Here is a 57125-nt window from a genome sequence, read left to right on the forward strand (position 1 = left end):
GCACGGCCTTCGTCCAGCAGTTTGCGGAACATTTCAACGCCAGTACAGGTAGACTTCGCAGTCTCTTTGATACCAACGATTTCAACTTCTTCACCCACTTTGATGATACCGCGCTCTACACGACCGGTAACAACGGTACCACGACCAGAGATGGAGAATACGTCTTCGATTGGCAGCAGGAATGGCTTGTCAATCGCACGCTCTGGTTCTGGGATGTAAGAATCCAGGAAGCCAGCCAGTTCGATGATTTTCGCTTCCCACTCTGCGTCGCCTTCCAGCGCTTTCAGCGCGGAACCACGAACGATTGGAGTGTCGTCGCCTGGGAAATCGTACTGAGACAGCAGTTCACGAACTTCCATCTCTACCAGTTCCAGCAGCTCTTCGTCATCAACCATGTCGCATTTGTTCAGGAACACGATGATGTAAGGAACGCCTACCTGACGACCCAGCAGGATGTGCTCACGAGTCTGAGGCATAGGGCCGTCAGTCGCAGCAACAACCAGGATCGCGCCGTCCATCTGCGCAGCACCGGTGATCATGTTTTTAACATAGTCGGCGTGGCCTGGGCAGTCTACGTGTGCGTAGTGGCGAGTCGGGGTGTCATACTCAACGTGAGAGGTGTTGATGGTGATACCACGAGCTTTTTCTTCTGGTGCGTTATCGATCTGGTCGAAAGCACGAGCAGCACCGCCGTAGGTTTTAGCCAGTACGGTAGTGATTGCAGCGGTCAGCGTTGTTTTACCATGGTCAACGTGGCCGATAGTACCGACGTTAACGTGCGGTTTTGTACGTTCAAACTTTTCTTTAGACATCGATTGTCCCTCTAAGACACGGATAAATCGGTGATATCACCACATCAACCAGGCGAAAATGCCTGAACTGTTGAATACATTTACATTGAAACAGAGAGAAAGGGAGGGAGAAGTGAAGTGGTGCTGATACCCAGAGTCGAACTGGGGACCTCACCCTTACCAAGGGTGCGCTCTACCAACTGAGCCATATCAGCACGTATTGGAGCGGGCAGCGGGAATCGAACCCGCATCATCAGCTTGGAAGGCTGAGGTAATAGCCATTATACGATGCCCGCATCCTGAAACTCGGCTACCCAGTTCTTTCTGTAACAAAAAAAGAGATTTCTCTCTTTTCTGTTCGAGCTGGTCAATTTTTCTAACCAGCTCCGGCGGCGTTGACGCTGCCAGAAAGTGGTGGTGGGGGAAGGATTCGAACCTTCGAAGTCTGTGACGGCAGATTTACAGTCTGCTCCCTTTGGCCGCTCGGGAACCCCACCGGACTTGATGGTGCCGACTACCGGAATCGAACTGGTGACCTACTGATTACAAGTCAGTTGCTCTACCTACTGAGCTAAGTCGGCATCAAGTAGCGCGCATTCTATGGAGACCTGCGCAGTCATGCAACTAAAAAATTGCATAAAACGTTCTTTCGCTCACATTTTATTCGAAACCAGGGCTAACCGCTGTAAATTCATCCGCTCACGGTTAAAAATTCAACATGAACGCCTGATTTCGGCACGCTATAGCCCCAGGTGATGCCTGCCCGGTTAAGCATCGCTTTCCCATATTTTTTCTTATTATTCCTCTCATCTGATGTTAACCTCCTGCCCATTGTCCAAAATTAACTATGTGATGAGCCCGCACCCGCCGTTTCGTGATGGTTCACAGAAGCATGCTTATGAGCAAAAAAGAGCAAACGTTAATGACGCCCTATCTTCAGTTTAACCGTAGCCAGTGGGCAGCCCTGCGTGACTCCGTCCCTATGACACTGACGGAAGGTGAAATCGCACGGCTAAAAGGGATAAACGAAGATCTCTCCCTGGAAGAGGTGGCAGAAATCTATCTCCCCCTTTCTCGCTTGCTTAACTTCTATATCAGCTCCAATTTGCGTCGTCAGGCCGTACTGGAACAGTTCCTCGGCACGAACGGTCAACGTATTCCTTATATCATCAGTATTGCGGGCAGCGTGGCAGTGGGTAAAAGTACCACCGCGCGCGTGCTACAGGCGCTGCTGAGCCGCTGGCCGGAACACCGCAGCGTGGAGCTGATCACCACCGACGGCTTCCTGCATCCCAACGAGGTGTTGAAAGAACGCGGCCTGATGAAAAAGAAGGGCTTCCCGCTCTCTTATGATATGCACCGCCTGGTAAAGTTTGTTTCAGATCTAAAATCGGGCGTACCTCACGTTACCGCGCCGGTTTACTCGCATCTGATCTACGACCGCATCCCGGATGGCGACAAAACGGTTGTGCAGCCCGACATCCTGATTCTGGAAGGCTTAAACGTCCTGCAAAGTGGGATGGATTATCCTCACGATCCGCATCATGTGTTTGTCTCTGACTTTGTCGATTTCTCAATTTATGTCGATGCGCCGGAAGATCTGCTGCAACGCTGGTATATCAACCGCTTCCTGAAGTTCCGCGAAGGCGCGTTCACCGACCCGGATTCCTACTTCCACAACTACGCCCAGCTCTCTGAAGAAGAGGCTATCAGCGTGGCGACCGGGCTGTGGAATGAGATCAACTACGTCAACCTCAAAGAGAACATCCTGCCGACGCGCGAACGCGCAAGCCTGATCCTCACCAAGAGTGAGAAACACGCCGTTGACCAGATTCGTTTACGGAAGTAGACCTCAGACGTAAAAAAACCGGCTTATCGCCGGTTTTTTTCTTTATGCCTGCGGCTTTTCGCCGTTTTCATCCTGATCGACCGCGAAGCAGGCCACCAGCTGTCCGCCATAATCCTTCAGTTGTGGCTGCAACTGCGTGCACGGGCCGAAGCGGCGACGGCAGCGGGCGTTGAACGCACATCCCGGCGGCGGGTTAAGCGGGCTTGGCAACTCGCCGGTCAGCTTAATGCGCTCCCGGCGGTCATCCGGGTTCAGTCTCGGCGTTGCAGACAGCAACGCCTGCGTATACGGATGACGCGGGTTAGTAAAGATCTGATCTTTCGTCCCCTTCTCCACGCAGCGTCCCAGATACATCACCATCACCTCATCGGCAATGTGCTCAACCACGGACAGGTCATGGGAGATGAAGACGTACGACAGTCCCAGATCCTGCTGTAAATCCATCATCAGGTTAAGCACCTGCGCGCGAACGGACACGTCAAGCGCTGAGACCGGCTCATCGGCAATCACCACGTCCGGGTCAAGCATCAGCCCACGGGCGATGGCAATACGCTGACGCTGACCGCCAGAGAACATATGCGGGTAGCGATCGTAATGCTCGGTTTTAAGCCCCACCTTCGCCATCATCGCCAGCGCTTTTTCACGACGCTGCTCTTTGCTCAGATTGCTGTTAATCAGCAGCGGCTCTTCCAGAATCTGCCCCACTTTTTTACGCGGGTTTAAAGAACCGTACGGGTTCTGGAACACAATCTGGATTTTCTGGCGACGCAGCTTCTGCGCCTGCGGATCGTGCTTGAGAAGATCCTGGCCCTGATAGTAAAGCTCGCCGCCGGTTGGCGTTTCGATCATCGTCAGCAGACGGCCCAGCGTGGATTTTCCACAGCCCGACTCCCCGACGACCGCCAGCGTTTTACCGCGTTCAAGGCTGAAGGAGACGCCGTCCAGCGCTTTTACCAGGCGCTCAGGGGCAAAAATCCCCTTCTTCACCGGGTAATGTTTTTTCAGGTCGATAGCCTGCAACAGCGGCTGTTGCGTGGTAGCCTCGTGCGTACTCATAGTGTTGGCCTCCCGGCATCATCGAGTGGGTAGTGGCATTTTGACTGCCGACCATCGGCCAGCAGATTCAGCTCTGGCTCCTCGGCGCGACATTTATCTGTCGCATACGGGCAGCGCGGATTCAGCAGGCAGCCCTGCGGACGGTCATATTTACCCGGAACCACACCCGGCAGTGACGCCAGACGCGCTTTGTCCTGGGCAAACTCCGGCAGCGCGCGCAGTAACGCCTGCGTATACGGGTGACGCGGAGCGCGGAAGATATCGTGCGAACTTCCGGTCTCCACCACCTGACCCGCGTACATCACGATGATTTTGTGTGCCGCTTCCGCCACCAGCGCCAGGTCGTGCGTAATCAGCACCAGCGCCATATTCTCTTTCTGCTGCAACTCCAGCAGCAGCTCGATGATTTGCGCCTGGATGGTTACGTCCAGCGCGGTAGTTGGTTCATCCGCAATCAGCAGTTTTGGTCGACAGGCAATCGCCATGGCGATCATCACGCGCTGGCTCATGCCGCCGGAAAGCTGATGCGGGTAAACGTCCAGACGCGATGCCGGGTCAGGTATCCCCACCAGGTTCAGCAGATCGATAGCACGCTGGCGACGGGTTTTCTTGTTGCCGCCCTGATGCACCTTAATGGCTTCCATAATCTGGAAACCGACGGTGTAGCATGGGTTCAGGCTGGTCATGGGGTCCTGGAAGATCATCGCCACTTCCGCGCCCACCAGCTGGCGGCGCTGTTTTTCGGAAATGCGCTTCAGATCCTGACCGTTGAACTCCAGATTTTCCGCCATCACGCGGCCGGGGTAGTCAATCAGCCCCATAATCGCCAGCGAACTCACTGACTTACCGGAGCCCGACTCTCCTACAATCCCGACCACTTCGCCCTGATTAACGCTGTAGCTGATGCGGTCCACGGCGCGAAACGGTGTGCCTTCGTCGCCAAAGTGCACGGATAATTTATCTACATTTAATAACGCCATCTCGTGCCTCTTACTGCTTCAGTTTGGGATCAAGTGCATCACGCAGACCGTCACCCATCAGGTTAAATGCCAGCACCGTCAGCAGAATCGCCAGACCTGGGAAGGTGACGACCCACCAGGCGCTTTGCGCGAACTGCAACACGTCGGAGAGCATGGTGCCCCACTCCGGTGTTGGCGGCTGCGCACCCATGCCAAGGAAGCCAAGAGCGGCCATATCAAGAATGGCGTTAGAGAAACCGAGCGACGCCTGAACAATCAGCGGCGCAAGGCAGTTTGGGAAGATATTGATAAACATCTGACGCATCGCACCGGCACCCGCCACGCGAGAGGCGGTAACGTAGTCGCGGTTCACTTCCACCAGCACCGCCGCACGGGTCAGACGCACGTAATGCGGTAGCGCAACAAACGTCAGCGCAAGCGCGGCGTTACCAATCGACGGACCAAAGATCGCCACCAGCACCAGCGCCAGCAGCAGGCTTGGCAATGCCAGCATAATGTCGACGACGCGCATGATGATGTTATCAACGATGCCGCCGAAATAGCCCGCCACGAGGCCGAGTACGATCCCCATGATCAGCGACAGTACGACAACGAGGCAGCCAACCAGCAGCGACAGGCGTGCGCCGTACATCAGGCGCGACAGCACATCGCGGCCCACATCGTCGGTGCCCAGCAGGTGCGTCAGGCTTCCGCCGTCCTGCCATGCAGGAGGCGCCAGCAGCGCATCGCGGAACTGATCAGCCGGGTTATACGGCGCAAGGACGTTCGCAAACACCGCAATCAGGATCATGATGGAAACATACACCAGCCCGACGACCGCGCCTTTGTTGCGCTTGAAGTAGTGCCAGAACTCCTGCATCGGCGTCATTGGCACCGGTGCGGTGACCACTTTATTTTGAGTAACTTGTGACATGATGGCCCCTTACTTCTTATGACGAATACGCGGGTTCACCACGCCGTACAGCAAATCGACCAGCAGGTTGACGAGGATAATCATCGTCGCGACCAGCAGTACACCGCCCTGCACAACCGGATAGTCACGGCGTTGCAGCGCATCAATCAGCCAGCGTCCAAGACCCGGCCAGGAGAAGATGGTTTCGGTCAGGATCGCCCCCGCCAGCAGCGTACCGACCTGCAAACCGATAACGGTCACCACCGGCAGCATAGCGTTACGCAGGGCATGAATGATGATGACGCGCATACGGGTCAGGCCTTTAGCGCGGGCAGTACGAATATAATCCTCGCCCAGCACTTCCAGCATGGAGGAACGGGTCATACGCACGATCACCGCCAGAGGGATGGTGCCCAGCACCATTGCAGGCAGGATCATGTGCGCAACCGCATCAATGAAGTTGCCCTCTTCGCCCCAGATCGCCGTATCAATCAGCATAAAGCCGGTTAACGGGTTGGTGTCGTCAAGGAAAACCATGTCGCTGACGCGTCCGGAGACCGGCGTCAGGTTCCACTGCACCGAGACCAGCATGATCAGCATCATGCCCCACCAGAAGATAGGCATGGAGTAGCCGGTCAGTGCCAGGCCAACAGCGGTGTGGTCGAAAATAGAGCCACGCTTAACGGCAGCCAGTACGCCAACGGGGATCCCTACCGCGGTCGCGAAGATCATGGCGCAGATACCGAGTTCCAGCGTCGCTTTAAAGCGCGGTACGAACTCGTCCCACACCGGAAGACGGCTTTTCAGTGAAATCCCTAAATCGCCGTGCAACACACCCCAGATATAGTGGAGATACTGCTGCCACATCGGCTTATCAAGGCCGAGTTCAGCCAGCAGTTGCGCATGACGTTCAGGGGAGATACCACGCTCACCTGCCATAATCATTACCGGGTCACCCGGGATCATATGGACGAAGGCAAAAGTGAGAAGGGTGATACCGATAAACGTCGGGATAACCAGTCCCAGACGTCGGAGGATGAACTGCAACATAACCCGGATTCTCTCTGATGACGCACGCCCAGTGGCGTGACGTCTGTATTGCTCACAAATCTTATTCCCTCCCCTTTTAGAGAGGGAATAAAGCACTGCTGCCGGGTGGCGCTACGCTTACCCGGCCTACATACCGTAGGCCAGTGCAAGCGCAGCGCCGCCTGGCGTTGCTTTTAATTATTCAACAGACACGTTTTCGAAGTGGTGTTTGCCCAGTGGATCAACCACGTAGCCCTTCACTTCTTTACGCACTGGCTCGTACACGGTGGAGTGAGCAACAATCAGCGCCGGAGCCTGATCGTGCATGACAACCTGAGCTTGCTTGTACAGTTCGATACGTTTGTTGTGATCGTCGGTCGCACGCGCCGGCTGGATCAGATCTTCAAACGGCTTGTAGCACCAGCGAGAGTAGTTGGAACCGTCTTTCGCTGCCGCACAGCTGAACAGGGTCGCGAAGAAGTTGTCCGGATCCCCGTTGTCGCCGGTCCAGCCCATCATGACCGCCTGGTGTTCGCCCGCTTTAGCGCGCTTCAGGTACTCGCCCCACTCGTAGGTTACAATTTTGGCCTGTACGCCAATCTTCGCCCAGTCAGCCTGAACCATTTCCGCCATACGACGTGCGTTCGGGTTGTAAGGACGCTGTACCGGCATCGCCCACAGCTCGACGGTGAAGCCTTTGTCCTGGCCCGCTTCTTTCAGCAGCGCTTTCGCTTTCTCAGGATCGTAGGTGTAGTCCTTAATGTCGTCGTTATAACCCCACATGGTTGGTGGGATCAGGTTCTTGGCCGCAACGCCCGCGCCCTGGTAAACGGCTTTGATGATCGCTTCTTTGTTCACCGCGTAAGTCAGCGCCTGACGCACTTTCACGTCATCGAACGGTTTCTTCTCGGTGTTGAAGGAGAGATAACCCACGTTCAGGCCCGCCTGCTCCAGCAGGTTGATATTTTTGTCCTGCTTCATGCGCGCGATGTCAGCCGGGTTTGGATACGGCATCACCTGACATTCGTTTTTCTGCAATTTTGCGTAACGCACGGATGCGTCAGGCGTGATGGAGAAGACCAGACGGTCGATCTGCGGCTTGGTGCCCCAGTAGCCCGGGAAGGCTTTATACAGAATACGGGAATCTTTCTGGTACTGAAGCAGCTGGAACGGGCCGGTACCGATTGGGTTCAGGTCCACTTTTTCCGGCGTGCCGGCTTTCAGCATGTTGTCCGCGTACTCTTTAGAGAGAATCGAGGCGAAGTCCATCGCCAGGTCAGCCAGGAATGGCGCTTCCGGACGCGTCAGCACAAATTGAACGGTTTTATCGTCCACTTTTTTCACTTCAGCGATCAGGTCTGGCAGACCCATCCCTTCGAAGTATTCATAGCTGCCGCCAGACACTTTATGGTACGGGTTCTGGGCATTTTTCTGACGGTCGAAGGAGAACACAACGTCGTCGGCGTTAAAGTCGCGCGTAGGTTTAAATTCTTTGCTGTCCTGCCACTTCACGCCCTGGCGCAGGTGGAAGGTATAGGTTTTACCGTCTTCGCTGACATCCCACTTTTCAGCCAGGCCAGGAATTACTTCCGTGGTGCCGGTTTTAAATTCAACCAGACGGTTATAGATCGGTACAGAGCTTGCGTCGTAAGTCGTACCAGAGGTAAAGAGCTGTGGGTTAAAGCCTTCCGGAGAGCCTTCAGAACAGTAAACCAGGGTTTTTGCCTGTACGCTTGCTGCAACGGTCATGGCCACCAGGCTCAGACCAAGCTTCAGCATCCCTGACTTCTTCAAGGAAATACTCATTATTGTGCTCCAATGTGATGTTTTGCTTTGTTGTGTTACGCCGCCTGACCTTTATTTATTTTTTACCCGGTCCGGTCGGTGATGCCCGAAGGCGTTAAAAGGGATAGAGAATCCTTTCAGAAGAGCGTTTGAGTTGCAGCGCAGATCCTCCCTGAAATGCCCCTCGTGCCCTACAATCTGTCAACAGAATGTGAAAACGTCAATACAGGTGGCGGGGATTTACGTGGAGTGTGAGAAACCGCAAACAAAGATTAAAAAAACCCTGACCGTGAGTTTTCAGCAGAGAAATTTATGCTACTCGCCATGATGCAGCACAATTATCTTCATATTTCGCAACACTCAGTGATTAAGTTTTATTCAGAATGGGTGAATTTTCTTACAGAATGGTGATTATCTGAGCACTAAATACCGCGAACGTTAAAACGCACAGCGAAAAATGCTGAGGTTATCCATAAGCAACGCGAAAAAAGATCAAACTATATATAAAAAAATACAATGGATTATGTCACAAAACCGCAAGCAGGCAGGGGGAAGCAGGGCTAAGGGGTATTTTGAGGACTCGTGCGGGGTAACGCGTTAATGCAAAAAGGGCTAACCTTGCGGTTAGCCCTTTTTAGAATGTGGTCGGCGAGAGAGGATTCGAACCTCCGACCCACTGGTCCCAAACCAGTTGCGCTACCAAGCTGCGCTACTCGCCGAATGCGGAGCGCATCTTACTGCTGAGGTGCGCCCCCGTCAATCCCTTATTTTCAAAAAGCCATTCAACTGGCGATATTCTCGCCAGACCAGCTACTGCGCGGCTTTTGTGGTGTTATCAGGGAGTTTACACCAGTTGTTGTTTTCGTTAATCCCACCGTTCGGTGAGGTATAGCCGAGACAACCCATAATGGTGTCGTACAGCTCAACGTGACGGCGCGGTACCTTGATCTCTGCCTGCTGTTTCAGATGGGCAAACATTTTGGCTTTGTCCGGGTTTTCCAGGTACTTATCCGACATCCACATGATCATCGGCACGCGGAACTGCTCAGGCGGGGCCAGCTTACGCGGCGTGCCGTGTAAATGCTCTTTCTCGTTGATGGACTCGCCGTGGTCGGCCGCGTAAATCACAATCGCTTTCTTATCGCGAAGCTGGTCGATCACCCGGCTGAGGAAGGTATCCACATACAGAATCGAGTTATCATAGGCATTGATCAGCTCCTGCTTGCTACAGTTCTTGTTAATGCCGACGCACTCAGGCGTCCATTTGGCGAAATCGCGCGTGTAACGCTGATAGTAGCTGTAGTGTGAACCTTTGGTATGCAGAACAATAAGGTGCTTACCCTGCGGATGGTTTTTCAGCGACTGTTCCATCTCAGAGAGCAGCAGCATATCATCAACGTTCTTTCCGCGGTTACGCGGCTCGGCGCCAATCTGCTCGCGGTAGGCGATGTTATCCGCCATGGTGTTGGTGTAGAACCACATCTCACTTTGCATGGCGAACAGATCGGAGCTAAATCCAAGCTGCTTCAGAACAGCAAACACGTTTTGCTCTTTGAGAGTGCGCTGAGGATTATCACTCGCACCGCCCTCACGAACAAACATACAGCGCAACGAAAGCTTCGTGGCGGTATCGCAGGAGTAGCCGCGGTATGCCACCAGGTTCTTTTCCTGCGCCAGTTTCGGGGTGGTATCGCGGTCATAACCGAGAATACCCATATGATCCCAGCGCGTCGTTTCTCCGATAACGAAGACCACGTAAGTATCATCCAGTCCGTCAGCCGGAGCCTGGTAGGTGAACTTTTTGGTCGGGTTAATCAGCGATTTCACATCGCTGGATTCGTCCGCCTGAGCCCAGGCATAGAGACCTAACGCCGACAGCCAGTTAGACGGCAGATACGAGTTAGCCACCACGCCGCCGTAGCTTGGCATATCTACGCCTGTCGCTTTTTCGATCCGCTTTTGCTGTTTTTCCATCAGGCGAATAGGCGCCCATACCAGCAGACCCGCCAGAAGAACGACGGCGACGTTGCGGATGCGTTGCCCACGGGTACGCAGCTGGCGTAACAGGGTATAGCGACAGGTATTACTCCAGATAAAGAAGAGCGGGATCAGGCAGGTCAAAATCGTCCACATGATGAACCCTTGCCCCACCACCTCTTTCGAGAGGTCGATGTCCGTGGTCATCACCGAGGCCACAATACCGTAGCCAATGACCACATTCATGAATGTCATGTAATAGCTTGCGGCGGCAGAGATAATCACCACCAGCGAGGCCAGAACCTGCCATGTAAGTCTGCCAAAAAGCGAGAGCAGACGTAGCAGGAAGAAGGTTGCCAGAATTGAGCCAAACACTTCAATCGCGGCGAAAATCCCGTTTCTTACGGTGAGGTGTTCAAAATAACCTTCCACTCTTCTGAACAGCACCGCGCCATTCAGAAACAAACCGATATAGACAGCCAGCATCAGACACAATCTTTGCTGGGTAAGAGACCTGATATATTTCATGCAAACAACCCTGGGGGAAGGGGTATAAAGACCCGCCGAATCTCATTGAGAAAGCAGACAGAGTAAGTAGATGCGAGATAAACCGTTATCAGAAACGTCTACAAGCGCGATAAGTAGACCACAGCGAGGAAGAAAAGTGGCAGCAGAGAATGTGAATCGATGAAAATTTTTACAAAATAACAAGTCCGGAAGTGATATTGCGATAAAAAAAGAGGCCCTGCGGCCCCTTTTTATCGAATCATGCATGCGCTTCTTTATAGACCTCGCGCTGCGGCTGACGAATCGTGGTGGACAGCGCCAGTGAAATAATCAGCAAGGCAAATATCACGCAGAATGTCACGTAGAAGCCACCAAACAGCGAGGCAATCAGCGATCCGCAAATACTGCCGATACCGAAGCCGAGATAAATCACACCGTAGTTTTTCGCCAGATTGTTCAGCCCGAAGAACTCGCTCACCAGCGACGGGAAGACGGTAATGGTACCGCCAAAGTTAAAGGCTACGCAGGCTATCGCCGCAAAGAATGTCGCTTCGTTCAGCGGTGCAAACAGCAGCGCCGCCATGCCCACCAGAGAGATGACCTGCCCCAGCGTAATCACGCGGATGCGGGCGATTTTGTCAGACAGGATACCCAGTACCAGACGACCCGAGAGGTTAGCGATGGAGATGACCGTTACCGCGTTCGCCGCCGTCGCCGCGTCCAGTTTCACCATTCCCTGCGCGATATCTTTCGCCACGCCGATGACATACAGACCGCTCATGCAGGCCGTCAGGAACATCACCGCCAGCATCCAGTACTGCGGTTTACGCATGGACTGTGCAAGGGTGAAATCATTCTCCACCACACCGTTAACGGTTTTCACTTCCTGCTGCGGCGCGTCTTTCATCAGCGTTGCGCCGAAGAGGATCATCACCAGCACAATCACGCCCCAGATCATAAAGGTTTTCTCAAGCCCCACCGAGGTCAGCAGATGCGCATCGATGAATTTGAAGCCAAGGCTGCCCAGGCCATATGAACCAATGGCAAACGCGGAGATAAGCCCTTTACGCTCCGGGAACCACTTCACGCAGTTAGACAGCGTCAGCAGGTAACCTGCGCCGTCCGCCAGCCCCACCAGCACCCCGGCGCTCAGCCACAGCATCATCAGGTTGTCGGAATATGCCGTCAGGAAGAAGCCCACGCCCAGCAAGATCCCGGAGGCCATGGTTACACGCTTCACGCCGAAGCGCTCCTGAAGTTTGCCCGCCACGGAAGAGGAAATTGCTAACCCAAGACTCAGCAAGCCGAAGGAGAACGCCACCTGGCTTATCGGCGCGCCGATCTTATCAGACAGGGCGCTGTTAAACAGGCTCCAGGTATAGACCGATCCCAGTGCGAACTGGGTAACGATGGTGCCGAATAGCGTCAGCCAACGCGTGCGGTTATAAGTTGATGTGTTCATGGCAGTGTCCTGCAAGATAAATTAAGGAAATTCGCTGAGGACACGATAAACAAAACCCCATAACACCAGGGGTAAAACGGCATGAAATGCAGGAGAAACGGAATGAAATGCCTGGAAGCGGGAATGAATGACCTTGCCGGAGAAGAAAAAGCTCAAAGGTGAGCGATCACTATCGCTACAGTCCCTGCCGTTATTGTATTAAATATGTTACCGCAGCGTTTAAAAAAGTGACAACCCTTTAAAATTTGGCGCTCAATCCCAGCGTATATAAATATTCTTCTTCAGTTTGCTGGTTATAGCTGATCTTCGCCCAGGGGTGTAAATCACCATACTGCGTATCGACACGCCACCCCAATGAGTTCACGCTGGCATGCCAGAGTGGATCGGTAAGCGACTGCGTGGTGGTTGTATCCTCAAACGCATTCACTGGTGCGGAGGGAGCGCCATCAGTGCGCCACGCCATTACGGGCCCGGTGGTGAAATGTCCCGCCACGGGAAAATTCCAGCCAACGCTCAGAACGGTTTCCGCATCTGAACCGGATGGGTCGTTCAGGGTAAACCCCGCAGCATTCTGCGTGCGGTTAATACGCTCCGCGAGAATATCTTCATAACGAGGTTGGTGATCGGCGTCCCATGTATAGCGTTCCATCGTATTACTTTGAGCATCTGAAACGATATATTCCTGTTGCCACGCAAAAGCGGTGTTACAAAAAAGCAGGCAGACTGAAACACCCACCAGGCCAGAAGCAGCATGGCGACCACTGATTTTTTTTATCATCATCAAAGCGACTCCAGAAAGAGCCGAGTTCGGCGATATATGTCATTGTTCGAAGAGGTATTAGGGCGTATAGCCCTGTATTAACTATTGTCTCTTTAGCAGACACGTCAAGCCGGGCAGATTGAAATTTTTGCGTTTACCGTATCAGGAAGGGAGATGACCTATGCAACGTTGCGGCTGGGTAAGCCAGGATCAGCTTTATATCGATTATCACGACAAGGAATGGGGCGTACCGGAAACCGACGGTAAAAAACTGTTTGAAATGATTTGCCTTGAAGGCCAGCAGGCCGGACTGTCGTGGATCACCGTTCTGAAAAAGCGTGAGAACTATCGCAAAGCCTTCCACCAGTTCGATCCGGCTGCGGTTGCCGCCATGACCGACGACGACGTGGAAAGGCTGGTTCTGGATACCGGTATCATCCGCCATCGCGGTAAAATTCAGGCCATTATTGGTAACGCGCGTGCTTATCTGGCGATGGAGCAAAACGGCGAACCCTTCTCAGCATTCGTCTGGTCGTTTGTGGATAACGAGCCGAAGGTGACGCAGGCCGCCACGCTTGCAGAGATCCCAACGTCGACCCCCGCCTCAGATGCCCTGTCGAAAGCGCTGAAAAAACGCGGCTTTAAGTTTGTGGGCACCACCATCTGTTACTCCTTTATGCAGGCCTGCGGGCTGGTCAATGACCACATTACGGGCTGCTTCTGCCATCCGGAGGGCCACCATGATCCGCAAATGGCAAAGTGAGGACACCGCTCCGCTTTTGAGTCTGTGGCTGGAGAGCACCACCGAGGCGCATCCGTTTATCGACGCAAGTTACTGGCAAGCGAATGAAGCGGTAGTGCGGGATGAATACCTTCCCGCCGCCGAGACCTGGGTCTGGGAAGAAAACGGTACCCTGTGCGGTTTTATCAGCGTCATGCAGTTCCAGTTCGTGGGGGCGTTGTTTATCGCCCCGGCGTTCATCGGAAAGGGGATCGGGCGTGCGCTGCTGAACCACGTTCAGCAGCACTATCCGTATTTAAGTCTGGAGGTGTATCAGAAAAACGTGCGGGCGGTGAATTTCTATCATGCTCAGGGTTTTCGCATCGAAGACAGCGCCTGGCAGGATGATACCCAACACCCGACGTGGATCATGAGCTGGCAGGCGGATCAAACGCCGTAAGGGTAAGCGCCGGCCCCTCATATTTCTCCACCCATGCCAGCGCCGTATTCCCCGCGCAGCCATTCCCCAGCTTCGAGCTGGGGAGATCTTTGGTCAGCACGTTTACGGCGCCGTTCTTACAAATACCGCCCTCGTCCAGCGCCAGATCCGGCCATGCGCCCTGATGAATGCAGAAAACGCCAGGGCGGATCCCGTCACTCACCACGGCGCCTGCCAGCACCTGCCCGCGCGCGTTCCAGACCCGAACGAGGTCGCCGTGGTTAATCCCCCGCGCCTTTGCGTCATCGCTGTTCAGCGCAATCGGCTCACGACCCGCCACCGCATACTGCTCGCGCAAAGCCGAATAGTTGAGCTGGCTGTGCAGACGATGGGCGGGATGGGCAGACAGCAGCTGAAGCTGCCCCGGCTGCGCATTGCCATGCCATTCGTCCGGCTCCAGCCACGCCGGATGTGGCGGACAGTCCGCGTAGCCAAAGCTGGCGATGCGTTCGCTGTAGATCACAATCTTCCCGCTTTCGGTTTTTAGCGGGTGATTCTCCGGATCGCGACGGAAGTCAGCAAAGCGCACAAACCGCGCATTCTGCTCGCTTTCCGGCATTTCGAAGAGTTGATTCGCCTCCCAGAACTCAGCGAATGGCGGCAGCGTCACGCCCTGCGCAGCCCCGCGCTGGCTGGCAATCTGGTAAAACGTTTCCAGCCATTGCAGATCGGTTTTGCCCTCGGTGAAACGCTCCCGACTGCCCGCTTCCCACATTTCACTCAGGTCGGCAAAGACATCAAAATCATCCCGCGCTTCATCCCGGGGAGCCACGACGCGCTTCATCGGCACCATATGCTGATTGCTGTAATCCCCCGTCATGGTGAGATCGTTACGCTCGAACGAGGTCGTGGCGGGCAAAACGATATCGGCATGTTTCGCTGACGCGGTCCAGAAGCACTCCGAGATCACCACCAGCTCCGGTTTCTGCCAGGCGCGGATCAGGCGGTTAGTATCCTGGTGATGGGTGAAGTTGGCCCCACCCGCCCACCAGACAAACTTAATATCCGGGAAATGCCGATCCTGGCCGTTGTGCTGATAAAACCCGCCTGGGTTCTCCAGGGCTTCAACAATGCGTGCCACCGGAATTTTATCTACCGCGTCCACGCCACCCTGCACCGAGCCCTGCATGGAGGCCAGCACCGCGGCTTTTCGCGTCGGGTTGCCGCCGTTAGCAAAGTGATAGGAAAGCCCAAAACCGCCGCCGGGTGTGCCAATCTGCCCGAGCATCGCGGCGAGCGTCACCAGCATCCAGTGCTTCTGCTCGCCAAACTGCTGGCGCTGCATCCCCCAGCCGGACATGAGCATCGTGACACGGCTATGGAATAACGTCGCCAGTTCGCGGATTTTAACGGCATCAACGCCGCAAATCGCCGCAGCCCACTCTGCGGTTTTGGCGATACCGTCGGTTTGTCCCGTCAGGTAGTCGGCAAATTTATCGAAGCCCGTGGTGCAGCGCGCCAGAAATTCCGTATCGTGCCAGCCGTTCTCCACCAGGGTGTGGGCGATGCCCAGCATCATCGCCACGTCGGTGCCCATATGCGGCGCGATCCACTCGGCGCTGTCGCCGAAGAAATCCAGCGTTTCAGAACGCATCGGATCGATACAGATGATGCGCTTGCCGCTTTTGCGCAGCGCATCAAAGTAGGAAACGCCCTGCTCGTCGGACGCATTCCAGGCAATTTTCAGGGTATTGAGCGGGTTGGCGCTCCAGAGCACCACCACCTCCGCATGCTCCAGCACCAGCGGCCAGCTGGTCTGCTGCTGATAAACCTCATTCCCGCCCACGACATACGGCATGATTGCCTGCGCCGCGCCGGTCGAGTAATCGCCCAGATGGCCGGTGTATCCTCCGGCCAGGCTCATATAGCGTTGCAGCAGGGTTGCGGCCTTATGCAGCACGCCGTTCGAGCGCCAGCCATAGGAGCCGGCAAAAATGGACGACGGGCCATAGCTGTCGCGAATGCGTTTATGCTGGGTATGGATCAGCGCCAGCGCGTCGTCCCAGCTCACGCGTACGAACTCATCCTGCCCACGAATACCCTGCGGCTTATCCGGTGACGCCAGAAAGCCTTTACGCACCATCGGCCAGCGGACGCGGGTTTTACTGTGTACCTGATCGCGAACGACGGTCTGTAAAGAGTTGAGATGGCGCGAAGGCAAAGCCCCGCGAGACGACAGCACAGTGTCGCCATCGGTTTCGACCAGCATCGGCCCCCAGTGGGCGGCGGTCAGAATGGTTTTTGTTGAGGTGCTCAAAGCGTGCGCTCCTGGTTGCGTGCAGGTGTTTCGGCCTTTCATTGAGGCAGTTTATCGTTTGTGACAAATTTCAGAGTTATACACTGAATTTTCTCCGTATCCGGACGTCATAATCCACTGCCACGTCCATCGTGGCAAAGAATAAAAAGGATTAAGGAAATAAGATGAAAAAACGCGTACTCGTTATTGCCGCTCTGGTGAGCGGCGCACTGGCTGTTTCTGGCTGCACAACCAACCCTTACACCGGTGAACGCGAAGCGGGCAAATCCGGCATTGGCGCGGGTATTGGTTCCCTGGTGGGCGCTGGCGTTGGCGCACTCTCCTCCTCCAAGAAAGATCGCGGCAAAGGTGCACTGATTGGCGCAGCGGCAGGCGCAGCCCTGGGCGGCGGCGTGGGTTATTACATGGACGTGCAGGAAGCAAAACTGCGTGACAAAATGAAAGGTACGGGCGTGAGCGTGACGCGCAGCGGTGACAACATCATCCTGAACATGCCAAACAACGTGACCTTTGACAGCAGCAGCGCGACGCTGAAACCCGCAGGCGCGAACACCCTGACCGGCGTGGCCGCAGTGCTGAAAGAGTACAATAAAACTGCCGTGAACGTGATTGGCTACACCGACAGCACCGGCAGCCAGGATCTGAACATGCGTCTGTCCCAGCAGCGCGCCGATTCCGTGGCCAGCTCGCTGATCGCCCAGGGCGTAGAAGCGAACCGCATCCGCACCAGCGGCATGGGTCCGGCTAACCCGATCGCCAGCAACAGCACGGCGGAAGGCAAAGCGCAGAACCGCCGCGTTGAGATTACGTTAAGCCCGGTGCAGTAGTTAAAAGCAAAACGGCAACCCCGTTGCCGTTTTTAGTGTTTGCGCCCTCTCCCGTGGGAGAGGGTTGGGGTGAGGACATCAGACCGCAACCTCCGGTAAGCGCAGCGCCACCCGGTAAATTGCTTGATTCGCCAGATTTTCCCGCTAAGGTATTCTCACTAAATTCAGGGAAATCAGCGATGATCAAACCAACCCGGGCCACCATCAGCGACGTGGCGAAAGCCGCCAAAACCGGTAAAACCAGCATTTCACGCTACCTCAACGGCGAGAAACACCTGCTTTCCGATGCGCTGCTGGCGCGAATCGAACAGGCCATTGCCGATCTCGACTACCGTCCCAGCCTGATGGCGCGCGGCCTCAAGCGGGGACGCACCCGTCTGATTGGCCTCATCATCGCCGATATCACCAACCCCTACTCCGTAAACGTCCTCAGCGGCATCGAAGCGGCGTGCCGTGAGAAAGGCTTTACCCCGCTGGTCTGTAACACCAATAACGAGGTTGATCAGGAGCTGCATTACCTCGATCTGCTGCGCAGCTATCAGGTGGAAGGGATTGTGGTGAATGCCGTCGGGATGCGAGAAGAGGGGCTAAATCGCCTGCAACAATCCTCTCTGCCAATGGTGCTTATTGACCGAAAAATCCCGGAATTTGCCTGCGATGTGGTCGGGCTGGATAACACCCAGGCGGCTACCACCGCCACCGAGCACCTGATTGAACAGGGCTTCGAAGCCATTTTATTCCTGAGCGAACCGCTGGGCATGGTTAACACCCGCCGCGACCGCCTGGCTGCATTTCGTGCCACGCTGGCGCGATATCCCGGCGTGATCGCCGAGAATGCCGAAATCCCCCTGCATGAAGCCGGGCAGCTGGATAATACCCTGCGCCAGTTCCATACCCGCCATCGGGGTATGCGCAAGGCGGTGATCTCCGCGAACGGGGCGCTGACGCTTCAGGTTGCCCGCTCGCTTAAACGCATTGGCCTGCACTGGGGCAGCGACATCGGCTTACTCGGCTTTGATGAACTGGAGTGGGCAGAACTTGCTGGCGTAGGCATCACCACCCTCAAACAGCCCACCTGGCAGATCGGCTATGCCGCGGTTGAACAAGTGGTTCGCCGCATTGAAGGCGCCCGCGACGCCGTACGCGAGCAGGTTTTTTCCGGCGAGCTGATCGTTCGCGGCTCTACTGCCCGTTAATTCCCCCTTCGTGACAGCGATCATAAATTCAGCATCCCGATCTTTTCTTTGGAACCGGTTCCATCTAGCGTAATACTATCGATTACGCTCTGGAGTCAGGAAATGAGCAGGAAAATTATGGTGGTCACCGCCGCGTATGGTGCGGAACAGGTGCGACAGGCAGGCGGTCAACGGGCGATGCTTCCCGTTATTGCCGGCGCAGGGGCTGATGGCGTTGAAATCCGCCGCGAGCTCTTCAGCAACGACGAGTTAATGGCCCTGCCTGCGCTCGGCGAGTCCATTGAACTGCTGGGTTTACTGGCGTGCTACTCCGCCCCGGCCCCCCTGTTTATGCCCGATGGCACCCTCAACACAGATCTCCCGCGCTACCTTAGCGAAGCCAGCGCCCTGAACGCGCTGTGGCTTAAAGTCTCGCTGGGTCATTTCAGCGACAAACAGCCGCTTGAAGCCCTGCGCGCACTGCTGGATGAAAGCGGCATGACGCTGGTGGTGGAAAACGACCAGACCGACTGCGGGCAGCTCGCGCCGATGCAGCGCTTCAAAGCCGCCTGCCGGGTAATGGCGCTACCGGTCACACTGACGTTCGATATGGGCAACTGGCTGTGGGTTGGCGACTCCCCGGAAGAGGCTGCACGTCAGCTGGCTCCCGCCGTGAGCTATATTCATGTCAAGTCCGCAGTCCCGCATAAGGCGCAGTTCCGCGCCGTCGCGCCGGATCAGACCGATTCTCGCTGGCGGGATCTGCTCAATCAACTCCCTGCCGATGCGCCACGCGGTATCGAATTTCCGCTGGAAGGGACGGATCTCACCGCCGTCACCCGCCATTACGTCAACCTGCTGCGCGAGGAGTAAACCATGCACAAGACGCTGGATGTCATCACCATTGGCGAGGCCATGGCGATGTTTGTCGCCACCGAAACGGGCGAGCTGAGCGCAGTGGAGTACTTCATTAAACGCGTGGCAGGTGCCGAGCTGAATGTTGCTACCGGCCTTGCGCGGCTGGGGCTGAATGTCGGCTGGGTAAGCCGCATGGGAAATGACAGCTTTGGCCATTTTGTTCTCGACTCACTGAAAAAAGAGGGCATTGATGCCGCAGGCGTGACCCTCGACGGACGCTTTGCGACGGGCTTTCAGCTGAAATCTAAAGTTGAAAATGGAACCGATCCCATCGTGGAGTATTTCCGCAAAGGCTCAGCGGCAAGCCATCTCTCCGTGGATGATTATCACGCCGCGTATTTCTCCTCCGCGCGCCACCTGCACCTGAGCGGCGTGGCGGCGGCGCTCTCGACCAGCTCGTACGATTTACTGGATCACGCGGCTTCGGCAATGAAAGCACAGGGCAAAACGATCTCTTTCGATCCTAACCTGCGCCCGGTGCTGTGGAAAAGCGAAGCGGAGATGGCTGAGAAACTAAACCGACTGGCGTTTCAGGCGGACTGGGTTCTGCCGGGCATAAAAGAGGGAATGATCCTCACTGGCGAAAGCACGCCCGAAGGCATTGCTGATTTTTACCTCAAAAGAGGGGTAAAAGCCGTGGTGCTGAAAACCGGTGCCGACGGCGCATGGTTCAAAACTGCCGACGGTGAGCAAGGCGCTGTCGCTGCGGTAAAAGTCGACAACGTGGTCGATACCGTGGGCGCGGGCGATGGGTTTGCCGTCGGAGTCATCAGCGCCCTGCTGGAGGGCAAACCACTGTCGCAGGCCGTGGCGCGAGGCAACAAAATTGGTTCGCTGGCGATTCAGGTGCAGGGCGACAGCGAAGGATTACCAACACGAGCAGAGCTCGGCGTCTAAATTCCCTCTCCCTGTGGGAGAGGACCAGGGTGAGGGCAGCAATCCGCACCAGATAATTAAGCCACCGTGTACCCTACAGACAACGGCGGCAACAACCTCAACAACAGAGGCAAGCCTATGAACAGTTCGACCAATGCAGTAAAACGCTGGTGGTACATCATGCCAATCGTGTTTATCACGTACAGCCTGGCGTACCTGGATCGTGCCAACTTCAGTTTCGCATCCGCCGCCGGGATCAACGAAGACCTTGGGATCACCAAAGGGGTCTCCTCCCTGCTGGGTGCCCTCTTCTTCCTGGGTTATTTCTTCTTCCAGATCCCCGGCGCGATTTACGCTGAACGCCGCAGCGTGCGAAAGCTCATTTTCATCTGCCTGATCTTATGGGGTGCCTGTGCGTCGCTTACTGGCGTGGTGAATAACATACCTGCTCTGGCGGCCATTCGCTTTATTCTCGGCGTGGTTGAGGCGGCCGTCATGCCAGCAATGCTGATTTACATCAGCAACTGGTTCACAAAATCTGAGCGTTCACGTGCTAATACGTTCCTGATACTCGGTAACCCGGTCACCGTGCTGTGGATGTCGGTGGTTTCCGGCTACCTGATCCAGTCCTTCGGCTGGCGCGAGATGTTCATCATCGAAGGGGTTCCCGCGATTATCTGGGCCTTCTGCTGGTGGGTGCTGGTGAAAGATAAGCCAGCCCAGGCAAAATGGCTTTCAGAGGACGAAAAAGCCGCACTCCAGGCGCAGCTGGATAAAGAGCAGCAGGGGCTGAAAGCGGTGCGTAACTACGGTGAAGCCTTCCGCTCCCGGAACGTTATTCTGCTGTGCGCACAGTATTTTACCTGGAGTATTGGCGTGTACGGCTTTGTGCTGTGGCTGCCGTCGATTATCCGCAGCGGCGGTGAAAACCTTGGCATGGTGGAAGTGGGCTGGCTGTCATCGGTGCCTTACCTGGCTGCGACCATCGCGATGATTATCGTCTCCTGGGCATCGGACAAGCTGCAAAACCGTAAGCTGTTCGTCTGGCCACTGCTGCTGATCGCTGCTTTTGCCTTTATTGGCTCCTGGGCCGTAGGCGCGAACCACTTCTGGGCTTCGTATACGCTGCTGGTGATTGCGGGTGCGGCCATGTATGCCCCGTATGGTCCGTTCTTTGCCATCATCCCGGAAATGCTGCCGCGTAACGTCGCTGGGGGCGCGATGGCGCTGATTAACAGCATGGGCGCGCTGGGTTCGTTCTTTGGCTCGTGGTTTGTGGGCTATCTGAACGGCGCCACCGGCAGCCCATCGGCCTCTTACATCTTTATGGGGGTGGCGCTTTTTGCCTCGGTATGGCTTACTCTGATTGTTAAGCCTGCTAATAATCAACAGCTACCCGTCGGCGCACGCCACGCCTGAATCTTTTTAAAATCAACGGAGATTAGCATGAAGCCGTCCGTCATTTTGTACAAAGCACTGCCTGAAGACCTGCAAAAACGCCTGGAGGAACACTTTACCGTTACCCGGGTCAAGAACCTCAGCCCGGAAACCGTGGCACAGCACGCCGACGCGTTTGCCAGCGCCGAGGGCCTGCTGGGTTCGAGCGAAAAGGTGGATGCAGCGCTGCTGGAGAAAATGCCGAAGCTTCGTGCTACCTCAACCGTTTCGGTGGGATACGACAATTTCGACGTGGATGCGCTAAACGCGCGCAACATCCTGCTGATGCACACGCCGCATGCCCTGACGGAGACCGTCGCCGACACGCTGATGGCGCTGGTGCTCAGTACCGCGCGTCGCGTGGTGGAAGTGGCCGAGCGCGTGAAAGCGGGCGAATGGACGAAAAGCATTGGCCCGGACTGGTTCGGCGTGGACGTTCATGGCAAAACGCTGGGGATTGTTGGGATGGGGCGCATCGGTCTGGCACTGGCACAGCGCGCGCATTTCGGCTTCAACATGCCCATCCTGTATAACGCACGCCGTCACCACACTGAAGCTGAAGAACGTTTCAATGCCCGCTACTGCGAGCTTGATACGCTGTTGCGGGAAGCCGACTTTGTCTGCCTGATCCTGCCGCTGACGGATGAAACGCGTCATCTCATCGGCAAAGCGGCGTTTGAAAAGATGAAGAAATCGGCCATTTTCATCAACGCGGGTCGTGGTCCGGTGGTCGATGAGAAGGCGCTGATTGAGGCACTGCAAAACGGTGAGATCCACGCCGCTGGTCTGGACGTGTTTGAACAGGAGCCGCTGCCGGTAGATTCTCCGCTACTGACCATGCCGAACGTCGTCGCCCTGCCCCACATCGGCTCTGCCACTCATGAAACACGCTACAATATGGCGGCGACCGCCGTGGATAACCTGATTGCCGCGCTCGGCGGTAAAGTGGATAAGAACTGCGTTAACCCACAGATACAACAGTAGAAACGAAAAAACCCGCCAGAAGGCGGGTTTTTGAATTTTGTGCTACTGGGTTGGAAGCTTACAGGCTTACAACGTTACCAGCTGCTGGGCCTTTAGCGCCGCTTTCGATGGTGAAGGAAACTTTCTGACCTTCATCCAGAGATTTGTAGCCATCGTTCTGGATAGCAGAGAAGTGTACGAACACGTCTTTAGAGCCATCGTCAGGAGTGATGAAGCCGAAACCTTTATCAGCGTTGAACCATTTTACCAGACCAGTCATTTTAGCAGACATAGAAATTACCTTATTAACAAATATATTGTGCCTTCCGGCTTGATGGATTGCGTTACAGATTTTTAAGCGATGAAGGAAGGGTCACTACGAAGGGTATCTATGGATAACAATCTGGACTGCTTTACTAAACTGCTTTAGGTCTGTGTAACAAACCGACGAACATAGTTATACCGATGTGGTAGATGAATGACAAGCGTTATTTTCATCAAGCATAAAAAAAACCCCGCCGAAGCGGGGGTTTTTCTTATTCCGTAGCAGCGACCGCTGCGCTCCATGCCTGGCTAAAGGCCTGATGCTGGGACGCGAGCGGCCCGATCAGCGCGTTGTACTGGCTCGCCTGCTGGGAGGTCGGGAACTGGATACCGTTAGAGACGAAGCTCACCTGCGTACCTTGTTCACTAATAAAGTCACCCACCTGAACCAGCTGCTGAGTAAAGACCTGCGCCGCCGGGATCAGCGGTTGCAAGGCGTTTGACGGCTTGGTCACGACTTTCTCATACACCTGGTCATAGACCGGTTTGAGATCCTCGCCCTGCTTCAACGCGGAACGCGACGCATCAGCCTGCATTTTGGCATTTTGCAGCTGCTGGCTCAGTACCCCAAGTGCGCCATTTGACTGGCGCAGCGGTTCGCGCTGGGTCATATAATCCTGTGGAACGCGGATGGCATTCACGCTATCCACTACCGGGCGAATACCGGAATCCATCGCCTGGCTTACCTGCTGTGAATAGCCATACAGAATGGCGTAATCCGACACGAATGGACCAAACTGTTTTTTCTGATCCGCAGTCAGCGTTGGTAAACGCTCGCCGCTACGCATCACTGTATTCTGTAGAAAATCGATAAACGCTTTGCGCTGATCGCCTTCTTTATCGAAACACCCACTCAGGCTAACAACCATCAACAACGCCGCAATAGGCGCAAACCAGCGAGAGCAGGACTTTCCTGTCGCCATTTTATTACTCCTTTCACCCAAAAAGCGCACACCGGCACACGCGTGCCCAACGCTGACAAGGATAGTCCAGGTCAGCCTTGCAAGATAGAGTTTTCATGCAAAACGGGTATTCCCGTTTTTGTACTGACTATTTACAAAAAAATACCTGTGCATCCCTACATATGACTAATCAGGTAATTAGCATAACTATCCATATAGCTGAAACGCGTAAAGCGATCGTTATCGCACAATTAATCACAGCCGTGACGATCCTGTGTCTGGTTTAGGGACTATTCTTAACAGGCTCTCTGATGTTCATGATCCCGATGTGTGATTTATGAGGAGTTCTCAATGGAATTAAAAGATCCTGAGTTTGAGCTGCTGAGCAGCCTGGAACAGATTATTTTTAAAGATGTACCGCCGACGGTTACCCTGAATCAAAAGTCCAATCCTTTTAGTGAATTTGAGCGTTTACGCAAAGGATCGGGCCTGAAAACAGATGAATTCGCAAGAGCGATGGGTGTCAGCGTAGCGATGGTGCTGGAGTGGGAGTCAAAACGTGAAAAACCAACCCCAGCCGAGCTAAAGCTGATGCGCCTGATCCAGGCAAACCCTGACCTTCGCAAGCAGTTAGCCTGATAAAGTTTGTTTGCCCCCGCCCTTGCGGGGGCTTGTGTTTACAGGCTTTCACATCGCCATCCCGTCTCTTCCCACACCAGTTCATGCGTCAACTTCAGCCCTGCCAGAAAGGCTTCATCATGCGACACCACCAGCAGCGCGCCGGGGTAATCGGCTAAGGCCGCTTCTATAGCCTGAACAGAGGCCAGATCAAGATGGTTGGTCGGCTCATCCAGAAGCAACAGCTGCGTTGCCGCTTCACGCCACAATACGCAGGCCAGCGCGGCCTTCAGGCGCTCGCCGCCACTCAGTTCGGCCAGTGGTAGTGTTACTTTCTCTGCGCCCAGCTGAAGCTGCGCTAAACGGGTACGCAGCGCCCCTTCTTCGAGCGGCGTATTGCCGAGGCTAAGGTGAGTCATCACCGACTGCGACAGATCCAGCCGGGAAAGATGCTGATCGAGATAAGCACACCTGACGGAGACCTTACAGGTTCCCGTGACAGGGGCGGTTTCGCCCAACATCACTTTCAACAGCGTGGATTTTCCACAGCCGTTCGGCCCGCGTAGCGCCACGCGCATCGGGCCATCCATTCGCCAGTTTATCGGGGAGACAGGCACGTGCGGAAGCACCAGTTCTTCCAGCACCAGCACCTGTTTTCCTTCCGGGATTTCACTGCCCGGCAGGGTAAACATCACCGCGTTATCCTCTTCAACCCGCTCGCGTGCCTGGTTGACCGCAGCGTTCAGAGCATGATTTTGATCGCTATGCTGTTTTTTCCAGGAACCAATACGCTCTTTCGCCGCCCCTTTGTATTTGACCCGTTCAAACGAGGCGATGTTAAGGCTGTCGACCGTGCGAAGCGTTTTGGCTGAACGCCGCAGGCTGTCGTCATGCTCTTTATGCATACGGGCGCGGGTACGCTTGCGTTCGGTGGCAGCATGCCCCAGCGCGGCGCGGGCAGCCAGTTGCTCAGCATCACGCTGGGTTCGATAGCCAGCATAATTCCCACCGTAGCTGCGCAAGCCCAATGCGTTCAGTTCAAGGATACGCGATACCTGCGCCAGCAACTCACGGTCGTGGGAGGCCACCAGCACCCCGCCCTGATACCGGGAAAGCTGCCCGTAGAACCACACGCGGCCTTGCCTGTCGAGGTGGTTGGTCGGTTCGTCCAGCAGCAGGTAATCAGCATCTGCGGCGAATGCGCCGCACAGCAAGGCACGAATGCGCTCGCCGCCGCTCAGCTCTGCCGCGCGTTTATTCGGGTCAAAAGGGGGAAGTTTTGCAGCGATAAAAGCCTGGCTCAGCCGTTCAGCCAGATCCCAGTAACCATCGAGCGTGTCGAGATCGTCGGGTTCATAATGACCGCTGTCGATGCGCGTGCGCGCCGCAAAGATCGCGTCGTAACCAAGCAGTCCGGCAAGAGTCGTATCCGCAGAAATATCCTGCTGCTGCGCCACATAGACGTGTGTACCAAAGCGATCAATATGACCGCTGGCGGGTTCATCAACCCCTGCCAGCAGCCGCAGAAGACGTGTTTTACCGCTGCCGTTGCGGCCAACCAGCGCGCACACTGACGCATCCAGAGAAAGATTCAGCGGACCAAAAAGGATATCGCCCGTCGCAAACTGACAGGTGACCTGATGCAAAATAAAAGAGGGGGACTGCGCAAAATGAGCCATAAGCACTCCTGAATGAAATCAAAACATCCCCTGCCGACGCGGTGCGTTGAGCAAGGATCGAAATTCATCAGTCGTGTTTGTTCATTTTTGGGGGGCGCTCCTGAGGGCGAAATTTAACGGGAACAAGAATAACGGCAATGCGCCGCCCATTTCAAGGTTAAATTTTCACCAGGCTAATGCCCGAGCGTAAAAAACCCGCCGAAGCGGGTCTCTCAATCAGATAAACGCAAACGCATCGCCAAACAGACGATCTTCCCGCGCGTCACGCTCGTTGCAGAACAGGTCGCGGGCAATTTTTGCCATTTCAAAGCGACCGGCAATATAGATATCGTGCCCGGCCAGCGTCCCATGATCCTGCAATACCGCAGTCAGCACCGTACCGCTGCGCCCGCGCCAGCCCTCTTCAGGCTGCTCGACAACCGGCTCGATGCGCAGGTTTGGATGATTTACGCTCAGCGCTTCCAGCTCAGACAGATCGTAAAGATGCTTCTCTTCACGGCCGCCCCAGTAGATGGTGATATCGCGATTCGGGTTGCGCGCCAGCGCGGTCAGCAGAATAGAGCGGACATATGAGAAGCCCGTGCCACCGGCAATCAGGATCAGCGGACGGTCTTCGTCTTCACGCAGCCAGGCCTCGCCGTGAGGAATATCGACCACGATTTCACGCTCTTTCAGGATGCGGTCCATCACGGCCATCGCGTACAGGTTAAGCTCAGACGCACCAATATGCAGCTCAATAAATTCCTTCTCTGCTGGCGTTGAGGCCATAGAGAAAGGACGCTTATCACGCTCGTCCATCACGACCATCAGGTACTGACCGGCACGGAATGAGAAGGCCGCTTCAGGAACCAAACGGACGCGATATACGGTGTCGGTAATAGCATCTACCGACGTCACTTTACAGCTTAAGGTTGTCATTCGCTCTCTCTGTCGGGAAGTCTATAGGGCTAAACGGTCTTATTCTGCCTTACCGTTATTCATTATGGCCAGCTCGTCCCAGATCGCGTCAATTCGCGCGGTCACGGCAGGATCTTTTTTGATCGGGCGACCCCATTCACGGTCGGTTTCGCCAGGCCATTTGTTCGTGGCATCCAGTCCCATTTTTGAGCCAAGGCCGGAAACCGGCGAGGCAAAGTCCAGGTAATCAATCGGCGTGTTTTCCACTAACACCGTATCACGCGCCGGATCCATACGCGTGGTGATGGCCCAGATGACGTCATTCCAGTCGCGGGCATTGACGTCATCATCGCAGACAATCACAAACTTGGTATACATAAACTGGCGCAGGAACGACCATACGCCCATCATCACGCGCTTAGCGTGACCGGCATACTGCTTCTTCATCGTCACCACCGCCAGGCGATACGAACACCCTTCCGGCGGCAGATAAAAATCAACAATTTCCGGGAACTGCTTTTGCAGGATCGGCACGAACACTTCGTTCAGCGCCACGCCAAGCACCGCCGGTTCATCCGGTGGACGGCCGGTATAGGTGGAGTGATAGATGGCATCTTCACGCTGGGTAATGTGGGTGACGGTGAACACCGGGAAGTTATCCACTTCGTTGTAATAGCCGGTGTGGTCGCCGTACGGCCCTTCGGGCGCCAGCTCGCCCTGTTCAATGTAACCTTCCAGCACAATCTCTGCGCTGGCCGGCACTTCCAGGTCACTGGAGATGCACTTCACCACTTCGGTTTTGGTGCCGCGCAGCAGCCCTGCAAAGGCATATTCAGACAGCGTATCAGGAACAGGCGTCACCGCGCCCAGAATGGTTGCCGGATCGGCACCCAGCGCGACGGAAACCGGGAAGCGTTCGCCCGGATGGGCCGCGCACCACTCCTGGAAATCCAGCGCCCCGCCGCGATGGGACAACCAGCGCATGATGAGCTTGTTTTTGCCAATCAGCTGCTGGCGATAAATGCCGAGGTTTTGACGCTCTTTATGCGGCCCACGCGTCACGGTGAGGCCCCAGGTGATCAGCGGTGCGGCATCGTCAGGCCAGCACTGCATGATGGGAATTTTGGTCAGATCCACCGCATCGCCTTCCAGCACTTTTTGCTGGCACGGCGCACCGCGCAGGCGTTTGGTGGGCATGTTCAGCACCTGCTTAAACTGCGGCAGCTTGTCGAACAGGTCGCGGAACCCTTTTGGCGGCTCCGGCTCTTTAAGAAAGGCCAGCAGTTTGCCCACTTCACGTAACGCCGTGACATCTTCCTGTCCCATCCCCAGCGCCACGCGGCGAGGTGTGCCAAACAGGTTGCACAGTACCGGCATGGCGTAGCCTTTTGGGTTTTCAAACAGCAACGCCGGGCCGCCCGCGCGCAGGGTGCGGTCAGCGATTTCTGTCATTTCCAGATACGGATCAACAGGAAGCGTAATGCGTTTGAGTTCGCCCTGCTTTTCCAGCAGCGCCAGGAAGTCGCGTAGATCGTGGTATTTCATGCAGTTAATCATGGCCTCTCTGTAAGCGCTTCATTATACGGCGTAAGACCGCGTGATGCTGTAATTTTGTTAAATTAGCGTGAACTTCCACGACTTACTCTCTTTTTCGCCATTATAATCACCTTAGCGATCCCGCCAGGGTTTTGGTATGCTTGCGCCCCGAACAATGGGAAGAGTGATTATGCAGGCCTGGTATTTACTGTATTGCAAACGCGGGCAACTTCAGCGCGCGCAGGAACATCTTGAACGTCAGTCTGTTAACTGCCTGACACCCGTGATCACGCTTGAAAAAATGCAGCGTGGAAGACGCACGACCGTCAGTGAGCCTCTGTTCCCGAACTATCTGTTCGTCGAGTTCGACCCCGAAGTGATCCACACCACGACGATCAGCGCCACGCGCGGCGTCAGCCATTTTGTGCGTTTTGGCGCCCATCCGGCAAGAGTACCGTCATCGGTTATTCATCAGCTTTCTGTCTACCAGCAGCCTGAAGATATTACCGATCCGGAAACCCCTTATGCCGGCGACAGCGTGGTGATCACCGAAGGCGCCTTTGAAGGGTTACAGGCCATCTTCGCTGAGCCGGACGGTGAAGCGCGCTCCATGCTGCTGCTCAACCTGCTGAACAAAGAGGTGTTGCAGAGCGTTAAAAACACCGATTTCCGCAAAGTTTAGAACTGCACGCCGAACAGACGACGCACGTTATCATCGGTTTGTGCTGCCAGCCACTGGACATCTTCTCCGCGCCAGTGCGCCACTCGCTCAGCAATATGCCCCAGGTAGGCCGGTTCATTACGTCGTGATGGCGGTTTGGGCTGCATATCCCGGGGCAACAGATACGGCGCATCCGTTTCCAGCAGCAAACGATCGGCCGGGATAACGGGTAACAGCTCACGCAGTTCCAGCCCACGACGCTCATCGCAGACCCAGCCCGTGATACCCAAATACAGCCCGCGGTTCAGGCAATCCAGCGCTTCCTGACGGGAGCCCGTAAAGCAGTGCAACACCGCGCCCGGCAGTTTCTCCAGCCAGGGTTCCAGTAGCGCCATAAAACGTTCATGCGCATCGCGACAGTGCATAAACACCGGCATCTCCAGCTCTGCTGCCAGCGCGAGCTGGGCGGTAAATGCCTTCTCCTGCTCTTCAGGCGTCGAGAAGTTACGGTTGAAATCAAGCCCGCATTCGCCAATGGCAACCACTTCTGGCGTTTGTGCCAGACGATGAAGCGCCTCAGCGCTTTCATGCGTCCACTGGCTGCTGTCATGAGGATGCACGCCTGCGGTGGACCAGCAGTGTTGATAGCGTTGCGCCAGCTGCCGTGCCTGCTCACTCTCATGCAGATTCGTTCCCGTCAGTAGCAGCCCACCCACGCCGGCGGCAAAGGCGCGCGCCACCACCTCATCGTGGTCTTTCGCAAACTGGGCGCTGGTGAGGTTAAGCCCGATATCAAACATACGTATCCCCATATGACAACCGCCCTGACGGGCGGTTGGTTTTATTCTTTAGTAGTCTCTTCAGACGGCTCGTCTTCTTCGTCCCGGGTACGCCCCTTTCCGACGTAGAAACGAGCGAAGAACACGCCGACTTCAAACAGGCAGTACATAGGTATCGCCAGTAAGGTTTGCGAGAAGACGTCCGGTGGCGTTAACAGCATACCTACGACAAATGCCCCCACCAGGATGTACGGGCGCTTCTTACGCAGATCGTCAGGCGTGGTCACCCCCACCCAGCAGAGCAGGACAATTGCTACGGGCACCTCGAAGGCGACACCAAAGGCCATAAACAGCGCCATCACGAAGCTGAGGTAGCTGGCGATGTCCGTCGACACCTGTACCCCTTCCGGTGCGGTATGCGTCAGGAAGCCGAAGGCCAGCGGGAAGACAACGAAGTAGGCGAACGCCATGCCGATATAAAACAGCAGCGAACTGGACACCAGCAGCGGAATAACCAGCTTGCGTTCATGCTTGTACAGCGCGGGCGCCACAAATGCCCAGACCTGATACAAAATGACCGGCGCAGAGGCAATCAACGACACCCAGAAGGTCAGTTTGATCGGGGTAAAGAACGGTGAAGCAACGTCTGTTGCAATCATCGTCGCGCCCAGAGGCATCTGTTTAATCAGCGGCGCGGAAACCACCTGATAGATATCGTTGGCAAAATAGACCAGACATAAAAAAATGAGGAAAACCGCAATAATGCAGTTTAACAGGCGCTTACGCAGCTCAATGAGGTGCGTAATAAGCGGTTGAGTATCATCTACTGCCATGTTTACGCTTTATCACTCGACGAGGGGGATGATTCGGAAACGGGCGCGGCGGGTTTTACCTCAGCCGTTTTGACCACGGGCTCTTCCGGCGGCACCTGCTTTTTCACTTCGGGCTCCTGCGGCGATTGCTCTGGCGAAGCAGCCTGATGCTCCGCGCTGGAAGGCGTTACACCCTCGCGCTGCTCTTCGCTACCCTTCACCACCGGATTGTGGATGGTGTTTGCTTCATCGCTCGCCTTCTCAGGATCGTTAATGCTGTAAGAACGCTTCATGGATTCCGCCGCTTCGCGCAACTCATCCATTGATGCTTTCAGCTCCGGCGTCAGGTTGTCCATGCTCGCCTTTTCAACCTTTTTCAGGCTGTCCTGAAATTCCTGAAGCTTCAGCTCCTGCGCCAGCTCGTTCTGCACGGTAGTTGCCAGCGAGCGAAGCGCCCGCACCCAGCCCACGACGGTTTTCACCGCAACGGGTAAACGCTGCGGCCCCAACACAATCAGACCAATCACAAAGACCAGCAGTAACTCACCAAAACCAATGTCGAACACGAATTACACCTGCTCTTTATCGTGACGTTTAGCCTCTTCCTTTTTGGCTTCGTCCTGCTTATCGGCGATGGATTTAGCGGTAAAATCAGCATCCTGACTGGTTTTTTCCTGCTTATTCTCATCATCGCTCATGGCTTTCTTGAAGCCTTTGATTGACGCGCCCAGGTCGGAACCAATCGATCCGAGTTTTTTCGTGCCAAACAGCAGCACAACGATGACGGCAATGATCACTAACTGCCAGATACTGATACCACCCATGCGTGTTCCCCAGTGATAGATGATTAATTAGTCAGATCGCATTATACGTATGCAATCTCTCGATAGCGACGCTAATTCAGCGCGTTTTTCTCCAGCCAGCAAGCCAGACAACCACACCGGCAGCCATAATCCAGGCTGGCATCATTTCCCAGTCCGGACGATTGATCAACAGCAACGTGCCGCTTATCAGCAGCGTCGCGCCAATTCCGAAGAGATAGCGGGACTGCCCCTGACGCACGCGACTGGATTGAAGCTCGTGCGCGATTTTATCCATGCTGTGCTGAAGGTTCTTGCTCTGACGCAAACTGTCGTAAACCAGTTCAGGAATTTCAGGCATTTTTTCAATCCAGAACGGGCCTTTCTCTTTAAGCGAGCGAATCAGAGCTGGAATTCCGACCTGATCCTTAATCCAGGATTCGAGGAACGGTTTCGCGGTTTTCCACAAGTCTAACTGAGGATAGAGCTGGCGGCCTACGCCCTCAACGTAAAGTAATGTTTTCTGAAGTAAAACTAATTGCGGCTGCACTTCCATATTGAATCGGCGTGCGGTGTTGAACAGGTTGAGCAGGACGTGTCCGAAAGAGATCTCCGAGAGCGGCTTTTCAAAAATCGGCTCACAGACGGTGCGGATCGCAAATTCAAACTCTTCCACGTTGGTATCTGGCGGAACCCAGCCTGAATCCACGTGCAGCTCGGCCACCTTACGGTAGTCGCGATTGAAGAAAGCGATAAAGTTCTCGGCGAGATAACGCTTATCCTCTTTATTCAGCGAGCCGACAATACCGCAGTCGATGCCGATGTATTTCGGATCTTCCGGGTGCTCATAGCTGACGAAGATGTTGCCCGGATGCATGTCTGCATGGAAGAAGCTGTCGCGGAAAACCTGAGTAAAGAAGACCTGCACGCCACGCTCGGCCAGCAGCTTCATGTTGGTGCCCTGTTTTTCCAGCGCCGCCACGTCCGAGACCGGAATACCGTAGATACGTTCCATCACCATCATGTTCTGACTGCAATAGTCAGAATAGACTTCAGGAACATACAGCATCGGGCTGTCTTCAAAGTTTCGACGCAGCTGAATGGCGTTCGCCGATTCACGCAGCAGGTTAAGCTCGTCAATCAGCGTTTTTTCGTATTCCCGTACCACTTCCAGCGGACGCAGACGGCGACCATCCGGCAACAGACGCGGCACCCAGCGAGCCAGGCGATAAATCAGCTTCATGTCTGCTTTGATAACCGGCAGGATATCCGGACGAATCACTTTGATGACCACCTCTTTGCCATTTTCCTTCAGGCGCGCGGTGTGAACCTGCGCAATAGAGGCAGAGGCCAGGGGCTGAATATCGAAATCATCAAACCAGGTCTCGATGGGGATATTGCCCATCGCTTCTTCGATTTGTTTCTTCGCTCTCTCTCCGTCAAACGGAGCAACGCGGTCCTGCAATAGCGCGAGCTGATCGGCAATCTGCGGTGGGAAAAGGTCGCGACGTGTTGAGAGCATCTGCCCAAACTTGATCCAGACCGGGCCCAGCTCCTGTAACGCAAGACGCAGGCGTGCGCCCAGCTCCTGATCCTTATGGCGATTCGGCATCCAGAACAGCGTGCGACGCCAAAGCCGAAGCGGCAGGGTGATACGCATTCTGGGGATAAGCTCGTCGAGCCCGTAGCTCAAAAAGGTGCGAACGATAAAATAGAGGCGCCGAATTTCACCAGGCGTCATTTGCCCTCCAGTTTTTCCAGCCGTTTGGTTAACGCATCAACTGCGCGCTCAACTGCCGCGGTCTCTTCTGCAAACCAGGCGACTTCTAAAGGCCCCGGCGCCATACGCCACTCTTCGGTCAGCACCTCGGCAGCGTAGCGCTGTTGACGGAGCAGACCTTTACGAAGGAAAGCGGAACCCGTGCGCAGCGTTTTGCTTATACCTTCAGCCGCGATGTCGCCGATATAGGGCGCCATCAGTTCCGCCGGGTCGAATTCAGCCTGATCGCTGAGTGCAACGAAGTTCTGTACCACCTGAATATCGCCTTCGACCTCCAGCTCACCGCTGCGAATAAGCGCCGTCATCTGCTGACGGTCACGCAGTTTTGGCAATACGCTCATGTGCGTAATCACCGAGCAGTCAGCCTCGCCTTCCCACTCACCCAGAACGTCAAGCTGGCGTTCGCTGAAGACCAACACAAGCGGCGTCGAGAACTCCTTTAAAACGATGCGCAGCACCTTTCCGTTAAGCCGCTGACGTGCGGTTTTCAGCGCCGGAGCGCGATACAGAAAGGCATTCAGCACATTCTCGATGCCAGCGGTGACTAAGGGTTTAATGGGCACGGGAAACCTCCACTCAGAACTTGTAACCACGATGCAGCGCGACGACACCCGCCGTCATATTGAAGTATTCCACGTTTTCAAACTCCGCATCCTGCATCATCGCTTTCAGCGTGTCCTGATCCGGGTGCATTCGGATGGACTCGGCCAGATAACGGTAACTTTCTGCATCGTTTGCCACCAGCTCGCCGATGCGCGGCAGAACGTGGAAGGAATAGGCATCGTAAGCTTTGCTCAGCGGGTCGATAATCGGTTTAGAAAACTCGAGTACCAGCAGTCGACCGCCCGGCTTAAGCACGCGGTACATGGAGCGCAGCGCTTTATCTTTATCGGTCACGTTACGCAGACCGAAAGAGATGGTGATGCAGTCGAACGTATTATCCGGGAACGGCAGCGCTTCGGCGTTGGCCTGAACATATTCAACGTTGCCTACCACGCCGATATTACGCAGCTTTTCGCGTCCCATTTTCAGCATTGAGTCGTTGATATCCGCCAGCACCACGCGGCCGGTTTCGCCAACCAGACGGGAGAACTTAGCGGTCAGATCCCCTGTGCCTCCGGCTAAATCCAGCACCGTTTGTCCACGGCGCACGCCGCTGCAATCAATAGTGAAGCGCTTCCACAAGCGATGAATGCCGAATGACATCAAATCATTCATCACATCGTACTTCGCCGCCACGGAATGAAATACGTGGGCCACCATGTCAGCTTTCTGCGCTTTGGCGACAGTCTGAAAGCCAAAGTGCGTTGTGTCTTGTGAATCGTCAACCATCTCAGAGCCTGCTAATCAGTCAAATGTTCGTGAAGTGTAACAGATTGGGCGCATTTGCCCTACGTTTCAACCACCGTGAAAGAAACGCGCCGGCTGCGCTTCGGGGGATAAACTCGCCGCTAAATCGTTGTCTTCATTGCGGCTATTTTGCTCACCGTCGCCTTCACGCAGACGAAACTCTTCGTCCTGAGCGGTAGCCTGCTCCACCAGTTCCGGATTAATCTCGCGTTTAACTTCCACCCCCAGGCTGCGAAACGCCTCCGCCTGCGCCAGCAAATTGCCACGCCCGGAGGAGAGTTTTTTCATCGCCTGGCGGTAGTTATCCTGCGCGCGATCCAGGCTTTGCCCCACCGAGGACATATCGTCCACAAACAGCCGCATTTTGTCGTACAGCTTGCTGGCGCGATCGGCAATCTGCTGCGCGTTACGGCTTTGGTGCTCATAGCGCCACAGGTTGGCAATGGTACGTAACGCCACCAGTAGCGTGGTGGGGCTGACCAGCATAATGTTATTTTTCAGCGCTTCGGTGATCAGTTCGGGCTGTCTGTCGAGCGCCAGCAGGAACGCAGGCTCGACCGGAATGAACATGAGCACATAATCCAGCGATCGCAGCCCCGGCAGCTGCTGATAATCTTTTCTGCCCAACAGACGGATATGGTTACGCACGGAGGCGATGTGCTCCTGCAACGCTGTTTCGCGGGTGTAGTCATCCTCAGCGTTGAAGTAGCGCTCATAGGCCACCAGCGTCATTTTGGCGTCGATAACCACATCTTTGCCCTGTGGCAGACGAACAATGACATCCGGCTGCATCCGCGAGCGCGCATCGTTCTCAATGCTGACCTGCGTTTCGTATTCGTATCCTTCGCGCAGGCCAGAGGCCTCCAGCACACGCGTCATGACCACTTCGCCCCAGTTTCCCTGCGCTTTGTTATCACCTTTCAGTGCGCGCGTCAGGTTAACCGCCTCCTGCGCCATCTGCGCATTCAGCTGCTGGAGATTACGAATTTCATGCGCCAGCGTGTGGCGTTCGCGGGCTTCCTGACCAAAGCTGTCCTGTACCTGACGGCGAAAGCCATCCAGCTGTTCACGCAGCGGCGTCAGCAGGCTGTTCAGGCTCTGGCGGTTCTGCTCATCCACGCGGCGATTGCTGTGCTCAAAAATGCGGTTCGCGAGGTTCTCAAACTGCTCGCTAAGACGCTGCTCGCTGTTGATCATCTGACGGATTTTGTCTTCGGCGTGCAGTTGGGTGGACTCAAGACGGGTGGTCACTTCACGGAGATCGGCCTCCAGCGAGGTATTGATATCACGCAGATTGCGCAGTTCGTTATTGAGCAGTTCGCATTCGTCGCGCCAGTGGTCACTCAGCGCAAGCTGTTGTTTCGTCGCGCTAAGTTCAGCGACGATCTCTTCGCGCTCTGCCAGCTGTTCGGCTTTCTGCTGCGCATGCTGGTAGCCGGAAATGAGCCAGCCAATCCCCACGCTCACCAGCGCAACTACCGCATAAACCAGGATTGAGATATCCACAATGCCCCCTGCATCCACGTCTAACCCGCACAAAATAGAATTGTGCTGTATGAACGTCCAGTTTGAAAGGGTTTTCCTGCGAGGCGTTACGCAAAAAGAAAAGGCCGAGCATGTCGGCCTTTTAGCACTGAAGAGAGAATTAGATCAGGCGGCGCGCCGCTTCAACCACGATTTTCACCGCATGGCTTTCAGTCTGCTTCATGGTTTCAGCGTTCGGGATCTCCTGCTGAGTCCGGTTGACGATTACGCCCGCCACCATACCGGCACGCAGACCCTGGCTTGCGCACATGGTCAGCAGCGTCGCAGATTCCATTTCGTAGTTCATGACGCCCATCGACTGCCACTCTTCCATGGAGCCTTTAAAACGGCTCACCACGCGACCAGAGAAGGTGTCGTAACGCTCCTGGCCCGGGTAGAAGGTGTCGGAAGAGGCAGTTACGCCCACGTGGGTGGTGGCGCCCACGGACTTCGCGGCTTCAACCAGCGCGGTGGTGCATTCGAAATCGGCCACTGCCGGGAATTCCATCGGTGCAAAGTGCAGGCTTGCCCCGTCCAGACGCACGGATGCGGTGGTAACCAGCACGTCGCCCACGTTGATGTGCGGCTGAATGGCGCCTGTGGTGCCGATGCGCAGGAAAGTACGAATGCCCAGCTGCGCCAGCTCTTCAACGGCGATAGAGGTAGACGGGCCACCAATACCGGTAGAGCACACGATCACCGCTTTACCGTCCAGCTCTGCGCGCCAGGTGGTGAATTCGCGATGCGCTGCCAGCTTAACCGGCTTATCCATCAGCGCGGCGATCTTTTCCACACGCTCAGGATCGCCAGGGACGATAGCAAGCGTAGCCCCTTGTAAATCGTTTTTAGTGAGGCCGAGATGAAAAACATCAGACTTAGACATAGGTGACTCCTCTGTGGGTCGGTTTGTCAGAAGAAGTAAAACGGTACTTTACAGAAGCAATGTGCATTATTTCGTGACACACCTCACCATGAATGAAAATGATTGCAGTTAATTTCCATAAAATAGTGATTCACATCACATTAACAAGTTATATCGCCTGGTGCTGCACAAAAGATAGACGCTATAAGGCACTGTGGATTGTTAACCTGGTGTCTATATTTATCTTTGCGCTAATCCATTCATTGGTACGGAGAATGCCATGACTGAAAAAACCGGTTTTGCACCTGCTGCGGCCCCGCATGCTTCAACCATCGTCTCAACCCCTGAAGAGGCCATTACCGCAGGCGAGACCTCCATTCCCTCCCAGGGAGAGAACATGCCAGCGTACCACGCGCGGCCAAAATCCGCCGATGGCCCGCTGCCCATCGTGATCGTGGTGCAGGAAATATTTGGCGTTCATGAACATATTCGCGACCTCTGCCGCCGTCTGGCGCTGGAAGGTTACCTGGCCGTTGCGCCGGAACTCTACTTCCGTCAGGGCGATCCGAATGATTACAGCGACATCCCGACGCTGTTCAGCAACCTGGTCAGCAAAGTGCCGGACGCGCAGGTGCTGGCCGATCTCGACCACGTTGCCAGCTGGGCGGCGCGCAACGGTGGCGACCCGCACCGTCTGATGGTGACCGGCTTCTGCTGGGGCGGACGCATTAGCTGGCTGTATGCCGCGCACAATCCGCAGCTGAAAGCCGCTGTGGCCTGGTACGGTAAACTGGTGGGTGAAAAGACCCTGAACTCGCCGAAACATCCAGTTGATATCGCCACCGATTTAAATGCCCCGGTGCTAGGGCTGTATGGCGGCCAGGATACCGGCATTCCGCTTGATACCGTCGAGACCATGCGCCACGCGCTGCGGGCGGCAAACGCGAAGGCCGAAATCGTGGTGTACCCGGATGCGGGACACGCGTTTAATGCCGATTATCGTCCGAGCTATCACGCAGAATCGGCGAAAGATGGCTGGCAGAGAATGCTGGCGTGGTTCAGCCAGTACGGCGGGAAGAAAGCGTAATACAAAAAGCCCGGTGGCGGCTGCGCCAACCGGGCAATCCAGCCCCACTACGCCTGACGCAAATTCTGCGCCGCCTGCACCATGTTCGCCAGCGCCGCGCGGGTTTCAGGCCAGCCGCGGGTTTTCAGGCCGCAGTCCGGGTTTACCCACAGGCGTTCCGCCGGAATGCGCCGGGCGGCTTTTTGCAGCAGCGTTTCAATCCACTCCACGCTCGGCACGTTAGGGGAGTGAATGTCATACACGCCCGGCCCGATTTCGTTCGGGTAGTCGAACTCTTCGAACGACTCCAGCAGCTCCATGTCTGAACGCGAGGTCTCGATGGTGATCACATCGGCGTCGAGCGCGGCAATGGAGTCCATGATGTCGTTAAATTCGCAGTAACACATGTGAGTGTGGATCTGCGTGTCGTCCTTCGCGACGGCCGCGTTGAGGCGGAACGCCTCAACGCCCCACGTCAGATAAGCATCCCAGTCGCTGCGACGCAGCGGCAAGCCTTCACGCAGCGCCGGTTCGTCGATCTGAATGATGCCAATCCCCGCCGCTTCCAGATCCGCCACTTCATCACGCAGCGCCAGGGCGATCTGTTTGGCGATGGTTTCCCGGGATACATCTTCACGCGGGAACGACCAGCAGAGAATGGTCACCGGCCCCGTAAGCATGCCTTTTACCGGTTTGTCGGTCAGAGACTGGGCATACTTCGCCCACTCCACGGTGATCGCTTCCGGGCGGCTGACGTCACCGATCACCACCGGCGGCTTCACGCAGCGGGAGCCGTAGCTTTGCACCCAGCCGTTCTGGGTAAAGACAAAGCCGTCCAGGTGTTCACCGAAGTATTCCACCATATCGTTACGCTCGGCCTCGCCGTGCACCAGCACGTCCAGACCCAGACGTTCCTGCTCGACGATCGCCTGTTTGATGTGCTCCGCAATGCCGGTGCGGTAGTGATTCGCATCCAGATTGCCCTTTTTGAAGTCCAGGCGCAGGCCGCGGATCTCGGTAGTCTGCGGGAAGGAGCCGATGGTTGTGGTCGGCCACGCGGGCAGGTTAAAGCGCGCACGCTGGGCTTCGGCGCGCACTTCATACGGGCTCTGGCGCTGGCTGTCCCGGGCAGTGATGGCCGCCAGACGTTTTTCCACCGCCGGGTTATGCACGCGCGTCGAGTGACGGCGCGCCTGGATCGGCGCGCTCCAGTCGGTAATCGCTGCCGTGTCGCCGCTGTTCAACGCGTCGCGCAGCAGAGCCAGCTCCTCACACTTTTGCAGGGCAAAGGCAAACCAGCTTTTCACCTCAGGGTCGAGTCGGGTCTCCACGCTCAGGTCGATCGGGCTGTGCAGCAGGGAACAGGAAGAGGCTACCCACAATTCACGTTTACCGACAATCTCCTTGATTTGTACATATTTCCCGGTGAGATCGGCACGCCAGACGTTACGACCATTCACCAGACCGGCAGAGAGCAGCCACTCCGCAGGCAGACGCTTGTGCAGCTCTGCCACATCGTCTTTGCCGTGAACGAGATCAACGTGCAGACCCTGAACCGGCAGCGCGGTAATGGTGTCGAGGTTCGGCGTTACGCCCTCGAAATAGGTGGTCAGCAGCAGCTTCACCTGGCCCGTGAGCGCGTCATACGCCGGTTTGAAGGCATCCAGCCACGCCTGCGGCAGCTCAAGCACCAGCGCCGGTTCATCGATTTGCACCCACTGAATACCGCGTTTGCCCAGCTCAATCAGCACCTGCTTATAAACCGGCAGAATATCGTTCAGCAGGCTGAGGCGGTCGAACTGCTCGCCTTTCACTTTGCCCAGCCACAGGTAGGTGACCGGCCCCAGCAGCACGGGTTTCACCTGGTGACCCAGCGCCAGCGCTTCGTCCACTTCATCCAGAAGCTGGGTCCAGGTCAGTTTGAACTGCTGGCCCTTAACGAACTCCGGCACCATATAGTGATAGTTAGTGTTAAACCACTTGGTCATTTCCGCCGCTGCCGCTGGCTCACCCGTTGGCGCGCGGCCACGGCCGATGCGGAACAGGGTATCGATATCCACCGATCCATCGTTGTTCTGATGACGAGCCGGCACGTTGCCAAGCAGCAGGCTGGTGGTCAGAACATGGTCGTACCAGGCGAAATCGCCCACCGGCAGCAGGTCTACGCCCGCCTGTTTTTGCTGATCCCAGTGACGCGCGCGCAGCTCGCGCCCCACCGCCAGCAGTTCTTCGCGGGTGGCGTTACCCGCCCAGTAGCTTTCTTGCGCTTTTTTCAGCTCGCGACGCAGGCCAACGCGAGGGAAACCGAGAGTGTGAGTGCGGATTGTCATGGCATACCCCTTGTAGAAATTCGTTATTTAGACGTCCAGATGTTTACACTTCTATAATTGGCAGGTACTGTATATTCCTCAAGCGCAAAATGTTCATGGCGAAGTGAAGGACTTTCATGATCGAGATTAAACACCTGAAAACGCTACAAGCGTTGCGGAACTGCGGTTCTCTTGCGGCGGCAGCGGCCACGCTGCACCAGACTCAGTCTGCCCTTTCTCACCAGTTCAGCGATCTGGAACAACGCCTCGGCTTTCGTCTTTTTGTGCGTAAGAGCCAGCCTTTGCGCTTTACGCCGCAGGGCGAAATTTTGCTTCAGCTGGCGAACCAGGTGCTGCCGCAGATTGCCAGCGCGTTGCAGTCCTGCAACGAGCCGCAGCAGACCACCCTGCGCATCGCCATTGAGTGTCACAGCTGTATTCAGTGGCTGACCCCCGCGCTTGAGAACTTCCGCCAGAAGTGGCCGCAGGTGGAGATGGACTTCAAATCCGGCGTCACGTTTGATCCGCAGCCGTCGCTTCAGCAGGGTGAGCTGGATCTGGTGATGACCTCAGATATTCTACCGCGCAGCGGTCTGCACTATTCGCCAATGTTTGATTTTGAGGTGCGTCTGGTGCTGGCCCCGGACCATCCGCTGGCCGCTAAAACGCGTATCACGCCGGAAGATCTGGCAACGGAGACGCTGCTGATTTACCCGGTACAGCGCAGTCGTCTGGATATCTGGCGCCATTTCCTGCAACCCGCGGGCATCAGCCCACAGCTGAAAAGCGTGGATAACACGCTGCTGTTAATTCAGATGGTGGCGGCCAGAATGGGGATTGCGGCGCTGCCGCACTGGGTGGTCGAGACGGTTGAACGCCAGGGTCTGGTGGTCACCAAAACCCTGGGTGAAGGACTGTGGAGCCGGCTGTACGCCGCCGTGCGCGACGGCGAGCAGCGTCAGCCGATTACGGAAGCGTTTATTCGCTCAGCGCGGAACCACGCGTGCGACCATCTTCCGTTTGTGCGGAGCGCGGAGCGACCCAGCGGCGATGTACCCACAGCGAAGCCAGGATCACCGTTCCCCCAATAAGGAAACTCGGCCAGTGCGGCTGCTCCTGCCAGATGGCGAGGTTCACCAGTAGCCCCGCCGGCACGTGCACATTGTTCATGATCCCCAGCGTCCCGGCGTCTACCTGCGTAGCGCCGTAGTTCCACATAAAATAGCCCAGCCCCGACGCCACCACGCCCAGCCAGACCAGAACGCTCCACTGCACGGAGGTAGTCGGCAGCTTTTGCGGATTGCCGAGCAGAAACCACGCCGCTACCGCGACAATCGCCGCGCCCATATAGAACCACGCAAACGCGTTATGCTGCGGCATCGGGCGGGTCTCCATCAGACGTTTGTAACCCACCATCCCGATGGCAAAGCTGATATTAGCGAGCTGGACGAACATCAGCCCGGTCCAGAAGTGATCGCTTACCTTGTCATAGCGAATAATCGCCGCGCCAATGACTGCCAGCGCAGCGCTCAGCAGATATCCCCAGCGCAAACGGCGCCTGCTGAGCAAGTCATAAATCAGCGTGATGTAGAGCGGCGTCAGCACGGTGAAGAGCAGAAATTCCGAGACGGACAGGTAAACGTAGGCCCGGAAGCTGAACAGGTACATGATGCCGAGCTGCATCGCGCCTACCAGCATGTACAGCAGTATCGTTTTTAGCGACTGCCCGCGGGTACGCAGGAACGGCAGGAACACCAGCGCCGCCAGCCCCACGCGCATCAGTACCGAGAAGTAGCTGTCGACCGATCCGGCAAGGTATTCGCCAATCAGACTAAAGGAGAAGGCCCACAGGATAGTGGTGATAATGAGTAGCGCCACAATGCTTGTCTCTCAGAAAGAAGGAGAGGCATTGTAGCGAACTCTTTAGTTGACATCTGAACAATAAACAATCAATTGAAGATTATTCAAGGAACAGTTTGCGCAGATACTTAGGCACGGCGTTATCGCCGTTGGTGCCGATCACTTCCAGCTCCGGGTGCAGATCTTTCAGGCGCTGGTGCGCGTTCTGCATGATGCAGCCTTTACCCGCCATGGAGAGCATCTCGGCATCGTTCATGCCATCGCCAAAGGCGATACAGTCTTTCAGATCAAAGCCCAGCCGTTTCGCTACCGCTTCCAGCGCGTGACCTTTGGACACCCCGCCCGCCATCACTTCCAGACAGGTCAGCGTGGAGAAGCTCACGTTCACGCGGTCGCCCCAGCGGGCGTTGATCGCCTGCTCCAGCGGCAGTAACTCCTCATGATTTACACAGGTGAAGAATACCTTGCTGATCCCTTCCGGCTCCAGCAGACCCGGCTCGTACAGTGAGTACTGGAATACGGCTTCCTTGAAGAAGCGCATCTCTTCCGGGCGATGGCGGTTCATAAACCACTCGTCGTCGCGGTAAACGTTAGTCACGATATCCGGGTTGTTATGCACAATGCCGAACAAATCGGTGGCGATGTCACGATCGAGATTATGGGTAAAAATCAGGTTGCCGTCCGTGTCATGTACGCGCGCACCGTTAGAGGTGATCATGTACGACTTGATCTCCAGGTTATCGCGGATCTGTCCCACGTCCACGTGGTGGCGACCGGTGGCGAACACAAAGTTCACGCCACGGGCAGTCAGGAGTTTTAGGGTCTCTTTCGCATAAGGCGACAGGGTGTGGTCGGGGGAAAGCAGCGTGCCATCTAAATCAGATGCAACAACCTGGTACATAGGGATTTCAACCTCTGGTGGAAAACAATAATCAGTTATGCCTGTTGAAAAATTCAACAATGGCGTTGAGCGCGACTGAGCGCATAGCGTCCTTTTCAAAAAGGATCTCATGGTACGCACCGTTGATGACCAGCGGTTTACCCCCTTCACAGGGATGGCCCGCAGCGGCGCGAAGTTCACAATAGCGGTCATGCATGCGGTTATCCACCACACGCTCTTCTTCCGCCTGGATCAGGAGCGTCGGCGTGTCATCATCGCCTACGCCCGCCAGCACCTGCTCACCGGCATGAATACCTTCCCGCACCCAGTGCCAGGTGGGGCCGCCGACCCGCAGACGCGGTTCATCGGCATAAAAACGCAGGTTGCGGCGATAACGCTGCCGGCTGTGGGTTAACACGTTGATGGCAAATGGCAATGCCCGCCAGCGTCCTGTTCCGATGGCATAGCCTTCTCGAATGCGCTGATGGCCCTCAGCCCAGTCGAGAAGATGGCGCACCATCCAGTCAGGAAAACGTATCACAATGCCGTACATCGGCGCGGTCAGCGCAATGGCGTCACACTGGTGCTTATGGCGCTGCAAAAACAACGTCGAGATCGCCCCCCCCATGGAGTGGGCAAGAATATAACGCTTGCGCCACGGTCCGGGCTGCACTTCCTGCTGCCAGAACGCGGCCAGATCGTCGACGTAATCGCTGAAGTTATCCACGTGGCCGCGATGGGTATCCGGCAACATCCTGCCAGAAAGCCCCTGCCCGCGATGGTCGATAATTAACACATCAAAGCCCAGATGGAACAGGTCATACGCCAGCTCGGCATATTTGATATAGCTTTCGATGCGCCCGGGGCAGACCACAATCACCCGGTCATTTTTTTCATCACGGAAACGAACGAAGCGTACCGGGATTTCCCCGACGCCCATAAACTCATCTTCCTCACGCTGGCGCCAGAAATCGGTCAGCGGCCCCATGGAGAAAGCAGCAAATGCGTTTTCTCGTGTTTCCCAGTCCTTTTTCTGCTGAAACATTGGGTTTCCACCCCCCGTAATTCAGGGAATATCGTTTTTTTCGTCACCGGTCACAAAATGACTCAACAATAGCGTATTGTGGCATAAAAACAGACGATCCGGGAGTTTCAAATGACCTTCGAATGGTGGTTCGCCTACCTGCTGACATCCATCATCCTCAGCCTTTCACCTGGCTCGGGCGCAATCAACACCATGACCACCTCCATTAATCACGGCTATCGCGGCGCGGCGGCGTCAATCGCCGGTTTACAGACCGGGCTTGGCATTCATATTGTGCTGGTGGGGATTGGTCTGGGCACGCTGTTCTCCCGTTCGGTGCTGGCCTTCGAGGTGCTGAAATGGGCTGGCGCAGCGTATCTTATCTGGCTGGGTATTCAGCAGTGGCGCGCCGCAGGCTCGATTGATCTGCATACGCTCTCCCGGACGCAAACGCGCGGCCACCTGTTTCAACGCGCGGTGTTCGTTAACCTGACCAACCCGAAAAGCATCGTGTTCCTCGCCGCCCTGTTCCCGCAGTTTATCGTGCCGCATCAGCCACAGGTGATGCAGTACGTGGTGCTGGGCGCGACCACCATTATTGTCGATATCATTGTGATGATTGGTTACGCGACGCTGGCGCAGCGAATTGCGGCGTGGATCAAAGGGCCTAAACAGATGAAGGCCCTGAACAAAGTCTTTGGTTCGCTGTTTATGCTGGTTGGCGCGCTGCTTGCGTCAGCGCGTCATGCTTAGCGAGAAATGATGAGATGAATGCCGAAGCCGGCGAACAGCGCGCCGGCAAAGCCGTCGATCCACTTCGCGATGCGCTGGTAGCCGCGACGCATCGCCGGTAAGGCAAACAGGCTTGCCACAACGGTAAACCAGGCGAACGTCTCAACAACGATCAGCAGGAAGATCCCCCAGCGCGCGCCCGCGCCGACGTTATCCCCTACAAACAGCGAGAACACAGAGCCGAAGTAGATAATCGCTTTCGGGTTCGCCAGGTTGGTCAGCAGCCCTTTCACAAAGCTACGGCCGCCCGTTGCCAGCTCAACCTTTGGCTCTTCCGGCTTTTTCTCTTCTTTCTTCAGCGCCCCGCGCAGCATCTGGTAGCCCATCCAGCACAGGTACAGACCGCCGCCGACCATGATGATGTTATGCAGCCACGCCATTTTCGCCAGGATCAGGTTCAGACCGAGCAGCGCAACCGCCGCCCAGACCATGACGCCCATGGTAATACCGAGCACACCCATCATTGCCTCTTTGCGGGAGCGGCTGACGGCCGTTTGTGACACGAAGAAAAAGTCAGGGCCAGGGCTCATCAGCGCCACGATGTGCACTAACGCCACGGTGAGAAATAGCATTAACATAATTAGCTCGCGGGGAAATAATGTAGTGAGTCACCATCCTGGCACTTTTTCGCCCGGCTGACTACTCCTCATCATCACCATCAGCGTGGGAACGGATGAGCGCCATAAACTCTTTACCGAAGCGCTCCAGCTTACGCGTGCCAACGCCGTTGACGCTGAGCATCTCGCTGGCGCTGAGCGGCATTTGCTCGGCCATCTCGATAAGCGTCGCGTCGTTGAACACCACGTATGGCGGGATGTTCTCTTCATCCGCAATGGCTTTACGCAGCTTACGCAGCTTGGCGAACAGCTTGCGATCGTAGTTACCGCCGTAGGATTTCTGCATCACGCGCGGCTTCAGGGCGACGACGCGCGGAACGGCGAGCTTCAGTTCAACCTCGCCACGCAGGACCGGTCGCGCCGCTTCGGTCAGCTGAAGCGCAGAATGCTGGGCAATGTTCTGCGTGGCAAAGCCGAGATGGATCAGCTGGCGGATGATACTCACCCAGTGCTCGTGGCTCTGGTCTTTCCCGATGCCATAAACCGGCAGCTTGTCGTGACCCATATCGCGGATACGCTGGTTGTTAGCCCCGCGCAGCACTTCAACGACGTAGCCCATCCCGAAGCGCTGGTTCACGCGTCCGATAGTCGAGAGCGCTTTGCGCGCGTCCATCAGGCCATCGTACTGCTTCGGCGGGTCGAGGCAGATATCGCAGTTGCCGCACGGTGCCTGACGCCCTTCACCAAAGTAGTTGAGCAGCACCAGACGGCGGCAGGTTTGCGCTTCGGCGAAGGCCCCCATCGCGTTAAGCTTGTGCCGTTCGATATCCTGCAACTGCCCCTGCGGTTTCTCCTCGAGACAGCGGCGCAGCCACGCCATATCCGCCGGATCGTAAAACAGCATCGCTTCCGCAGGCAGGCCGTCACGCCCGGCGCGGCCGGTTTCCTGATAGTAGGATTCGATATTGCGCGGAATGTCGAAATGCACCACAAAGCGCACGTTGGGCTTGTTGATCCCCATCCCGAACGCCACCGTTGCGACCACGATTTGCAGGTCGTCGCGCTGGAATTTCTCCTGCACGTCGGCGCGGATATGGTTCTCCAGCCCGGCGTGATAGGCCGCGGCGCTAAAGCCACGGTTTTGCAGACGCGCGGCGGTGTCTTCCACCTTCGCCCGGCTGTTGCAGTAGATGATGCCGGACTTTCCGCGCTGCTCCTGCACGTAGCGTAAGAGCTGATCCAGCGGCTTGAACTTCTCCATCAGCATATAGCGGATGTTCGGGCGGTCGAAGCTGCTGACCTGAATATACGGGTCGTTCAGCCCCAGCAGGCGAACGATGTCCTGACGCGTGGTGTCGTCCGCCGTGGCGGTAAGCGCCATAAACGGCAGCTCGGGGAAGCGCTGACGAAGCTGGCCAAGAGCGGCGTATTCCGGGCGGAAATCGTGCCCCCACTGGGAGATACAGTGCGCTTCATCCACTGCCAGCAGCACCGGATTCCAGTGCGCCAGATGATCGAGGAAGTTGTCCAGCATCAGGCGTTCTGGCGCGATATACAGCAGGCGGATCTGCCCGGTGCGGCACCCGGCCATTACCTCTTGCTGTTGCTCGCGGGTCTGCGTCGAGTTCAGACAGGCCGCCGCCACGCCGTTGGCAAGCAGCTGGTCGACCTGGTCTTTCATCAGGGAAATAAGGGGCGATACCACGACCGTCAGGCCATTAAGCACCAGCGCGGGCACCTGATAGCAGAGCGATTTTCCGCCGCCGGTCGGCATGACCACCAGGCAATCGCGGCCTTCCAGCACGGTTTCAATGATGGTTTTCTGGCCAGGGCGGAACTGCTGGTAGCCAAAGGTTTCCTGCAAAACCTGTTTAGCCAGCGATTCCTGATTCAATACTTCCGCCTGCGCCACGTTAACCCCATATGCCAGAAATGAAACAGGCGCTATTTTCAGCGCCTGAGAGAGAAACTTCAACGTTTAACGCAAAAACATTCGAGCAGCTTAGAAAATATCGTTCAGCATGACGCCCACACCGACGCGGGTCTGATTGAAATTGTAGTCGATCAGCGATTCGCCATACCCGCTATACACCTGAGTATAAAGACGAACGTGTTTCGTTACCGGGTAGCTCAGGCCCAGCTCTGCACCGCCGTAGCCGGTATTCCAGTTGTACTGGCCTTTGGCGCTCAGCACCGCGTCACCCAGCTGATAGCCCACTTTAAGCTGATAGTAGCCCATATATTTGGTGATATCCGGGTTGTCATCGGTGCTGCCCACCACGTACCACGGCTTCACTTCCACCATGAAATTGCCGTTCTGCGCCATCAGACGCGTATAGATGCGGTTCCAGCTGCGTGAGGTTGGGTCGGAACGACCGTTGGAATCGTGGTTATAGCCCACCTCCACGTCTCGCAGCGTCCAGCCTGCAAACTCATAATCGGTGGCGAAACCGAGGAACAGCTGCGGTTCATAGTTGGTTTCGCGGAACGGTGAAGATTCCCCGCTGTTGGAGAGCTGCCACCATGACTTCTGCGTGTAAGACGCGCCAAGTACCGAGTTCGGCCCCAGGATGCCGCGCCAGAACGGGAAGGCGAGGCTGAGCTGGAACTTCACCTCATCTTTACGCGCATTATCAGACCAGTTATAGGAGCTTATCGCCTCTTTGTTGAGATCGCTGGTCTGGGTGTAGATCACGTAGTTTGTATCATACGGGTACAGCGTGAACGGATTGTCATGCTCCTGAAGCATATTGGCGATGATGCTGCCCTTGACGGCAGGTTTATCATGCACCTCTTTGATCGTCGCTTCCTGCGCATATGCTGTGAGGGGCAGCGCAACCGCCGCCAGTAACCAACCCAGATACGTCCGCATCGGTGGTGTTCTCCTGAAATGGTGACATTTAATGAATAGTTTTGTCCGGGCATTCTACAGACTTCTGCGATAACTTCCGCTTCCTCGTTTCTTAAAGTGGCATTCCTTTATCCTGAAGCATAAAATCAACATTTTGTTAACAACAAGGATGCCACGTCAGATGTCAGCCACACTCACCGCCGAAGAAACCTTAAAGCTCGTGGGCGAGATTTTTGTGTACCACATGCCGTTCAACCGTGCACTGGGTCTTGAGCTGGAGCGATACGAAAAAGACTTCGCTCAGCTGAGTTTCAATAATCAGCCAATGATGGTCGGTAACTGGGCGCAAAGCATTTTGCACGGCGGGGTCATTGCCTCCGCGCTGGACGTGGCGGCCGGTCTGGTGTGCGTGGGCAGCACGCTGACGCGCCATGACACCATCAACGAAGATGAGTTACGCCAGCGCCTGTCGCGCATGGGCACCATCGATTTACGCGTCGACTACCTGCGTCCGGGACGCGGAAACCGCTTCACCTGCACCAGCAGCCTGCTGCGCGCCGGGAATAAAGTTGCTGTCGCCCGCGTGGAGCTGCATAACGAGGAGCAGGTTTATATCGCCAGCGCAACCGCCACTTATATGGTGGGTTGAGACGGCAAATTCGGGTAAAATTACTTCACTTTTTTGTAACGGATTTTCCCGATGGATGCTAAACAGACGCGGCAGGGCGTTTTACTCGCCCTTGCCGCTTATTTTATTTGGGGTATCGCACCGGCGTACTTCAAACTTATCGCCTATGTCCCGGCGGACGAGATCCTCACTCACCGCGTCATCTGGTCCTTTTTCTTCATGATTGCGCTGATGAGTATCAGCCGTCAGTGGTCAGGCGTCAAAACGCTGCTGAAAACCCCGAAGAAGGTCTTCCTGCTCGCTCTCTCTGCGGTGCTGATTGGCGGAAACTGGCTGCTGTTTATCTGGGCGGTGAATAACCATCACATGCTCGAAGCCAGCCTGGGCTACTTTATTAACCCGCTGGTCAATATTTTGCTGGGGATGATTTTCCTTGGTGAGCGCTTTCGCCGGATGCAGTGGGTGGCGGTGATTCTGGCCTTCTGCGGCGTGCTGGTACAGCTGTGGACCTTCGGCTCACTGCCGGTTATCGCCCTGGGGCTGGCGTTCAGCTTTGCCTTCTACGGCCTGGTGCGTAAAAAAATTGCCGTGGAAGCGCAGACGGGAATGCTATTTGAAACCCTGTGGCTGCTGCCTGTCGCCGCGATCTACCTGTTCGGTATTGCCGACAGCGCCACCAGCCACATGGGCAGCAACCCATGGTCGCTGAACCTGATGCTGATGGCCGCAGGCGTGGTCACAACGATCCCCCTGCTGTGCTTTACCGGCGCGGCAACGCGTCTGCGCCTCTCCACGCTGGGCTTCTTCCAGTACATTGGCCCCACGCTGATGTTCCTGCTGGCGGTGGTGTTTTACGGCGAGGTGCCGGGTGCGGATAAGATGGTGACGTTCGCCTTTATCTGGGTGGCGCTGGCCATCTTTGTTGCGGATGCGATTTATACCCAGCGCAGGGTGCGCAAAGGGTTGTGATGTTGCCCTCACCCTAACCCTCTCCCACAGGGGAGAGGGTTCCCCAGTAATTTGAAAGCAAAAGCGATAACGTTGCCTCAGAATAACCGAGGGCTTTACAGGGATGTTACCTCCGCCCGTCCCCGATAAGCCGGAAGGAATAAGCCGAAGGCACCGCGAAGCGGCGATTTTCCGCCGGAAGCCCGGGTCGCCAGGGTGGTGGCGACTGAGCCACCCTGGCACGTTCACCGGTCATGTCGTGACAGAGTAGCAAGGAACATAAAGTGAACGGAATGACCACCAGAGCCGTATGTTCCCCCTCACCCCAGCCCTCTCCCTCAAGGGAGAGGGCTGGGGTGCAGGCATTATTTTGTGGGGAACCCTCTCCCATAGGGAGAGGGAATTCGATCGTAGGGCGGGTAAGCGCAGCGCCACCCGCCAGATTTTTACAGCCAGTTCTTCCGCTTAAAGTACAGATACGGCGCCAGCCCGGCGAGGATCATAAAGATAATCGCCCCCGGGTAGCCAAAGCTCCACTTCAGTTCCGGCATAAACTCGAAGTTCATCCCGTAGCTGGACGCCACCAGCGTCGGCGGCAGGAACACCACGGACACCACCGAGAAGATCTTGATGATGCGGTTCTGCTCGATGTTGATAAAGCCCATCGCCGCCTGCATCAGGAAGTTGACCTTCTGGAACAGGGATTCGTTGTGCGGCAGCAGGGATTCGATATCGCGTAAGATCTCACGCGCCTGCTCCAGCTGACCGCCCGGCAGACGCGCCTTGCGCACCAGGAAGTTCAGCGCGCGCTGGGTATCCATCAGACACAAACGCACCTTCCAGCCGATATCTTCCAGCTCAGCCAGCGTGGACAACGCTTCGTCGTACTCATCGCCCTGATGGCCTTCCATGATCACGCGGCTCAGCTTTTCCAGGTCGCTGTAGATGTTTTCGATTTCATCCGCCAGCTGTTCGATTTTGGTTTCGAACAGATCCAGCAGCAGCTCATAAGCGTTGCCGTCCATCATCGCCTGGCTGCGGGCACGCATACGGTAGAGACGAAACGCAGGCAGTTCGCGCTCGCGCAGGGTGAACAGGCGGCCATCGCGGATGGTAAACGCCACGGTGGAGTTCCCCGCGTGGTCTTCGGCATCTTCGAAAAAGAAGAAGGAGTGAATGTGCAGGCCGTCTTCGTCTTCAAAAAAACGGGCGGATGCTTCGATGTCTTCCAGTTCCGGGCGTGTCGCCAGGCTTTGCCCCAGTTCAGATTGTACGCGAAGGCGCTCATCGTCGTCCGGCTCGACCAGATCCACCCATACGGCATCAATGAGGGGCTGTGACTCTTCGGCTTCAAGCCGAGTCAGTCGGTTATTTTCGAGTTGAAATGCGCTCAACATGACCGGGACTCCCAATGCAAAAAATATCGGACAGTTCGGTGGGCACACAGAAACAAATTGGGTTTCAGACCATTAAACAGCCTGACTCAGCGCGACGGGAATGATGCAGTCGCTGACAACCACTAAGGCCATCAGCAAGAGGAGATAGCCTTAGGAGTTGTTCCTGGATGACAGGGAATTGAGCCAGTATCTACTGGGTGTGTCCAAGGCGAATGTCCTCTTAGCGTAATCGTGCGCGCATGTTACGCCAGCAATAACTGTGGCGTCAACACGCAACGGAACGCTGAAGGGCATTAATTGACCTTCAACGTATAAGGCTAGCAGATTATTACAAAATAGTGATATTTTTCTGAAAGTTACACACTTTCCAGCTTGGCATAGGCTGCCACCAGCCATTTGATCCCCTGCCCCTGGAACGCTACCTGCAAACGGCTGTGCTCGCCGCTGCCTTCCAGGTTGACGATGGTGCCTTCGCCAAACTTCGAGTGGCGCACGCGCTGGCCCAGCTTGTAACCGGTGTCGGTTTCAGAGATCGGCGAGCCCATACGCTGATGGCTGACCGGACGGCTGATGCTGGCGCGCAGGCGCACCTCTTCCACACACTCTTCCGGCAGTTCGCCGATAAAGCGCGACGGACGGTGATACACCTCTTTCCCGTACAGGCGGCGAGTTTCCGCGTAGGTCAGGGTCAGTTTCTGCATCGCACGGGTCACGCCCACGTAGGCCAGACGACGCTCCTCTTCCAGACGCCCGCCTTCATCCAGCGACATCTGGCTCGGGAACATCCCCTCTTCCATCCCGACGATGAACACCTGCGGAAACTCCAGACCCTTCGCGGAGTGCAGGGTCATCAGCTGAACCGCATCCTGCCAGGTATCGGCCTGCCCTTCCCCCGCTTCCAGCGCGGCGTGAGAGAGGAATGCCTGCAACGGCATCAGGTCTTCGTCTTCTTCGTTGTAGCTGAACTGGCGCGTTGCCGTCACCAGTTCCTCTAAGTTCTCAATACGGGTCTGGCCCTTCTCGCCTTTTTCCTGCTCGTACATGGTGCGCAAGCCGGAATCTTTGATCACCCGGTCGGTCTGGACGTGCAGCGGCATGTCGGCCGTTTCCTGCGCCAGCGCGTCGATTAACTCCAGGAAGCGCTGCAATGCGCTGGCGGCGCGCCCGGCAAGGGCTTTTTCCTGTAACAGCTCGCGGCACGCCTGCCACAACGTGAGCTGACGATCGCGCGAGGCCTGACGCACCACGTCCAGCGTACGATCGCCGATGCCGCGCGTCGGCGTGTTCACCACGCGCTCAAACGCCGCATCGTCGTTACGGTTGGCAATCAGACGCAAATACGAGAGCGCATCTTTGATCTCCTGACGTTCGAAGAAGCGCATACCGCCATAAATGCGGTACGGCATGCTCACCTGCAACAGCGCCTCTTCCAGCACGCGCGACTGGGCGTTGCTGCGATAGAGAATGGCACACTGCTCCAGCGCGCCGCCGTTCTCCTGCCAGGTTTTAATGCGGTTCACCACGAAGCGGGCTTCGTCGAGCTCGTTGAAGGCGCAGTAAATCGAAATCGGTTCGCCGTCGACGCCATCGGTCCACAGCTTTTTACCCAGGCGCCCGTTGTTGTTCTCAATCAGGGCGTTGGCCGCGCTCAGAATGTTGCTGGTAGAACGGTAGTTCTGCTCCAGACGGATGGTTTGCGCGCCGGGGAAATCGTTGAGGAAGCGCTGGATGTTCTCCACCTGCGCGCCGCGCCAGCCGTAGATAGACTGATCGTCATCGCCTACGATCATCACCTTGCCGGTATCCCCGGCCAGCAGGCGGATCCAGGCGTACTGGATGTTGTTGGTATCCTGGAATTCGTCCACCAGGATGTTGGTAAAGCGTTCACGGTAGTGTTGCAGGATATGCGGTTTGTTCAGCCACAGCTCGTGGGCGCGCAGCAGCAACTCGGCGAAATCCACCAGACCGGCGCGATCGCACGCTTCCTGATAGGCCTTGTAGACGTTCTGCCAGGTCTGCTCGACCGGGTTACCGAAGCTCTGGATATGATGCGGACGCAGCCCTTCGTCTTTCTGACCGTTGATGTACCACATCGCCTGACGCGGCGGCCACTGCTTCTCATCGAGGTTCATCGCCTTGATCAGGCGTTTCAGCAAGCGCAGCTGATCTTCGCTGTCGAGGATCTGGAAATCCTGCGGCAGGTTAGCGTCCATATGGTGCGCGCGCAGCAGACGGTGCGCCAGGCCGTGGAAGGTGCCAACCCACATGCCGCCCTGGCTGGTGCCCATCAGCTGCGCGATACGGTGGCGCATCTCCGCCGCCGCCTTGTTGGTGAACGTCACGGCCATAATCGAGTACGGCGAGCAGTTCTCCACGCTCTGTAGCCAGGCGATACGGTGAACCAGCACGCGCGTCTTACCACTGCCCGCTCCAGCCAGTACCAGCAGGTTCGTACGCGAGGCGGCAACCGCGTCACGCTGTTTATCATTAAGGCTGTCGAGCAGGTAAGAAACGTCCATTGGCACCGTCACGTCATGTCGGGCAGGCAAATGTTTCCATTCGCCAAAACCCTGTTAATTTATACAGAACAATTGATGATTATATCAGCGTCGTGAGGGATGCCAACCGTGAAATTTCCACGTGCGGCAGAAGACGGCTATCCGGGGTAGTCATCAGATCGGCATTTTCCGGCTTGATCCAGCAGGCCTGCATGCCGCAGCGGATCGCCCCGGCGACGTCCGTGGTCAGGTCGTCGCCCACGTGCAGGATCTCACCGAGCGGCAAATCCAGTTTTTCCGCTGCCAGATGATACATATCGTTGAACGGCTTCGAGCGTCCGTGCGGGCCCGCGCGCAGCACGAACTGAAAATAGTTCCCCAGACCAAACAGTTCAGGCTGAGCGTTGCCGTTGGTGATGGCCACCAGCGGCCACTTTTCGGCGAGCTTCGCCAGCGTGTCGTGGGTCTCCTGCGGCACGTCGATCCGACTGCGCCATTTGGCGAAGTTTTCCATGGCCGCTTCGGCACCCGTGGCCGCGTCCTGCGCGCTCAGGCCGGCGTTGAGCATCGCCTGCTCAACCGCACGGCGGCGCCATTCGGTCACGTCGTGGTAAATCTCCGGTTCGGTTTCCCGCAGGGACTGACGCAGCTTCTGGAAGTCTTTGTTCTGCATCGCTTTCAGCGCAGGATGGTAGTTCTGCACAAACGCCAGCGACTCCTGCTCGGTACGCAGGATCACCGGGCGGTTATCGTAAAGAGTGTCATCAAGGTCAAACGTCAGGGCTGATATCTGACCGAGTGGGCGGTAAAAACGCATTATTTCCCCCGTTTGGCGCGTGGATGCGCCGCGTCATACACCGAGGCAAGGTGTTGGAAGTCTAAGTGGGTATAGATTTGGGTGGTCGACAGATTCGCGTGACCAAGCAGCTCCTGTACACCGCGCAGGTCGCCGCTTGATTCCAGCATGTGCGTCGCAAAGGAGTGGCGCAGCTTGTGGGGGTGAACGTGGCTGTTCAGCCCCTGCTTAATGCCCCACTCCGCAAAGCGCTTCTGCACGTTACGCGCCGAGATCCGCTTGCCGAGTTTCGACAGGAACAGCGCATCTTCGTCGGCGCCAAACAGCCCGCGAAGGTCCAGCCAGTGCTCAATCCAGGAGACCGCATTGCGGCCGATCGGCAGGCGGCGCTCTTTGCTGCCCTTGCCCATTACCCACACCTCGCCGGATTCCAGATCGAGGTGCTTTAAGTCGAGGTTCACCAGCTCAGAGAGACGCAGGCCCGCGCCGTACATCACCTCCAGCATCGCGCGGTCGCGCACGGCCAGCGGATCGTTAAGATCGATATCCAGCAGGCGGTTTACGTCGTCGACGTCGATATTTTTCGGCAGATGACGCGGGGCTTTCGGCGTGGCGATCCCTTTTGCCGGGTTGGCTTTCAGACCGCCCTGACTGACCAGCCAGTCGAAGAAACTGCGCAGGGCAGAGAGCCGGAGCGCCAGGCTCGCCGGGCTGAGATTTTTTTTACGGCTACGCACGACGAACCCGCGTACCGTGGCGGCGTCACATTGTTGCCAGCTTTTCAGGCCGATTTCATCGGCAATCTGCATGATGGCATCAAGCTGACGCTGATAGTTGAGCAGCGTAATAGGGCTGAGCTGGCGTTCCACGCCCAGATAGCGCAGAAAGCGGGTGACGTCAGTGGCGAGCAGTCCGTCCGTCATACGCGTTCAATCCAGCGCTCCAGCAGCTCAGGCAGCATCAGGGCGATCTCCTGCAACAGTTGCGTGCCCTGCCCCTGTTCATAATGATGCGCGTCGCGGCTGGTAAATAACATCACGCCCAGGTCACCATCGCGCCCCATCAGCGACATCGCCACCGAGCCGATAGCTTTGGCTTCCGGCAGCACCACCAGCAGTTCTGGCCCGTTAAGCGGCCCCAGATAGTGGTGCTCATGGCCCAGACGCTGAATACGCAGCGGCTCAAACGCCTGACGGCTCAGCGCCAGATGGGTAAACCCGGACGGCGCGCCAATGCGCCAGCGGTCAGGGAAGAGACGGATCGTCGCGCCTGCCAGCCCCAGATCGCGCGCCCAGCGGTGGAAGCGGTTGAGGAACTCTTCGAGACTGTGCGCGGAAGCCAGACGCGCCTGAAGGTGCAGTAGACGGTAGAACAGGCTTTCGTTATTGCTGGCCTGCTCCATCAGCAGCGTCATGTTCTCTTCGAGCTGATTGATGTGGTTGCGCGAGCGCGCCATGTGCCATTCAACCAGCGACACGGTCTCGCGAACCGGATGCGGCACGCGCATCCGTTCGACGACGCGTGCATTGCGGATAAAAAACTCAGGATTGTGCAGCAGGTAATCCACAACAGCGCTGTCGTCCAGCTCCGTTACAGGTTCCCGCAGTTCTTCCCCTGGTTGCTTCATAGATGGATAAACCCGTCATAAACATGTGTCGCCGGGCCAGTCATGTACAGTGGATGACCCGCTCCTTTCCAGGCGATATCAAGACGTCCGCCCGGTAATTCCACGCGAACCTCTTCTGCCAGTAACCCCTGTGAGATACCGACGGCCACCGCCGCACAGGCACCGCTTCCGCAGGCCTGGGTTTCGCCCGCGCCGCGCTCGTAAACCCGCAGGCGAATGTGTTCACGCTTCACCACCTGCATGAAACCGATGTTCGCCCGCTCCGGGAAGCGCTCGTGGCTTTCCAGCACCGGGCCGAGCGTTGCAACCGCCGCGGTTTGCACATCATCCACCTGAATCACGCAGTGCGGGTTACCCATCGAGACGACGCCGCACAATACTGTCTGCTCGGCGGCACGCATAATATAGGTCTTTTCCGCTTTGTTGGCGCGAAACGGCACGGCAGAGGGGTCGAAGTTTGGCTCGCCCATGTTCACGCGCACCAGTTCGTCGTCGGTGACGCTGAGCACCATCCGGCCGTTGGCGGTGCTGACGCGGATATCGCGCTTGTTGGTCAGCCCTTTCAGCCGAACAAAGCGGGCAAAACAGCGCGCGCCGTTGCCGCACT

General features: G+C 56.3%; 54 protein-coding genes and 5 tRNA genes (1 of these 59 running past the window's edge). 16 read left to right on the plus strand and 43 right to left on the minus strand.

Annotated features, from left to right (window positions below):
* The 5 genes from tuf to ACOTWU_RS17690 all read right to left on the minus strand — a co-directional run.
* Positions 1–812: elongation factor Tu (tuf, locus tag ACOTWU_RS17670; RefSeq protein WP_214595682.1), on the minus strand; the 812-nt coding region annotated here is incomplete at its 3' end.
* Positions 813–930: 118 nt separating this feature from the next.
* A tRNA-Thr gene (locus tag ACOTWU_RS17675) sits at positions 931–1006 on the minus strand.
* Between the two features lie 6 nt (positions 1007–1012).
* Positions 1013–1087: transfer RNA gene (locus ACOTWU_RS17680), tRNA-Gly, on the minus strand.
* A 116-nt stretch (positions 1088–1203) separates the two neighbouring features.
* Positions 1204–1288: transfer RNA gene (locus ACOTWU_RS17685), tRNA-Tyr, on the minus strand.
* 8 nt (positions 1289–1296) lie between these two features.
* Positions 1297–1372: transfer RNA gene (locus tag ACOTWU_RS17690), tRNA-Thr, on the minus strand.
* A 317-nt stretch (positions 1373–1689) separates the two neighbouring features.
* Between ACOTWU_RS17690 and coaA the strand changes: the two genes are divergently transcribed.
* Positions 1690–2640 (plus strand): type I pantothenate kinase, encoded by a 951-nt coding sequence (gene coaA / locus ACOTWU_RS17695; protein ID WP_015569977.1) that lies wholly within the window; start codon positions 1690–1692, stop codon positions 2638–2640.
* Between the two features lie 42 nt (positions 2641–2682).
* On the opposite strand, the gene dppF is transcribed toward coaA, so the two are convergent.
* From dppF to ACOTWU_RS17740, 9 genes are all read right to left on the minus strand, one after another.
* A complete protein-coding gene (dppF, locus tag ACOTWU_RS17700) occupies positions 2683–3696 on the minus strand; it encodes a dipeptide ABC transporter ATP-binding subunit DppF (protein WP_017383568.1) in 1014 nt (337 codons plus the stop codon).
* A complete protein-coding gene (gene dppD, locus ACOTWU_RS17705; RefSeq protein WP_015569978.1) occupies positions 3693–4676 on the minus strand; it encodes a dipeptide ABC transporter ATP-binding protein in 984 nt (327 codons plus the stop codon). Before dppD ends, dppF begins: the two co-directional genes overlap by 4 nt.
* Positions 4677–4686: 10 nt before the next feature.
* Entirely contained in the window at positions 4687–5589 is a 903-nt protein-coding gene (gene dppC / locus ACOTWU_RS17710) for a dipeptide ABC transporter permease DppC (protein WP_006810535.1), read from the minus strand.
* Positions 5590–5598: 9 nt separating this feature from the next.
* Positions 5599–6618: a dipeptide ABC transporter permease DppB gene (gene dppB / locus ACOTWU_RS17715; protein WP_006810536.1), complete on the minus strand. Its 1020-nt coding sequence runs from the start codon at positions 6616–6618 to the stop codon at positions 5599–5601.
* 177 nt (positions 6619–6795) lie between these two features.
* Complete coding sequence (gene dppA, locus ACOTWU_RS17720; RefSeq protein WP_006177809.1) at positions 6796–8403, minus strand: dipeptide ABC transporter periplasmic-binding protein DppA; 1608 nt, start codon at positions 8401–8403, stop codon at positions 6796–6798.
* 621 nt (positions 8404–9024) lie between these two features.
* Positions 9025–9101, minus strand: a tRNA-Pro gene (locus tag ACOTWU_RS17725).
* Between the two features lie 91 nt (positions 9102–9192).
* Positions 9193–10887, minus strand: a complete 1695-nt coding sequence (gene eptB / locus ACOTWU_RS17730) for a kdo(2)-lipid A phosphoethanolamine 7''-transferase (RefSeq protein WP_126499302.1) — start codon at positions 10885–10887, stop codon at positions 9193–9195.
* A 238-nt stretch (positions 10888–11125) separates the two neighbouring features.
* Positions 11126–12328 carry an L-lactate MFS transporter gene (locus tag ACOTWU_RS17735; protein ID WP_045329429.1) on the minus strand — a complete coding sequence of 401 codons (1203 nt, stop codon included), beginning with the start codon at positions 12326–12328 and terminating at the stop codon, positions 11126–11128.
* A 238-nt stretch (positions 12329–12566) separates the two neighbouring features.
* Positions 12567–13109, minus strand: coding sequence for a hypothetical protein (locus ACOTWU_RS17740; RefSeq protein ID WP_015569983.1), 543 nt, complete (start codon positions 13107–13109; stop codon positions 12567–12569).
* Between the two features lie 160 nt (positions 13110–13269).
* Between ACOTWU_RS17740 and tag the strand changes: the two genes are divergently transcribed.
* Entirely contained in the window at positions 13270–13851 is a 582-nt protein-coding gene (gene tag / locus ACOTWU_RS17745) for a DNA-3-methyladenine glycosylase I (RefSeq protein WP_017383572.1), read from the plus strand.
* On the plus strand, positions 13829–14269 hold the full coding sequence (locus ACOTWU_RS17750; RefSeq protein ID WP_048219211.1) for an N-acetyltransferase: 441 nt from the start codon (positions 13829–13831) through the stop codon (positions 14267–14269). Before tag ends, ACOTWU_RS17750 begins: the two co-directional genes overlap by 23 nt.
* On the opposite strand, the gene ACOTWU_RS17755 is transcribed toward ACOTWU_RS17750, so the two are convergent.
* Positions 14238–16607, minus strand: a complete 2370-nt coding sequence (locus ACOTWU_RS17755; protein ID WP_047717051.1) for a molybdopterin guanine dinucleotide-containing S/N-oxide reductase — start codon at positions 16605–16607, stop codon at positions 14238–14240. The genes ACOTWU_RS17750 and ACOTWU_RS17755 overlap by 32 nt on opposite strands.
* 122 nt (positions 16608–16729) lie before the next feature.
* Between ACOTWU_RS17755 and ACOTWU_RS17760 the strand changes: the two genes are divergently transcribed.
* The 6 genes from ACOTWU_RS17760 to ghrB all read left to right on the plus strand — a co-directional run bounded on the left by ACOTWU_RS17760 (position 16730) and on the right by ghrB (position 22782).
* Positions 16730–17392: an OmpA family lipoprotein gene (locus ACOTWU_RS17760; protein WP_015569987.1), complete on the plus strand. Its 663-nt coding sequence runs from the start codon at positions 16730–16732 to the stop codon at positions 17390–17392.
* A 179-nt stretch (positions 17393–17571) separates the two neighbouring features.
* The gene (locus ACOTWU_RS17765; protein ID WP_045338316.1) at positions 17572–18588 is read left to right on the plus strand and encodes a LacI family DNA-binding transcriptional regulator; all 1017 of its coding nucleotides are present in this window, start codon (positions 17572–17574) and stop codon (positions 18586–18588) included.
* 102 nt (positions 18589–18690) lie between these two features.
* Complete coding sequence (locus ACOTWU_RS17770; protein WP_126499299.1) at positions 18691–19440, plus strand: sugar phosphate isomerase/epimerase family protein; 750 nt, start codon at positions 18691–18693, stop codon at positions 19438–19440.
* Between the two features lie 3 nt (positions 19441–19443).
* On the plus strand, positions 19444–20382 hold the full coding sequence (locus ACOTWU_RS17775; protein WP_126499298.1) for a sugar kinase: 939 nt from the start codon (positions 19444–19446) through the stop codon (positions 20380–20382).
* A gap of 117 nt (positions 20383–20499) precedes the next feature.
* A complete protein-coding gene (locus tag ACOTWU_RS17780) occupies positions 20500–21780 on the plus strand; it encodes an MFS transporter (RefSeq protein ID WP_001089079.1) in 1281 nt (426 codons plus the stop codon).
* 27 nt (positions 21781–21807) lie between these two features.
* On the plus strand, positions 21808–22782 hold the full coding sequence (gene ghrB / locus ACOTWU_RS17785) for a glyoxylate/hydroxypyruvate reductase GhrB (protein ID WP_015569992.1): 975 nt from the start codon (positions 21808–21810) through the stop codon (positions 22780–22782).
* 58 nt (positions 22783–22840) lie between these two features.
* Here ghrB and cspE read toward each other — a convergent pair whose 3' ends face one another.
* Positions 22841–23053, minus strand: a complete 213-nt coding sequence (cspE, locus tag ACOTWU_RS17790) for a transcription antiterminator/RNA stability regulator CspE (protein ID WP_003860775.1) — start codon at positions 23051–23053, stop codon at positions 22841–22843.
* A 244-nt stretch (positions 23054–23297) separates the two neighbouring features.
* Positions 23298–24008, minus strand: a complete 711-nt coding sequence (locus tag ACOTWU_RS17795; RefSeq protein ID WP_017383576.1) for a DUF3053 domain-containing protein — start codon at positions 24006–24008, stop codon at positions 23298–23300.
* A gap of 330 nt (positions 24009–24338) precedes the next feature.
* Here ACOTWU_RS17795 and ACOTWU_RS17800 point away from each other — a divergent pair, with 330 nt between their 5' ends.
* A complete protein-coding gene (locus tag ACOTWU_RS17800) occupies positions 24339–24626 on the plus strand; it encodes an HTH-type transcriptional regulator (RefSeq protein ID WP_003860776.1) in 288 nt (95 codons plus the stop codon).
* Between the two features lie 38 nt (positions 24627–24664).
* On the opposite strand, the gene ACOTWU_RS17805 is transcribed toward ACOTWU_RS17800, so the two are convergent.
* The 3 genes from ACOTWU_RS17805 to ubiD form a co-directional block, all read right to left on the minus strand.
* Positions 24665–26284: an ABC-F family ATP-binding cassette domain-containing protein gene (locus tag ACOTWU_RS17805; RefSeq protein WP_040117073.1), complete on the minus strand. Its 1620-nt coding sequence runs from the start codon at positions 26282–26284 to the stop codon at positions 24665–24667.
* A gap of 216 nt (positions 26285–26500) precedes the next feature.
* A complete protein-coding gene (fre, locus tag ACOTWU_RS17810) occupies positions 26501–27202 on the minus strand; it encodes an NAD(P)H-flavin reductase (protein ID WP_003860778.1) in 702 nt (233 codons plus the stop codon).
* Between the two features lie 39 nt (positions 27203–27241).
* Positions 27242–28738: a 4-hydroxy-3-polyprenylbenzoate decarboxylase gene (gene ubiD / locus ACOTWU_RS17815; protein ID WP_033486949.1), complete on the minus strand. Its 1497-nt coding sequence runs from the start codon at positions 28736–28738 to the stop codon at positions 27242–27244.
* A gap of 169 nt (positions 28739–28907) precedes the next feature.
* Here ubiD and rfaH point away from each other — a divergent pair, with 169 nt between their 5' ends.
* Positions 28908–29399, plus strand: a complete 492-nt coding sequence (rfaH, locus tag ACOTWU_RS17820; protein WP_003860779.1) for a transcription/translation regulatory transformer protein RfaH — start codon at positions 28908–28910, stop codon at positions 29397–29399.
* On the opposite strand, the gene tatD is transcribed toward rfaH, so the two are convergent.
* The 9 genes from tatD to udp all read right to left on the minus strand — a co-directional run bounded on the left by tatD (position 29396) and on the right by udp (position 37306).
* Positions 29396–30178 carry a 3'-5' ssDNA/RNA exonuclease TatD gene (tatD, locus tag ACOTWU_RS17825; protein ID WP_040117072.1) on the minus strand — a complete coding sequence of 261 codons (783 nt, stop codon included), beginning with the start codon at positions 30176–30178 and terminating at the stop codon, positions 29396–29398. The two genes, rfaH and tatD, sit on opposite strands and share 4 nt — an antisense overlap.
* Before the next feature lie 41 nt (positions 30179–30219).
* The gene (tatC, locus tag ACOTWU_RS17830) at positions 30220–30990 is read right to left on the minus strand and encodes a Sec-independent protein translocase subunit TatC (RefSeq protein ID WP_015569997.1); all 771 of its coding nucleotides are present in this window, start codon (positions 30988–30990) and stop codon (positions 30220–30222) included.
* A gap of 2 nt (positions 30991–30992) precedes the next feature.
* Complete coding sequence (tatB, locus tag ACOTWU_RS17835) at positions 30993–31535, minus strand: Sec-independent protein translocase protein TatB (protein ID WP_003860783.1); 543 nt, start codon at positions 31533–31535, stop codon at positions 30993–30995.
* Positions 31536–31538: 3 nt separating this feature from the next.
* On the minus strand, positions 31539–31793 hold the full coding sequence (gene tatA / locus ACOTWU_RS17840; RefSeq protein ID WP_003860787.1) for a Sec-independent protein translocase subunit TatA: 255 nt from the start codon (positions 31791–31793) through the stop codon (positions 31539–31541).
* Between the two features lie 76 nt (positions 31794–31869).
* Positions 31870–33510, minus strand: coding sequence for a ubiquinone biosynthesis regulatory protein kinase UbiB (gene ubiB, locus ACOTWU_RS17845; protein WP_023302908.1), 1641 nt, complete (start codon positions 33508–33510; stop codon positions 31870–31872).
* The gene (gene ubiJ, locus ACOTWU_RS17850) at positions 33507–34112 is read right to left on the minus strand and encodes a ubiquinone biosynthesis protein UbiJ (protein WP_023295740.1); all 606 of its coding nucleotides are present in this window, start codon (positions 34110–34112) and stop codon (positions 33507–33509) included. The genes ubiB and ubiJ overlap by 4 nt, the downstream gene beginning before the upstream one ends.
* 13 nt (positions 34113–34125) lie before the next feature.
* Entirely contained in the window at positions 34126–34881 is a 756-nt protein-coding gene (gene ubiE / locus ACOTWU_RS17855) for a bifunctional demethylmenaquinone methyltransferase/2-methoxy-6-polyprenyl-1,4-benzoquinol methylase UbiE (protein WP_003860790.1), read from the minus strand.
* A 66-nt stretch (positions 34882–34947) separates the two neighbouring features.
* A complete protein-coding gene (gene rmuC / locus ACOTWU_RS17860; protein WP_040117071.1) occupies positions 34948–36405 on the minus strand; it encodes a DNA recombination protein RmuC in 1458 nt (485 codons plus the stop codon).
* A 139-nt stretch (positions 36406–36544) separates the two neighbouring features.
* Positions 36545–37306, minus strand: a complete 762-nt coding sequence (gene udp / locus ACOTWU_RS17865) for a uridine phosphorylase (protein ID WP_003860792.1) — start codon at positions 37304–37306, stop codon at positions 36545–36547.
* 259 nt (positions 37307–37565) lie between these two features.
* On the opposite strand from udp, the gene ACOTWU_RS17870 reads away from it, so the two are divergent.
* Positions 37566–38372 carry a dienelactone hydrolase family protein gene (locus ACOTWU_RS17870; RefSeq protein WP_003860793.1) on the plus strand — a complete coding sequence of 269 codons (807 nt, stop codon included), beginning with the start codon at positions 37566–37568 and terminating at the stop codon, positions 38370–38372.
* 47 nt (positions 38373–38419) lie between these two features.
* Here ACOTWU_RS17870 and metE read toward each other — a convergent pair whose 3' ends face one another.
* Positions 38420–40681, minus strand: coding sequence for a 5-methyltetrahydropteroyltriglutamate--homocysteine S-methyltransferase (metE, locus tag ACOTWU_RS17875; protein WP_023295737.1), 2262 nt, complete (start codon positions 40679–40681; stop codon positions 38420–38422).
* Between the two features lie 116 nt (positions 40682–40797).
* Here metE and metR point away from each other — a divergent pair, with 116 nt between their 5' ends.
* Positions 40798–41751 (plus strand): HTH-type transcriptional regulator MetR, encoded by a 954-nt coding sequence (gene metR, locus ACOTWU_RS17880; protein ID WP_015570000.1) that lies wholly within the window; start codon positions 40798–40800, stop codon positions 41749–41751.
* On the opposite strand, the gene ACOTWU_RS17885 is transcribed toward metR, so the two are convergent.
* From ACOTWU_RS17885 to pldB, 3 genes are all read right to left on the minus strand, one after another.
* Complete coding sequence (locus ACOTWU_RS17885; RefSeq protein WP_023295736.1) at positions 41639–42538, minus strand: carboxylate/amino acid/amine transporter; 900 nt, start codon at positions 42536–42538, stop codon at positions 41639–41641. The two genes, metR and ACOTWU_RS17885, sit on opposite strands and share 113 nt — an antisense overlap.
* A gap of 82 nt (positions 42539–42620) precedes the next feature.
* Positions 42621–43421: a sugar/pyridoxal phosphate phosphatase YigL gene (gene yigL / locus ACOTWU_RS17890; RefSeq protein WP_015570001.1), complete on the minus strand. Its 801-nt coding sequence runs from the start codon at positions 43419–43421 to the stop codon at positions 42621–42623.
* A gap of 31 nt (positions 43422–43452) precedes the next feature.
* Positions 43453–44445, minus strand: a complete 993-nt coding sequence (gene pldB / locus ACOTWU_RS17895; RefSeq protein WP_015570002.1) for a lysophospholipase L2 — start codon at positions 44443–44445, stop codon at positions 43453–43455.
* A gap of 111 nt (positions 44446–44556) precedes the next feature.
* Here pldB and rhtB point away from each other — a divergent pair, with 111 nt between their 5' ends.
* Positions 44557–45177, plus strand: a complete 621-nt coding sequence (gene rhtB, locus ACOTWU_RS17900; RefSeq protein ID WP_040117070.1) for a homoserine/homoserine lactone efflux protein — start codon at positions 44557–44559, stop codon at positions 45175–45177.
* Here the strand turns inward: rhtB and rhtC are convergent.
* The 3 genes from rhtC to pldA form a co-directional block, all read right to left on the minus strand.
* Positions 45174–45794: a threonine export protein RhtC gene (gene rhtC / locus ACOTWU_RS17905; RefSeq protein WP_006179256.1), complete on the minus strand. Its 621-nt coding sequence runs from the start codon at positions 45792–45794 to the stop codon at positions 45174–45176. The two genes, rhtB and rhtC, sit on opposite strands and share 4 nt — an antisense overlap.
* Positions 45795–45855: 61 nt before the next feature.
* The gene (gene recQ / locus ACOTWU_RS17910; protein ID WP_252049387.1) at positions 45856–47685 is read right to left on the minus strand and encodes an ATP-dependent DNA helicase RecQ; all 1830 of its coding nucleotides are present in this window, start codon (positions 47683–47685) and stop codon (positions 45856–45858) included.
* 90 nt (positions 47686–47775) lie between these two features.
* A complete protein-coding gene (gene pldA, locus ACOTWU_RS17915; protein WP_003860803.1) occupies positions 47776–48645 on the minus strand; it encodes a phospholipase A in 870 nt (289 codons plus the stop codon).
* A gap of 160 nt (positions 48646–48805) precedes the next feature.
* Here pldA and yigI point away from each other — a divergent pair, with 160 nt between their 5' ends.
* Both yigI and rarD read left to right on the plus strand, forming a co-directional pair.
* Positions 48806–49273: an acyl-CoA thioesterase YigI gene (gene yigI / locus ACOTWU_RS17920; RefSeq protein WP_006812366.1), complete on the plus strand. Its 468-nt coding sequence runs from the start codon at positions 48806–48808 to the stop codon at positions 49271–49273.
* A gap of 51 nt (positions 49274–49324) precedes the next feature.
* Positions 49325–50221: an EamA family transporter RarD gene (gene rarD / locus ACOTWU_RS17925; protein WP_017694744.1), complete on the plus strand. Its 897-nt coding sequence runs from the start codon at positions 49325–49327 to the stop codon at positions 50219–50221.
* A gap of 425 nt (positions 50222–50646) precedes the next feature.
* On the opposite strand, the gene corA is transcribed toward rarD, so the two are convergent.
* The 7 genes from corA to dapF form a co-directional block, all read right to left on the minus strand.
* Positions 50647–51597 (minus strand): magnesium/cobalt transporter CorA, encoded by a 951-nt coding sequence (gene corA, locus ACOTWU_RS17930; protein WP_003860807.1) that lies wholly within the window; start codon positions 51595–51597, stop codon positions 50647–50649.
* A 150-nt stretch (positions 51598–51747) separates the two neighbouring features.
* A complete protein-coding gene (gene ysgD, locus ACOTWU_RS17935) occupies positions 51748–51804 on the minus strand; it encodes a YsgD/CorL family protein (protein ID WP_212743980.1) in 57 nt (18 codons plus the stop codon).
* Between the two features lie 149 nt (positions 51805–51953).
* Positions 51954–54116, minus strand: coding sequence for a DNA helicase II (gene uvrD / locus ACOTWU_RS17940; RefSeq protein WP_017383586.1), 2163 nt, complete (start codon positions 54114–54116; stop codon positions 51954–51956).
* Between the two features lie 79 nt (positions 54117–54195).
* The gene (yigB, locus tag ACOTWU_RS17945) at positions 54196–54912 is read right to left on the minus strand and encodes a 5-amino-6-(5-phospho-D-ribitylamino)uracil phosphatase YigB (protein WP_015570005.1); all 717 of its coding nucleotides are present in this window, start codon (positions 54910–54912) and stop codon (positions 54196–54198) included.
* Entirely contained in the window at positions 54912–55814 is a 903-nt protein-coding gene (gene xerC, locus ACOTWU_RS17950) for a tyrosine recombinase XerC (RefSeq protein ID WP_022650173.1), read from the minus strand. The genes yigB and xerC overlap by 1 nt, the downstream gene beginning before the upstream one ends.
* Positions 55811–56518, minus strand: a complete 708-nt coding sequence (locus ACOTWU_RS17955; RefSeq protein ID WP_032672141.1) for a DUF484 domain-containing protein — start codon at positions 56516–56518, stop codon at positions 55811–55813. The genes xerC and ACOTWU_RS17955 overlap by 4 nt, the downstream gene beginning before the upstream one ends.
* Positions 56515–57125, minus strand: partial view of a diaminopimelate epimerase gene (dapF, locus tag ACOTWU_RS17960; protein ID WP_040117068.1) — the 3' portion only. Its footprint extends 214 nt past the window's final position; only the last 611 of its 825 coding nucleotides appear in the window; its start codon lies off the right edge, out of view; it ends in the stop codon at positions 56515–56517. The genes ACOTWU_RS17955 and dapF overlap by 4 nt, the downstream gene beginning before the upstream one ends.

Origin of the sequence: Enterobacter cloacae complex sp. GYL001, from assembly GCF_049237125.1 — a bacterium.
GTDB classification, from domain to species: Bacteria; Pseudomonadota; Gammaproteobacteria; order Enterobacterales; family Enterobacteriaceae; genus Enterobacter; species Enterobacter hormaechei_C.

Excerpts from the sequence above, each read along its gene's own strand:
- ACOTWU_RS17750 (WP_048219211.1), top strand. The coding sequence starts at position 13,829 with ATGATCCGCAAATGGCAAAGTGAGGACACCGCTCCGCTTTTGAGTCTG.
- xerC (WP_022650173.1), bottom strand. The coding sequence starts at position 55,814 with ATGACGGACGGACTGCTCGCCACTGACGTCACCCGCTTTCTGCGCTAT.
- ACOTWU_RS17765 (WP_045338316.1), top strand. The coding sequence starts at position 17,572 with ATGATCAAACCAACCCGGGCCACCATCAGCGACGTGGCGAAAGCCGCC.
- tatA (WP_003860787.1), bottom strand. The coding sequence starts at position 31,793 with ATGGGTGGTATCAGTATCTGGCAGTTAGTGATCATTGCCGTCATCGTT.
- ACOTWU_RS17735 (WP_045329429.1), bottom strand. The coding sequence starts at position 12,328 with ATGAACACATCAACTTATAACCGCACGCGTTGGCTGACGCTATTCGGC.
- ACOTWU_RS17740 (WP_015569983.1), bottom strand. The coding sequence starts at position 13,109 with ATGATGATAAAAAAAATCAGTGGTCGCCATGCTGCTTCTGGCCTGGTG.
- pldA (WP_003860803.1), bottom strand. The coding sequence starts at position 48,645 with ATGCGGACGTATCTGGGTTGGTTACTGGCGGCGGTTGCGCTGCCCCTC.
- pldB (WP_015570002.1), bottom strand. The coding sequence starts at position 44,445 with ATGTTTCAGCAGAAAAAGGACTGGGAAACACGAGAAAACGCATTTGCT.
- ACOTWU_RS17760 (WP_015569987.1), top strand. The coding sequence starts at position 16,730 with ATGAAAAAACGCGTACTCGTTATTGCCGCTCTGGTGAGCGGCGCACTG.
- dppD (WP_015569978.1), bottom strand. The coding sequence starts at position 4,676 with ATGGCGTTATTAAATGTAGATAAATTATCCGTGCACTTTGGCGACGAA.
- ubiB (WP_023302908.1), bottom strand. The coding sequence starts at position 33,510 with ATGACGCCTGGTGAAATTCGGCGCCTCTATTTTATCGTTCGCACCTTT.
- ACOTWU_RS17770 (WP_126499299.1), top strand. The coding sequence starts at position 18,691 with ATGAGCAGGAAAATTATGGTGGTCACCGCCGCGTATGGTGCGGAACAG.
- ACOTWU_RS17795 (WP_017383576.1), bottom strand. The coding sequence starts at position 24,008 with ATGGCGACAGGAAAGTCCTGCTCTCGCTGGTTTGCGCCTATTGCGGCG.
- ACOTWU_RS17775 (WP_126499298.1), top strand. The coding sequence starts at position 19,444 with ATGCACAAGACGCTGGATGTCATCACCATTGGCGAGGCCATGGCGATG.
- eptB (WP_126499302.1), bottom strand. The coding sequence starts at position 10,887 with ATGAAATATATCAGGTCTCTTACCCAGCAAAGATTGTGTCTGATGCTG.
- dppA (WP_006177809.1), bottom strand. The coding sequence starts at position 8,403 with ATGAGTATTTCCTTGAAGAAGTCAGGGATGCTGAAGCTTGGTCTGAGC.
- cspE (WP_003860775.1), bottom strand. The coding sequence starts at position 23,053 with ATGTCTGCTAAAATGACTGGTCTGGTAAAATGGTTCAACGCTGATAAA.
- dppC (WP_006810535.1), bottom strand. The coding sequence starts at position 5,589 with ATGTCACAAGTTACTCAAAATAAAGTGGTCACCGCACCGGTGCCAATG.
- metE (WP_023295737.1), bottom strand. The coding sequence starts at position 40,681 with ATGACAATCCGCACTCACACTCTCGGTTTCCCTCGCGTTGGCCTGCGT.
- yigL (WP_015570001.1), bottom strand. The coding sequence starts at position 43,421 with ATGTACCAGGTTGTTGCATCTGATTTAGATGGCACGCTGCTTTCCCCC.
- metR (WP_015570000.1), top strand. The coding sequence starts at position 40,798 with ATGATCGAGATTAAACACCTGAAAACGCTACAAGCGTTGCGGAACTGC.
- rfaH (WP_003860779.1), top strand. The coding sequence starts at position 28,908 with ATGCAGGCCTGGTATTTACTGTATTGCAAACGCGGGCAACTTCAGCGC.
- ACOTWU_RS17800 (WP_003860776.1), top strand. The coding sequence starts at position 24,339 with ATGGAATTAAAAGATCCTGAGTTTGAGCTGCTGAGCAGCCTGGAACAG.
- udp (WP_003860792.1), bottom strand. The coding sequence starts at position 37,306 with ATGTCTAAGTCTGATGTTTTTCATCTCGGCCTCACTAAAAACGATTTA.
- tatC (WP_015569997.1), bottom strand. The coding sequence starts at position 30,990 with ATGGCAGTAGATGATACTCAACCGCTTATTACGCACCTCATTGAGCTG.
- ACOTWU_RS17805 (WP_040117073.1), bottom strand. The coding sequence starts at position 26,284 with ATGGCTCATTTTGCGCAGTCCCCCTCTTTTATTTTGCATCAGGTCACC.
- ACOTWU_RS17780 (WP_001089079.1), top strand. The coding sequence starts at position 20,500 with ATGAACAGTTCGACCAATGCAGTAAAACGCTGGTGGTACATCATGCCA.
- tatD (WP_040117072.1), bottom strand. The coding sequence starts at position 30,178 with ATGTTTGATATCGGGCTTAACCTCACCAGCGCCCAGTTTGCGAAAGAC.
- ACOTWU_RS17870 (WP_003860793.1), top strand. The coding sequence starts at position 37,566 with ATGACTGAAAAAACCGGTTTTGCACCTGCTGCGGCCCCGCATGCTTCA.
- fre (WP_003860778.1), bottom strand. The coding sequence starts at position 27,202 with ATGACAACCTTAAGCTGTAAAGTGACGTCGGTAGATGCTATTACCGAC.
- tag (WP_017383572.1), top strand. The coding sequence starts at position 13,270 with ATGCAACGTTGCGGCTGGGTAAGCCAGGATCAGCTTTATATCGATTAT.
- ghrB (WP_015569992.1), top strand. The coding sequence starts at position 21,808 with ATGAAGCCGTCCGTCATTTTGTACAAAGCACTGCCTGAAGACCTGCAA.
- rhtC (WP_006179256.1), bottom strand. The coding sequence starts at position 45,794 with ATGTTAATGCTATTTCTCACCGTGGCGTTAGTGCACATCGTGGCGCTG.
- rarD (WP_017694744.1), top strand. The coding sequence starts at position 49,325 with ATGGATGCTAAACAGACGCGGCAGGGCGTTTTACTCGCCCTTGCCGCT.
- yigI (WP_006812366.1), top strand. The coding sequence starts at position 48,806 with ATGTCAGCCACACTCACCGCCGAAGAAACCTTAAAGCTCGTGGGCGAG.
- coaA (WP_015569977.1), top strand. The coding sequence starts at position 1,690 with ATGAGCAAAAAAGAGCAAACGTTAATGACGCCCTATCTTCAGTTTAAC.
- corA (WP_003860807.1), bottom strand. The coding sequence starts at position 51,597 with ATGTTGAGCGCATTTCAACTCGAAAATAACCGACTGACTCGGCTTGAA.
- ACOTWU_RS17755 (WP_047717051.1), bottom strand. The coding sequence starts at position 16,607 with ATGAAAGGCCGAAACACCTGCACGCAACCAGGAGCGCACGCTTTGAGC.
- ACOTWU_RS17955 (WP_032672141.1), bottom strand. The coding sequence starts at position 56,518 with ATGAAGCAACCAGGGGAAGAACTGCGGGAACCTGTAACGGAGCTGGAC.
- ubiE (WP_003860790.1), bottom strand. The coding sequence starts at position 34,881 with ATGGTTGACGATTCACAAGACACAACGCACTTTGGCTTTCAGACTGTC.
- uvrD (WP_017383586.1), bottom strand. The coding sequence starts at position 54,116 with ATGGACGTTTCTTACCTGCTCGACAGCCTTAATGATAAACAGCGTGAC.
- rhtB (WP_040117070.1), top strand. The coding sequence starts at position 44,557 with ATGACCTTCGAATGGTGGTTCGCCTACCTGCTGACATCCATCATCCTC.
- dppF (WP_017383568.1), bottom strand. The coding sequence starts at position 3,696 with ATGAGTACGCACGAGGCTACCACGCAACAGCCGCTGTTGCAGGCTATC.
- ubiD (WP_033486949.1), bottom strand. The coding sequence starts at position 28,738 with ATGATTAACTGCATGAAATACCACGATCTACGCGACTTCCTGGCGCTG.
- dppB (WP_006810536.1), bottom strand. The coding sequence starts at position 6,618 with ATGTTGCAGTTCATCCTCCGACGTCTGGGACTGGTTATCCCGACGTTT.
- yigB (WP_015570005.1), bottom strand. The coding sequence starts at position 54,912 with ATGCGTTTTTACCGCCCACTCGGTCAGATATCAGCCCTGACGTTTGAC.